The organism is Pseudorhodobacter wandonensis, assembly GCF_001202035.1.
Lineage (GTDB): Bacteria > Pseudomonadota > Alphaproteobacteria > Rhodobacterales > Rhodobacteraceae > Pseudorhodobacter > Pseudorhodobacter wandonensis.
Genome location: NZ_LGHT01000025.1, coordinates 1 through 56,721, shown reverse-complemented (window position 1 = coordinate 56,721; position 56,721 = coordinate 1). Strand labels below are relative to the sequence as shown.

The window sequence follows — 56,721 nt, the reverse complement described above, 5'->3', positions numbered from 1 at the left end:
CGGCCAATCGCCATAAATCGGCAGGTTTGAAGGGTATTTCAGGCCTTTGACATGCGCCAGACGCGAAAATTTCTCATACCAGAACGGCACAACATAGCGACCCGCGGTCAGGATCCGGTCGAGGGCATGGGTGGCGGCGATGAAATCCTCTTGGGATTTGGCATTCAGCAGCGTGTCGATCATCGCCTGGGCTGCGGGCACATTCATGCCCATAAGGTTGCGGCTGCCCGGCTCGGTGACACCGGCGGCGCCCCAGTAGAAGTTTTGCTCATTCCCCGGTGACAGCGACATGTTGCGGATCATGTGGGTCATGTCAAAATCATAGGCATTTGTACGCTCGGTCATCTGGGCGCTGTCGATCGTGGTCAGCGTGGCGGTGATGCCAAGGGGTTTAAGCGCCTCGATATACATGTTGGCGATGGTGATAACCTCGGCCGCACCATTGTTCAGCAAAATATCAAAGGTAAAGGTTTTGCCTTTGGCATTTTTCAAGACACCTGCGGAATCGGCTGTCCAACCGGCCTCTTCCAACAGCTTTTTGGCGGCGCGGATGTTTTTGCGATTGGTGGCACCGTCGGCTACGGGCAGGGCATAGCCTTCGATCACACCGGGCAACAGATCGGCGGCAAAGGGTTGCAGCAGCTCTAATTCACGGCCTGAGGCAGGTGCACCGGGTTCCATGCCAAGGACAGAGTTGGAGAAATAGGATTGAATGCGGGGGGCTGTGCCGCCTGTAACAGTGGTGTTGATTTGCTCAAAGTTGAACGCAAGGATCATTGCCTGACGCACGCGCCAATCGGCAAATTGCGGGCGGCGCGTGTTCATCACAAAACCATCGATGCCCGAGGGGCGGGAATGGGGGATTTCGGATTTCACGATTTCGCCAGACTGAACGGCGGGGAAATTATACTGCTGATCCCATTTGGCGGCGTTGGTTTCACGGTAGCTGGTGATCTCGCCGGCTTTGAATGCCTCAAACACCACGCCATCATCGCCAAAATAGTCATAGCGCACTTCGTCAAGGTTATGGCGGCCTTTGTTAAAAGCCAGATCGCGGCCCCACCAGTTCGGATTCTTGACGAATGAGATAAAGCGCCCGGTTTCAAACTTGCCGATGGTATAGGGCCCCGAGCCGATTGGGGCCTCAAGCGTGGATTCGGTGAAATCCTTGCCCTCCCATTGCGATTTTTTCAGCACAGGGCGCAGGCCCATAATCAGGGGCAGTTCGCGGTCGGGGGTGTTGAAGGTGAATTTGACAGACCGCGGGCCAGTGATTTCGGCGCTGGCGATTTTGGTCCAGGAATTCAGATAGCGCGGATGGCCGACAGTGCCGAGCGTCTGGAACGACCAGAGCACGTCTTCGGCGGTGACTGGGCTGCCATCTGAAAACTGTGCCTCAGGTCGCAGGGTAAATTCGACATAGGTACGGGCGTCATCGGTATCGACCGATTCGGCCAAAAGCCCGTAAAGCGTGAACGGTTCGTCATAAGACCGGCCCAAAAGCGTTTCGGTTGTCAGGCCGGTTTGGCCCCACGGTGCGCGGCCCTTTAGGATGAACGGGTTAAGCGAATCGAAGCTGCCCGATTCGCCAAAAACAATGCGCCCGCCAGCCGGTGCATCGGGGTTTGCGTAGGGTAATGACACAAAATCAGGTGGAAGTGCCGGTTCACCATACATAGCTATGGCGTGCTTTGGCGTTGCAAAGGCGGGAATCGCTGTTGCACTTAGTAAAAACACGGCCATTGCAGTGCGAAAAGTCGCGAAAATTTGATGCTTCATACCGTTGCTATTCCCATTTCCCCAGAGTTCCTTGGCGCTGACACTACGTCTGGTTTTGCGGATTTTCAAACTTTTTACTTGGCCCGCCGAAAGTTAAGGCGTATAAAGTACGGACTGCTCGATAGGTTTCTTGCCTGTATGAAACCTGCCTCAATAACTTAACGCCAGCCTTGTGCTGGCGTTTTTTTTTGGTTTGATGTGGCAGACTTGCAGCCGTTTACGCTTTGTTTGCGCCTTGCGTTCAATATGGCCCTACACGAAGGGGGCTAGGCGCGACATGGCGAATATCGGCTATTATTCTATGACGGCCGGGCAAGGCGACGGTGATATGCGCGATGACATCATCGCTGCCGGTCACAACCCTGTTCTGATTACCGAACCTGATGCGTCGCAACTGGCCGGATTGGACGCACTATATGTCTGGAACGGCAGCAACAAGGGCTATAACGCCGAGTTCACCAATAACATGTCGGCCATTTCGGACGCGGTGCATGGCGGTATGAATATGGTGGTGTTTGACCGCGCGATCGGGGTGGCCAATCCGCAAGATATCCTGCCGGGAACCAAGCTGACGCATATGCGCGCCTTGACCGGGGGCGCAGATTTGACCGAGGCCGGCGAGGGGGCGGTGGGCCACGGGGCCGGCGGCGTTATTACTGATGCATCGATTGACGGCGGCACTTATACGACCCACGGCTATGTGAGCGCCGCGACATTGCCTGCAGGTGCCACGGTGTTGATGACGTTGGATGGCGGCGACGAAAGCAAAGCCGTTGGTTTTGTTTATGATTTCGGCGCAGGCTCGGTGCAGTTTTATGGCATTCCGATGGATTTCTATAATGAGAAAAGCCAAGCATGGGAGAATTTTGCCACCAATACTTTGGAATTTGCCGCGATGTGTTTGGGCCAAGGCGCGCGGGTCTTGACAGATCAGGGTTACCTGCCGGTTGAAAGCCTGGTTGCGGGCCAGTTGATCTGGACACAAGACCACGGGATGCAGCCTTTGCGCGCTTTGGTCACCTCTGTCGCGGGAGCGGTAGTCATTTTGCCCAAAGGTGCTTTGGGCAACCGGCGTGAGCTGGTGCTGTCTTGCCAGCATCGCATATGCCTGCGCGGTGGATGTGTGGAACTTTTCGCCGGATTGACCGAGGCATTCGCCGTGGCATCGCATTTGGTTGGGCTGGCCGGCTTGCGTAAGGAGCAGAGGCCGGGGCTTTTGCTGTACAATCTGTTGTTTGAGAAACACGAGGTTATTGTCGTTGAAGGGATGTTGCTGGAAAGCCTGTATCTTTGCCCTGTCACCCGAATGGCCATGGGCAAAGAGGCGCGGCGCGCGACCCTGAACCAAAGTACAATGGTGTTGGCGCGGCCAGAGTTGCCACGTGCAACGGCACGGGCCGTAGTGGCCGCTATGGCGGGTAAGCCCAGATCAGATCGGTATATGGTTGCGTAACTTTATAGGCTCGATTTTGAGGAGGCTTTGCGCTATTGCTGCAGGTGCACAATTAGGGAGCGTCATATGTCACTTGCCGGAAAAACTGCCGTTGTCACAGGGTCGAACTCGGGTATCGGGTTGGGCGTTGCCCATGAGCTGGCGCGGGCGGGCGCTGATGTGGTGATCAACTCGTTCACCGATCGGCCCGAAGACCACGCTTTGGCGGCAGAGATTGCGGCAGAGCATGGTGTGAACGTGCGTTATATTCAGGCCGATATGTCAGATGGGGCAGCCTGCCGTGCGTTGATTGCAGCAGCCGGTGCCTGCGATATATTGGTGAACAATGCAGGCATCCAACATGTTGCCGCGATTGAGGAATTTCCAATCGACAAGTGGAACGCGATTTTGGCGATCAACCTGTCTTCGGCGTTTCACACGACAGCGGCGGCATTGCCTTTGATGCGGGCCAAGGGCTGGGGCAGGGTGGTCAATGTCGCCTCGGCACATGGTTTGACGGCAAGCCCTTATAAATCGGCCTATGTTGCTGCCAAACATGGGGTCGTCGGCTTTTCGAAAGTGACAGCGCTGGAGACAGCGGGCCAAGGCATCACCTGCAACGCGGTTTGCCCCGGATATGTGCTGACCCCGCTGGTCGAGGCGCAAATTCCGGATCAGATGAAAAAGCACGGGATGGACCGGGAAACCGTGATCAAAGAGGTGATGCTGGAGCGTCAGCCAAGCCGCCAGTTTGCGACGACCGCACAGATTGGCGGCACGGTTGCTTTCCTATGCTCGGCGGCTGCAGATCAGATTACCGGCACCACGATTTCGGTTGATGGTGGCTGGACTGCTTTGTGATCCAAGCCCAGTGGCGTCGCCGCGCGGTACGTGCTTTTGCTGTGGCTGAATCGTTTGCGGCGTGACACCGGCATCATCGTGATTGCAATTTTGGGTACGACGACTGCTGCGCCGAATGGCGCGGCGTTCAAGGCAGAAATTGGGGGCGTGACGGCGCGCGCGCCACAATCGCGCTACTTGACCGAGCCCGTCGGCTGGCTGATTGCGACCCCGTCTTTGTCCTTGCCGTTCGGATAAACAAGGCCCGCCGAAATAATCAGCTTTGCCGCATCCTCAATTTTCATATCCAGCATACGCACATCCGAGCTGGGAACGAACAGCAGAAAGCCCGAGGTCGGGTTAGGCGTGGTGGGCAAAAAGACCGACAGCATTTCGTCATGCTCGGGGAATTTTGCGGCAATTTCACCTTTGGCCGAGGTCGAGATAAAGCCGATCGCCCAGATACCCTCTTTCGGGTATTCAACAAGGCAGGCTTTGTCGAAATTCTGATCGGTTTGGGCAAAGACGGTTTCGGCTATCTGTTTGATACCGCTGTAAATTGAGCGCACAATCGGCGTGCGGTCCACCAGCCGTTCGGCCCAATGCAGGAAAGAACGGCCAATAAGCCCGCGGGCAATCCACCCCATGAAAATGGTGAACACGAGAAAGATAATAACCCCGGTGCCGCGCAGGTTGATGCCGTTTTCCTTGCAGAAAAACGGCGGCTTTGCCGGGTCAGAGGCCCAAAAACGCGAGAGGCCGGTCGCGGGCTCGGACAATGACGGGCAGAACCAATACCCGAACCATTCCGAGGGCTGATAGCTCTCGGGGATGAAGGGCAGGACCAAGCCGTCGATCCAACCCGTTACCGTCCAGATCAGATAGAGCGTAAGGCCGATGGGTAAAACCACGACAAGCCCGGTTAGAAAACTGCTACGCAGACCGGCGAAGATGCCGCGTTTTTTGGGCGCTGGTGGGGTCGGCTCGGTCATTTCAAACTTTCTGGTCCAATCTTGACCGAAGGTAATTTAGGTGGGCCAGGTTGCAACTACAATTGCAATCCGCCTGATCTTAGGGGGTTTTGCGGGCTTTGCTGATTGCAATCGCGATTTCGGCGCCCAAACGCGCGTTGTTGCGCACAAGTGCGATATTGGCCGTCAGCGAGCGGCCTTTGGTCAGCGCAAAAATGCGGTCCAGCAAAAAGGGCGTTACCGATTTGGCGGCGATGCCTTTGGCCTCGGCCTCGGCCAGGGCCTGTTCGATCATCGGGCTGATTTGCGGCAGCGGGATTTCGTCAGCCTGCGGGATCGGGTTGGCAATCAGCTGGCCGCCCGTCAGGCCAAGGCGCGCGCGCATCATATGGGCCGCGGCAATCTCGGTTGCAGTATCAAAGCGCAGGGGGGCCGTCAGGCCAGAGGTGCGGGCCCAAAAGGCGGGCAGCTCGGATTGGCCATAGGCGATGACCGGCACGCCGAGGGTTTCCAGCACTTCCATGGTTTTGGGAATATCCAGAATGGCTTTGGCACCAGCTGCGACCACTGTAACGGGGGTTTGCGCCAGCTCTTGCAGATCGGCCGAGATATCGAACGAGGTTTCGGCCCCGCGATGTACCCCACCAATGCCGCCGGTGGCAAACACATCAATCCGCGCAAGCCGCGCGGCGATCATGGTGGCGGCGACTGTGGTGGCGCCGGTGTCACCCGACACGATACAGGCCGCCATATCGGCGCGCGACAATTTGCGCGCATCGGGGGTTTGCGCCAGCTTTTCAAGCTGTTCTGGCGACAAACCGATGTGGATTTTGCCATTCATTACAGCGATGGTCGCGGGGATGGCGCCTGCATCACGGATGTCTTGCTCGACCGTCATCGCCATTTCCATATTCTGCGGAAAGGGCATGCCATGGGTGATGATCGTGCTTTCCAGCGCGACTACGGGGCCACCCGAGGCCAAGGCATCAGCAATTTCAGGAAGAATCGTCAGGGGGGCGTTGGTCATGTTCCTATATCTCCGGATACGTAATCTGCTGCGGCAGTTATGGCGCGGGTCAGCGCCTCTTGCCGGGTGGCGTTGTGGCGGGTCGCCGCGATATGCGCGGCCATAAAGGTATCGCCGGCACCCGTGACGCGGGCAACCATAACCTGTGGCGGGGTGGCTGTGATGATGTCGGCGCCGCGGCTGCCTTCGGCGCAGGTGTTGCCGCCATCGGTCACCAGAACCCGCGCGGCCCCACGCGCGAGCAGGCCGGCTGCGGCCTCGGGCGCGGTGGCAAAGGCTTGTTTGGCCAGAAGGCCTGCCTCTTCAAGGTTCACATAAAGCGTGGCGCTGGGATGCGCGAGCAGCGGCAGCAAGCGCTCGGCCTTGCCCGGGCTGGCGGGGGCTACACGCAAATCGGCGCGTGCGAACAGCGGCGATGTTGCGATCTGGGCCAGCAGAGCCTCGGTCAGGTTGCCGTCCAGCGCGACTGTGCCGGAATAGGGTGCAGCCGCACTGCCCAGGTGACCATCGGCCAAAGGGCGCAGGATTTTATCGCCCGCCGCCTCCAGCGAATGGGCATCGGCAATGGCGGCGATCAAGCCGTTTGCGCCTTCTACGGCCATGTAGATATCGGTAGGCAGATCATCCGAACGGTAGAGCGTTTCGGTAAACAGGCCCAACTGATTGCAGCGCGCGACCAACTCATCGCCTTCGGCATCGCGGCCAACGGCAGACAGCAGCGCAGGGCTTACGCCAAAACGGCGCAAGGCCATCGCAATGTTCAGCGCCACACCACCGGGCAATCGCGTGATGCGCCCCGGCACATCCGAGCCAAGCCGCATAGACGCGGACGACCGACCGATCACATCCCAAAGGACGGAGCCAATGCAAAGGATATCATGTTTCATATCTGCGTTTTCGCGCATTGTTCAGGCCTGCGCAAGGGTGAAGCGTTGGAGCCTCCGGCGGGGATATTTTTGACCGAAAAGAAAGGCGGACGCATTTCATCTTGGCCCAAATACCTAAAAAACGCAGGTTCCGGGTGCCGAGGTGGGGAACGGTGCTTGCAATCGGGGTTAGGGCAGGGTATGGGCTGCGCACTTCACAAGTGGGGCTTGGGCCTTTTCAGGGAGAAATCCTGAAAGGTCCGCCGGTTGGAACATCTGTTCTGAAGACGGCTCTGCTGAGGATTAAACCGGAAAAGGATAACGGACATGGCTCTTCCAGAGTTCACCATGCGCCAGCTGCTTGAAGCAGGCGTACACTACGGTCACCAGACTGCACGTTGGAACCCAAAGATGGGTGAGTACATCTATGGCGATCGCAACGGGATTCACATTCTCGACCTGACACAAACTGTTCCGATGCTTGACCAGGCATTGAAAGTTGTGCGCGACACAGTTGCAAAAGGCGGCCGCGTTTTGTTCGTTGGCACCAAGCGTCAGGCACAAAAAGCTGTTGCTGAAGCTGCTGAAAAGTCGGCGCAGTTCTACATGAACCACCGCTGGTTGGGTGGCACGCTGACCAACTGGAAAACTGTTTCCCAGTCGATCCAGCGCTTGAAGCAATATGACGAGCTGATGGCCAATGGCGCCGAAGGCTTGACCAAGAAAGAGCGTCTGAACATGGAACGCGAGCAGGGCAAACTGCAGGCTTCCTTGGGCGGTATCCGCGAAATGGGCGGCGTTCCTGATCTGATCTTCATCATCGATGTTGGCAAAGAAGACCTTGCTATTCTGGAAGCCAACAAGTTGGGCATTCCGGTTGTGGCCGTGGTTGACACCAACTGCTCGCCTAAAGGCGTTGATTATGTGATCCCGGGCAACGATGATGCGGCCCGTGCGATTGCGCTCTATTGCGATCTGGTTTCGCGCGCAGCGCTGGACGGTATGTCGGCGCAAATGGGCGCGGCTGGTATCGACCTTGGTGCTTTGGAAGAAGCGCCTGAGGAAGAAGCTGTCGCTGACGCCTGAGACTTGTCGTCTTAATGTTACCCGGTGGGGCTAAGCCCCGCCGGGATTTCTGCATGATATGAGGAGAGCCGCCATGGCGATTACCGCACAAATGGTAAAAGAACTGCGCGAAATGTCGGGTGCCGGCATGATGGACGCAAAAAAAGCGCTGATCGAAGTTGAAGGCGATATGGAAGCCGCCATCGACTGGCTGCGTACCAAAGGCCTTGCTAAGGCTGCGAAGAAAGCTGACCGCATCGCGGCAGAAGGTTTGGTGGGTGTTTCGGTTTCCGGTGGCAAAGGTGTTGCTGTTGAAATCAACTCGGAAACCGACTTTGTGGCCAAGAACGCCGATTTCCAAAAGCTGGTTGCCGGCGTGACCGAAGCTGCATTGGGTGTGGCAACGGTAGAAGAACTGGCCGCTGCCAAAGTGGCAGGCAAGTCGGTCGAAGACACCATTACTTCGGCAGTGGCTGTGATTGGCGAAAAGATCTCGCTGCGTCGTATGGCTGTGGTTGAGGGTGACAGCGTTGCCGCCTATGTGCACAACGCAGCAGCCGATGGCATGGGCAAAATCGGTGTGTTGGTTGCTGTGAAAGGCACTGACAACGGGATTGCCAAGCAAATTGCAATGCATATTGCAGCAACCTCGCCTCTGGCTTTGTCCGAAGCCGAGTTGGACCCGGCTGTGGTAGAGCGCGAGCGCACTGTTCAAACGCAAAAAGCGTTGGAAGAGAACGCGGCATCTGCCAAGCCAAAGCCGGATTCGGTAATCGAGAACAACATCATCCCGGGCCGGATGAAAAAGTTCCTCGAAGAAAACACGTTGATGGGCCAGAAGTTCGTTATGAACCCTGACATCACTGTCGAGCAAGCTGCCAAAGATGCCGGCGTTGTTGTGACCGCGTTTGCGCGCGTTGCTGTTGGCGAAGGCATTGAGAAAAAAGAAGAAGACTTTGCTGCTGAAGTTGCAAAAACTCTGGCTGGCTAAGCGGTTCTTTTAGACCAAATCAAAACGGCCCGGGGTATCCTCGGGCCGTTTTGCGTTTTACCTATTGCCCGCCGTTGCGCAGGGTATTGCGGCGGCAGGCGGCAAGGGTTTTGCGGGTCAGGTCCGGTGCCAGTTGGGCCATCGCGTCATATTGCGTCAGGAACACGTCGCCGGTCAGATCTTGGAGAAAATGGCTGCGGCGCAGGCGGTCCATCACCGGACCTTTCACCTCGGACATATGCAGGGTGACGTTGGAATCCTTGAGCATCTGGTTAATCGCCTCAAGGCTTTCCAAAGCCGAGCTATCGACGGCATTCACCGCCGGGAACATCAGCACCAGATGGCGGATTGCTTTGTTCACGGCGATTTTCTCTTGGATGAACTCCTCAAGGAAACGGGCATTCGGGAAATAGAGGCTTTCATCGACCCGCACGGTCAGCACATCCGGCGCGGTGATAACGGCATGGCGATCGACGTTTCGAAAATGCTCGGTCCCTGGCACTTGGCCAACGATGGCAACATGCGGGCGTGACGTGCGGTAGAGGTGCAAGAACAGCGACAGCGCCACACCGGCAAGGATGCCCGACTCCACGCCCATTGCCAGCGTCACCAATATGGTCGCAATCATTGCAGCGCCATCGGTGCGGCTATAGGCCAACGTGCGGCGAATGGCCCCCAGATCAACCAGCGTCAACACGGCCAGAATGATCGTTGCGGCCAAAGTGGCCTTGGGCAGAAAAAACAGCAAAGGCGTCAAGAAAACCGTCGCCAGCGCCATGCCGATGGCAGTAAACGCACCCGCCGCAGGGGTTTGCGCACCCGCATCAAAATTCACGACCGAGCGTGAAAACCCACCTGTGACCGGAAACCCGCCCGAGACCGCCGAGCCGATATTGCAGGCGCCAAGCGCCACCAGCTCTTGATCCGGGTCGATGCGTTGGCGGCGTTTGGCGGCCAAGGTTTGCGCCACCGAGATGGTTTCGACATATCCCACAATCGCGATCAGCAATGCGGGCATTGCGATTTGCGACCACAGATCAAGCGCGAACGGGGGCAGGGTCGGGACGGGCAAGCCTTGGGGCACAGTACCCACCACCGCAACCCCGCGGGCATCAAGGCCAAAGACAAAGGTGACAAGCGTGGTCACGGCAACGGCGGCCACTGGCGCGGCGCGGGTCAGCACGGTGGCAAGGTTCGGGCCGATGTTGCGCGCCAGAAGCCAGCCCTTTAAATGCTTGCGCGACCAGAACAGAAAACCCACGGCGCTCGCACCAAGAACGGTAGTGAAGATATTGATATTATGCAGGTTTTCTAAAATCTGCATCACAAGCGCGGTCAGGGTTTCGCCTTTGGCTTTGATGCCCAAAAGATGCGGAATCTGACCTGCCGCGATGATTAGCCCCGAGGCCGTGATAAAGCCCGAAATCACAGGGTGGCTCAGGAAATTCGCGATAAAGCCCAGCCGCAACAGCCCCATAGCCAGCAGCATCAGCCCCGACAGAAAAGCCAAGGCGATGGCAGCCGCGTAGTATTCAGCCGTGCCGATGGCCGCCAGTTTGCCAACAGCGGCGGCTGTCATCAAAGACGCCACGGCGACCGGACCTACAGCCAAGGTGCGCGAGGTGCCAAAGACCGCATAGATGACCAAGGGCAAGATCGAGGCATAGAGCCCGACCTGCGCGGGCAGGCCCGCCAACAACGCATAGGCCAAGGATTGCGGGATCAGCATGATCGTTACGATAACCGCCGCAACTGCGTCACTGGCCAGCGTGTCGCGTGAATAGCTGCGCGACCAAGATAGAATCGGGAAATATCGGCGCACGTCGGCTCCTGCAAACGAGAAAGGTTTGCGCCTGTTTATAGGTTTAAATACACATTGCAAGAATTGAATGTATTAAAGACAACAAATCAGGGCAGGGCCGTCAAAGCTTGATGTCGTAGGTTGCCCATTTGGTTTTCTCGGCCAGCCGATCATAGACAGCGCGCGCGCGGTAATTATCATCCGCAGTGATCCAACGTATCACCGTCCAGCCGTGTTGCGTGCCATGGTCGCGGATGGCCGAAATCAACGCATCGGCCACGTTCTGGCCGCGCGCATCGGGTGCGACGAAAAGATCATCCAGAAAACCACCGGTTGAGGCCGAAAGCGGCCGTGCAAACGGCCGGAAATGCGCAAGACCCAGCAGCGCGCCGGAATTGTCTTGCGCCACCAAGCCATGCACCTGCATCGCCGGATCCATCAGCCAGGACCAAACGGTGTCGCGCATGGCTGCGGTTTGATCGACTTTGTAAAACGCGGCATAGCCTTGATACAGCGTATCCCAAGCAAACCTGTCGTTTTGGGTTGGCGGTCGTATTGTCAGGGACATAAAGCACCAATGATGGGATTATAGGCCGACTAAATCCCAGTCTGCAGGGCAAATCAAGGGATTTGCCATCTCAATATATTACATAATATTGATTATAGGATATCCAGATATGCCACAAACGGGGTCAAACAGCTTGCCCCGCCGCCCAGCCAGATGACCAAGCCCATTGAAAATTATACCCGCCCAGCCAACCGGTTACATCGACAACTTCACCGATGAAATACAGCCCCGGCACGGATTTTGCCTCAAGCGTTCGGGCATCAAGCGCGTCGGTATCGACGCCGCCCAACGTTACCTCGGCGGTGCGATAGCCTTCGGTACCCACGGGCCGCATTTGCCAATCATGCACCAGCTGCGCCACCTGGTCGAGCTTGGCATTCGACTGATCGGCAAGATTGCCGGTCATGCCGCTGCTGGCCTCGATATGGCGCGCCAGCCGTTCGGGCAATATCTGCGTCAAAGCGGTGCGCAACGCGATCCTGCCCGCCTGCCCGCGCATCTCGCGCAGATGGGCGGCGGCATCGGTCTGGCCCGAAAGATTTACGGAAATGAGGTCACCCTCGCGCCAATAGGATGAGATTTGCAGCACAGCCGGCCCTGACAGCCCACGGTGCGTGAACAAAAGCGCCTCGTCAAAGCGGGTTTTGCCGGTGCTGACTGAACCGGTAACGGCCACACCCGCAAGCGGTTTCAGCGGCTCCAGCTCTTGTTCGGCAAAGGTCAGCGGCACCAAGCCCGGGCGCGTATCAATCAAGGCCAAGCCGAATTGCTCGGCGATCTTATAGCCAAAGCTGCTGGCGCCCATTTTGGGAATAGACTTGCCCCCGCAGGCAATCACCAGTTTCTGGGCCGTAACTGCCCCGCGTGACGTGGCAAGGTGAAACCCGGTGCCTGCCTTGGCAATATCAGATATTTCGGTTTTTAGCCAAAGCTTTACGCCTGTATCTTCAAGGTCTTTGCCAAGCATGGCGATGATCTGCTTGGCCGAACCATCGCAAAACAACTGCCCCAAGGTCTTTTCGTGCCAGGCGATCCCTGCGGCATCGACCCGTGCAATAAAATCCCATTGGGTAAAACGCTTTAACGCAGAAAGCGCAAACCGCGGATTTTGCGAAAGATAGCGATCGGCGCTGATTCCGAGATTCGTGAAATTGCAGCGGCCACCGCCAGAAATGCGAATCTTTTCGCCAACAGCCGCTCCGGCCTCGATCAACAGCACCGTTTTGCCGCGCCGCGCAGCTTCGGCCGCGCAAAACATGCCAGCCGCCCCTGCCCCGATTATTGCTACATCTACCTGCATAGCCTTGCTGATAAGGCCAGAACCGGTGGCCTGCAACGCCCCATTGCGAGGTCGAAAATTTTGTTGTGATTTTTTCGTCAAAAGCCCCTTGCAGCCCACGGCAGGCTTCGCTAAACACCGCTTCAGTTGGGGCGTGGCCAAGTGGTAAGGCGTCGGTTTTTGGTACCGTGTACCGTAGGTTCGAATCCTACCGCCCCAGCCAATCACCTTAGGTGATTGAAAAACAAATCCTTTCAAAAGCTTGAAATTACGTTGATTCTGCGGAATGCCTCATTGGCTGCCCCAAATTGTCGGTGTCCTCTCCTACTTGCGTTTGGTGGACTGCGAAGCTGACGACAAGTTTTAGCTAGCAGTGGTCATCCATGAAGCCTATGCAGTCGGCCATTTGGGTAGCCAAATATGAGCGTAGTCTTCGGCACGGAATGCTCGATAGCGTGCTCGGTGCCCCAAAGGTGGAGGATGATGCACTTCAGAAACTCGGGATTTATCTCTAGTGACCCAAGGATCTCAGGAACTTCATCAAAGAGGAACTTGTCCAATGGGCAGGCGCCCCCCTTTTCATCCAAAGCTACGCTTTACTCTTTGAGGTGGTCAAGATCGGCGCAACTTGTTCCGCCAAGTAATGTCCTATGGCCTATCGCCATGCTTTCCGGCGCTGGTGGGCGATCGCCCGAGGCGCTACGGGGGCCGCGTTTTCGATCAGTATCTGGGCTTTGCTCAACGCGTAAAACACCTCGCCTTTTGAACAGCGTTATTTGCCGAAACCTCCGCACGGTATCTTTCGGCTTTTCTCGTTTATCAGCTGCGGCTTACGGGCCGAAAACGACATAACCATAGCCCAATCGGGGAGGCACTTCATTAGCGGCATTCCAAAGGGCTTGGTCAAGAGTTTTGACGTTACGTCTACTGCCCCTTTGACAGGCTGAACCAGCGGACCCAACGGAAGCAGAACATTAGCACCACCATGCAGACGACAAGACCAACCAAGTCGCCCACAGCATAGATGACCAAGGTTCCGGGGATGTTACCCAGACCAATAAGCCCGGAATATGCAAGTGTTTGCCCCAAAGAGTTAATGATCGAGGATATCGCACCTATGATGATTAAAACTTTCCAGTTCACTTTTCTCATGTGACCAAAATAAGAGTCGTACCCGACAAACCGCGCCAGTTCGAACGCCAGAAATGCCGAAAAGGCGCCGATGAGTATGCCTTTCACCAAGTCAGGTTCCAGAAACTCCAGGCTAGCGGTCGGAGAAAAAAGCCATGCTGACATCGTTACGCCGAGCACAAGCGCGGGTATCGCCCTCCAACCGAATGCCCAGGTTGCCAAGACCCTAACGCCATGCGGTAGATAGATCAGGCTGGCAAAGACTGTATATTCAGGGAAAAATATGCTCTGCACCGGTGTCACAACCAAAGCTGTCACTCCGTGCGCGAGAATATACGCTGCGGCAACGATCAGAAAGTTCATGAAAGACTGCCGACCCGCGCGAATTGAAGTTTGGCACAGCAAAATCTGCTGCGCGTAAAGTGACGGGGCACAGCCCCACCAATGGAAAACAACTTACTTGAACGATTCATTTACCGACCAAGTCGCTTCGGACAACATAGAGCCCGACCTTGTAGCCATTGGCCTTTTCAATCAAGCCGATGCCTACAAGTGACCTAAGTGCGCGGTGGTAGGTTGCCTGGGCGAGGCCCGAAGCCATTTCATGGCTATAGATCTGGTCGGACGTAACTGCTGCGCCCTCATCCCTGGCCATGGCATTTGCGGCAAGAAACACATCCATTTCTGGTGCACTTAACTCTTGCAGGCCAATATCTTTTTCCATGTCGCGCAGGATGCAGCGCAGCGAGAAGAGTGCAGATAGTTTGTTCATGGTTGTCCCTACCTCTTAAGTCACATTTATACCTCAGGCATAGCGACGATCAAACGCAAAAGCGATCGCGCTGACAATTATCATATTGACAATTCTGGCGGCTAAAATATTTATGAATAAGACGACGTAGATTGCGCCGTCACTAGTATTTTATCATTTTCGCCCCGATCGCCAACAGGTGGTTGGGGCTATTTGCCAAAGCCGCAGGCCTATCTGCATGGCGTCACCCAAATTTACATTTTTAAAGGATATATCAATGAAGCGTTTTGCGCTGTTTGCATTTTTATTAGCGGTTACAGCACCTCACATGGTTAGCGCCCATGGGGGCGGATGTCGCAAAAACTCGCCCCCTGGCCAGTGCTGTCATATGGACAATAGCGTCGGCAGAGTGCACTGCCACTAGGATCTAATGATCCTAAGCCGGATGGCAACCATAGCTGTGCGCCATCAGATTGGGTTGGCTATGGTTTTCAATCTGGCATGGCGTAAGATCTGCCCTTACCCACCAGCAACTCCGCCCCTGCCCCAAGCCGCAATGGTTTTCCTTGATTTAGCGGTGATTGTCGGCGCAGATCGGGGAATTGCGATTTGGCGCTGGACGCGCGCCCGACATTTGCGCACTAGGTTGGTTCACGTTGCGCATTCCCCAGCACAGGGCGTAGAAAATGTTTGACAGTGCGATCATGCGGGCTCTGGCATTTGGCAGTGCGGCAGTTCTGATTGGGTTGGTTCCACTTGGATTTAGCGGGTATTTTCTCGAACTCGGGAATTCGGCAGCGGTGGTCCGACCGCAGGCAGGCGTGTTGCTGATTCCGCTGTCAGTGATCATGTTTTTGATGAGGGCAAAGCGCCGTGCAGTTTTCTCGTTCGCCGTGGCGGTTATGGCGGTCGGCTCAATTGCACCCGGCGTTTTTTCCTCGGGAACGGATTGCACGGATGGATGTCTAAAGCTTTACCAAAAGAACCTGCTATCCAAGGCTTGGCCGCGTTATCCATTGGCTGACGATATTATTGCATCCGGCGCCGAGATTGTGACGTTGCAAGAGGTTTCCGACCATAACCGACGGTTCATGGCCAACATGTTTGACCACTATCCCAACACGGTCACATGCAAATTCCGACCGGCGCAAGACGTAGCCATACTAACCTCGTTACCTGTCGTAGACGGCTCTGAATTTTGCCTGGCCAAAGCCGGGCTGGCGGGGATTCAGGTGTTGTCGCCAAATGGCCAGCCAATATGGGTTTTATCTGTTCACTTGGAATGGCCCTTTCCGTTTAATCAATACGAACAAAGCCAAACCATCGCCACGCGCATCGCGGGTCTGAAAGGCCCGATACTGATCGCGGGCGATTTCAACATGGTTCCTTGGGGCGGCAACGTTGAGCGGATCAAGCAAGCCGCCGGAAACCACCGCCTCGGCGCCTTTAGAAATACCTTTAAACTGGGCGGTTGGTTACTGCCCTTACCGATAGATTCGGTGTTGGTGCCAAAAGGCGCCACCGGCAGCGTTGAGCTGCGCCCCTATTTGGGCTCCGATCATTTAGGCGTGCTTTCACGCATCAGTTTGCCCTAACGGTTTGTGTGGTTGCAAATAGGCCAAACCACAAAGGTTTGGGCCGCGCTTTAGAAAAAACTCACCGTTTCAACTTTGGCCTTAAAGAACGGGTGGTAAAGATCGGTCCCGTAATGATTGCCACCGATAACCTGCGTGGGCAGGTGGAACCCATCAAAAGTTTCGAACGCGGACACATCGCCGCCGAAGGGTTGAAGACGGTAGACCCGCGCCGCGTTCTCATTGCTCCAGCGCTGAAACAGCACGCGCGACAATCGCCCTGCGCTATCAACGGTTATGCGCGCTGTCTGTTCCATGTCTCCGGCGTGCACGCGTACCTCGGCCGTATCGGCATCTAGCCCGTGCCATTCGATCAGGTCCCAACCGGCCTCGGCGGCAGGCAGAAAGGCTGCGGGCGTCCAGATAAGGCCCTCACCCACCATACGCCCAAAGGATGAGCGGCGGTGATCGAGATCGCGGCTGACACGTCCAACAGGCACGGCATTGAAAATACGAAACCTGCTCCAGCTGTCTGATGGTCCCAATGCGTCTGTTCCGGTCACGAGCATGGCGCCGCCCGTGCGGACCTGCCAAACAAAACCGTGGGGCGGCGCGAGCACCTGATCGGCCCACATATCCTGATAGTCAGGATCATCGCGCGTGCCGAGGCTCAGCTCTCCGCCCATTCTGATCACCGCCGTCTTGCGCAAGGGCGTACCGGGTTGAATGGCAAACAGGAAAAAACGCTGTGCCGCCTCGGGCAATCCGTCAACCATCTTGGGGTCAAATGGCGGGGCTGCCACCGCGGATGAAACCGAAAAGAGTTCGCTGCGAAGGGCGGCATCGGCCCGCACATCTGCAAAACGAAGGGCGATGACACCGATCACAAGGGCTGCCACCAAGCCTAGCGCCGCCCGTATCATCACCTGTGCAAATCGCAACGCTACACCCCTATCCGCCTGTTCTTGATCAGGCCTCGATCTCGGCGCTCCAATACAAATAATCAAGCCAGGTGTTGTGAAGCTCGCCTTTCACCAACGGCATCTTTCGCGCGATGCGATCAAGATCCTGCGGGGTCGGTCGGTAGGGCGCCCTTAGCAGTTTCATATGCGCCTCGCTTGGGGTTCTGTTCGCCTTTTTCATATTGTCAGGACCACAGGCCGAAACGATATTTTCCCAACTTGACTGCCCCGACCGGCTTCTTGGAATGACATGGTCGAATGTCAGTTCATTGGCGGGAAGCTTTGCGCCGCAATACTGGCATCGAAACTCGTCGCGCAGGAATACATTATAGCGGGTGAACGGCACATGCTTTCGTTTCTTATACTCTTTCAAAACGACGACGGCCGGCACCTCAAAGGTTTGACGCGCTGTGTGGATCAGCACATCGTCATAGGTTTCAACCTGCGTCACACGGTCTTGCATCACCGCAACCAAGGCCTGCTGCCAGGTCCAGGCTGATAGCGGCGCCCAGCTGAGCGGTTGATAATCGGCGTTCAGGACAAGCGTCCGCAGCCCCATGACTGCTGCATTCATGGCCGCCACCCCGACACACCTGCAAACTGATGCGCCCCTATGCCAGTGCGGGTCCGCAAATCAGTGTTGTCTGCAAAAAAAACAAAGCGCGTGAAGGCCACGCGCTTTTGGGGATCGATTGGTTTTTCAACGACAGTAACAAACGGCAAACGTATCGTTACTTTCTGGCGTCGCACGCGCCTGATGGGGTCGGTCACCGTCCAACGCGACACACGGGCCGCATTTGCCGCGCCAAGCAGATGCCAAAGCACGCCAAAACTGCGCCACAACGGCACAAGGGTCAGCCCCTGTATGCGCGGCCCTGATACAAAACGGCTTCTGAACGCAGCATCCATTTTATTGCCCAATTCCCATACGCCGGTGCGGCCGAACCGCGTACCTTATCGGCGTCAGGACGATAGGTATCGCCCCTTGCCAACACTATAGATCGCGGCGGCGATCTGACAAGCCCCGTCATGCGGGGCCTGCAGGTCACTTAGCAAGGATTCTTGAACCCTTTGTGACAATGCCTATTTCGGCAAACGATCTGCCAAAAAACCAAGCGTTGCGGAAAGCCCGTCAGGCGCGATGCCATGACCGGTGCCTTTCATCACATGGCCATAGGTTTCAAACCCTGCCGCCACCAGCGCATTGCCCGCCAGCCCCATATCCTCAAACGGCACAACGGGGTCCTGATCGCCATGGATCAGCAGCACCGGCGGTTTGACCACAGCCTGATGCAGCAATTCCGGCGACAGCAACCGCCCGGAAATCGCCACCACACCGGCCACGGCGGTCTGACGGCGCGGCGCGACATGCAGGCTCATCATTGCGCCTTGTGAAAACCCGACCAGCGCGAGCGCCTCGGGGGCAAGGCCTTCCTCGGCCACCTTTTCATCGAGAAACGCGTTCAGATCATCGGCGGCAGCCAATAGGCCTTGGTGGGCGGCCACTTCGGAAGACCCGTCAATCCACGGGATCGGGAACCATTGCCGCCCCATCGGTGCGCCGGCGCAATGCTCTGGTGCGTCGGGTGAATAGAACGCGGTATGGGGCAAATGCGCGGCCAAAGCATCGGCGAGGCCCAGCAAATCGGCCCCGTCCGCGCCATAGCCATGCACAAAGACCACCATGCTGCGGGCCTGGCCAAGGGCGGCCCCTTTGCGCCCCGAAGTAAGTTTACGTGTCATCTGATCCCTTCTCTCGCGGTTGAAACGCGGTAATACGCCCATAAAATCCGTGCGGCAACTGATCGCCACGGTGCCCAAGCCTGCGCAATCTGGCGCATCTCTTTTTCTTTCGGGCGGTCATCCAAGTCAAACAGCCGCCTTGCCGCCTCTTGCAAGGCCAGATCACCATGGGCGAACACATCGGCGCGGCCAAGGCTGAACATGGCATAGATTTCGGCTGTCCATGTGCCGATACCTGCCACCGCCGTCAGGGTTTTGATAACCTGCACATCCGGCATCAGCGGCAAGGCGGCATAGTCTATCCGTGCCGCAGCCAGCGCATGGGCATAGCGGATTTTCTGGCGTGACAACCCGCAGGCGCGCAAATCCTCTTCGCTCGCAGTTGCAACTGCGGCCTCGGTGGTCAGGCCTGCGCCCTCTAGTCGCAGCCAGATGGCGCGGGCCGATTGGGTGCTGACCTGTTGGCCGATGATCGCATCAAACAGTGCGGCAAACCCGTCAGCCCGCAAGCGCAACGGCAAGGGGCCGGTTTGCGCCAAGGCCACGGCAAAGCGCGGCTCGGCTTTGGCCAGCCACGCTGCCCCTTCGGCCACGCAACCATCGCCTTTGATAATTCTTCCAACCATTGCGCCCCCGGATTTTGCGGCAGGCTAGCGGGGCTATGGGCCCAACGAAACCCCCAAAAGGCCCGCGCCTGCGGCTTTGCGATTGTAGCCATGACAATTTGCCGCTTGCCCGAATTGCCCGCATCGGAATACTCAGCCCTATGACGCAAACAGACGCCCTTCCCGCCCCCGCCGACTCGCGCCGCAATGTGTGGGTCTTGGTTGCCGCCCAAGCTATCCTTGGCGCGCAGATGCCAATGATTTTTACGATTGCCGGCCTCGCGGGCCAAACGCTAGCCTCTAACGCGTGCTGGGCCACACTGTCGATTTCGATCATGGTGGTTGGCTCGATGCTATCGGCCACACCGCTTTCGGCGATCATGCAGAAATACGGGCGGCGCGTGGGGTTTGTGATTGGCACAATTGCCGGCGCGCTTGGGGCCGCAATCGGGGCTTATGGGCTTTACAGCGGCTCATTTGCAATTTTCCTGCTGGGGGCGGTGTTTTCCGGCACCTATATGTCGGCCCAAGGATTTTACCGTTTTGCCGCCGCCGATACCGCGTCCGATGCCTTCCGGCCCAAGGCAATTTCTTGGGTAATGGCCGGCGGGTTGATTTCTGCAATCATCGGGCCGCAGCTTGTAAAAATCACGGCGCAGGCCTTTGTTGTGCCGTTCATGGGTACGTATCTGGCGGTGATCGCGCTGAACATCGTCGGCTCTTTCCTGTTTCTGGCGCTGAAAATTCCAACACCCGCCAAGCCCAAAATCGGCGAGGCCCGTGGCCGCACCCGATGGGAGCTGATCCGCACGCCGCGCATCGCCGTGGCCGTGATTTGCGCAACCGTTTCATACGCGTTGATGAACCTCGTGATGACCTCATCGCCCCTCGCGGTGGTGGGCTGTGGGTTCACCACCTCTAACGCCGCCGACGTAGTCACGGCCCATGTGCTGGCGATGTATATCCCTTCGTTCTTTACCGGTCATTTGATTGCCCGCTTTGGCGTGGAAAAGATCATCGCGATCGGGCTGGTTATTCTGGCAGGTGCCGGCGCTGTCGCGCTGACAGGGTTCGAGTTGCCCAATTTCTTTGCCGCTCTGGTGCTGCTGGGTGTTGGTTGGAACTTTGGCTACATCGGCGCGACCACGATGATTACTGGCGCGCATACGGTGCAGGAACGCGGGCGGATGCAGGGGTTGAACGACCTGCTGGTGTTTGGTGGCGTGACGATGGCGTCACTGTCATCGGGCGGGTTGATGAATTGCTCGGGCGGGTCGGTGCATGAAGGTTGGGCAGCGGTGAATATGGCGATGGTGCCATTTCTGGTGCTGGCCGGCGGCGCACTGATCTGGCTGGCGATGCAGCCCAAAGAAAGCCCCGCGCAATAGGGGCAAAAGATTGGGGGTAGCGGTGCGCTAAAGCGCACCCTACGTTTGCGGGCCGAGTGGTTGGGCCTAGCGCAGGCTGGTCAGCAACGCGAGGCTGGGCTCGCCCGTCACCGCCATGCCACGGCTGGCCTGATAGCTGGAAATTGCCGCACGGGTCTTGGGGCCAATCACGCCGTCATGGCCTTCGGTGTCAAAGCCCTTGGCCGTCAGCAGCCGCTGCATTTCCTGCCGGTCGGCAATTTGCATTCCGTTGGCATCGGGTGGAAAGTTGCCGCGAATGGGCGGGCGGCCAAGGATACGATCGGACAAATGCCCAACCCCGATCACATAGCTTTCCGAATTGTTGTAACGGGTGATGGCGGTAAAGTTGCGGAAGGTCATAAAGGCCGGCCCGCCTGTGCCTTCTGGAATGATGATCGAGGCCGCACCGTGGTTCGGCACCACATTGCCATCCATATCGCGCACGCCCATCGCCGCCCAATCACTGGTGCTACGGCTGGAACCCCGCCCCGCCAAACCAGCGTTAAAGCCAGCAGGCAGCCGCACCTCAACGCCCCAAGGCTGGCCCTTGGTCCAACCCGATTTCGCCAGATAGGCCGCGGTTGAGGCCAGCGCGTCAGATGGGTCATCCGACCAGATATCGCGCCGCCCGTCGCCGGTAAAATCGACAGCAAACAGCTGGTAAGACGTGGGAATAAATTGCGTATGCCCCATCGCACCGGCCCATGATCCGGTCATCCGGTCAGGCGTAACATCGCCGTTTTCCAGAATCTTCAGTGCCGCCACCAACTGCTTTTCAAAGAACGCACCGCGCCGCCCTTCATAGGCCAGCGTGGCCACAGCCGAGATCACCGGAATATCGCCGCGCCGTTCGCCGAAAAAGCTTTCCAGCCCCCAAACGGCGGCCACGACATTGCCTTCAACGCCATAGCGCCGCTCAATCGCGTCAAGCGTGCCGCGGTGGCGGGCATAGGCCGCCTGCCCCTTGGACACGCGTTCATCCGAGGCGGCAATGGCCAGATAATCTTGCAGGCTGCGCTTGAATTCGGTCTGGTTGCGGTCGCGCTCGATCACCTCGGGCACAAAGCCTGCATTGCGAAAGGCCGCGTTCATCGTCGATTGGTTGATACTGGTGGTGCGGGCGCGAAAGCTGGCAACCCATTTGTCAAAGCCCGCATTCGGCTCGGTGTGGTAAGGCGTGGCGCTACGTGCCGCAACCGCGCCCATACGCGCGCCCCCGCCAACACACCCCGATAGCATCAAGGCACCCAGCCCGATAAGTGTCGTTCTTTTGCTCGCCTGCATCTGTGCCGCTCCTCAAATAGCATCGGGGCATTTGCCCGTTTTTTTCAAGCCTAGCGCAAATCGGGTGCTGGGGAAAGGCAGGCTAGTACCGATGGGTGAAAGCCTGCCACAACAGCCCGCCACGCCGCGAGAATTCCGACAATTGCAACTTGCCTTCGCCAACACGGCCCGGCTCGGCCATCGCCATTTTCAGCAAGGCGGGCGCTTGCCAACCCGCCAGCAGCGCAGGCCGCGCGACAGGTTCGATACCCGCACGCCGTGCCTGCGCCAACCGCGCCAGCCCGCGTTCGGCCAGCGCCCTGATCGCAACATCGCGCCCGTCAAGCAACGGCACGCGCCCACGCGCCGCCAATACGGGTACAGCCTGCAAATAGGCAGCAAGCCCTGCGGCCCAGCCAAAATCGCGCAAGCTCTGCCCCGTTGCCGCCCCCAGCGCCCGCCCCGACAGCCACATCAAACTGCCCGCCGTATCGTCCAGATAGGCATCAAAGGCGGCCTCGTCGGCAAAGGCATCCGAATAAATATCCCAACGCCGCGCGGCAATCATCTGATCGATGCAATCCAAAGGCAGGTCACGCTTTGCAATCAGATCGGCCAAAGGCTGCATGACCTCATGCGCCCGAACCACCCCGCGCCCGACATCCTCAATCGCATCACGCCACCATTGCAGTCGCATCTCGGCGATCATTGGTTCCTTACTGGCCCAGGGGGCGCGGGCCACCTCAAGGTTAAAGGCGTAAAGGGTGGCCAGCGGGCCACGCGCAGCAGACGGCGCCGCCATAAGGGCAGAAAACCGGGTAGGGTCGCCCCGTTCGACTAACGCGATAACATCGGTCTGCATCACGCGATGCACCTTTCTGGCGCGCCGCTCATGCCGCGCCATCCCGTATCAGCTTCCAGTTCACGGCATCCAACAACGCCTCAAAGCTTGCATCGACTATGTTTGCGCTGACCCCCACGGTCGACCAACGCCGCCCCTGCGCATCCTCGCTGTCAATAATCACCCGCGTCACGGCTTCGGTGCCGCCTTGGGTAATCCGCACCTTGAAATCTACAAGATGCATATCGTCGATATAGGCCTGATACGGCCCCAAATCCTTGGCCAAGGCCTTCCATAACGCGTTCACGGGCCCACGGTCAGTGCCACTTTCATCCATTGATTCCGACACCGACAACATCTTTTGATCGCCGATTTTCACCACCACCACCGCTTCGGACAGGGTGATCATCTGGTCACGCTTGTTCTTGCGGCGTTCCACCGTGACGCGATAGCGCTTTACCTCAAAGAACTGCGGGCAAAGGCCCAAGGAGCGCCGCGCCAGCAACTCGAAACTGGCTTGCGCCCCGTCATAGGCATAGCCTTGATCCTCGCGCTGTTTGATCTGGTCAAGAATATCGGCAAGGCGCGGGTCCTTTGGCGCAACCTCGATCCCGGCCGCCGCCAGCCGCGCCCGCAGGTTCGATTGCCCCGCCTGGTTCGACATCGGAATAATCCGCGCGTTGCCCACCACTTCGGGGGGGATATGCTCATAGGTCGTGGGGTCTTTCAAAATCGCAGAGGCATGCAACCCCGCCTTATGCGCAAAGGCCGAGGCCCCGACATAGGCCGCCCCCCGCGACGGCACGCGGTTCAAAATATCATCCAACATCCGGCTGGTGCGCAGCAGCCCCGCCAATGCCTCGGGGCTGACACCGGTTTCAAACCGGCTGGCATAGGGCTCTTTCAACAGCAACGTCGGAATCAGCGTCACGAGATTCGCATTGCCACAACGCTCGCCCAAACCGTTCAAGGTGCCCTGAATTTGCCGCGCGCCCGCATCAATGGCGGCCAAAGAACAGGCCACAGCATTGCCCGTATCATCATGGCAATGAATAGCCAGATGATCGCCCGGTATCCCCGCCGCAATCACCTCGGCCGTGATACGCCCTACCTCGGCAGGCAAAGTGCCACCGTTGGTATCACACAGCACAATCCAACGCGCGCCCGCCTCATAGGCCGCCCGCAAACAATCCAAGGCATAGCTGGGATTGGCACGGTAGCCGTCAAAGAAATGCTCGGCATCGAACAAGGCCTCGCGGCCCTTGGCCACCACATGCGCAAATGACGCTGCAATCGCCTCACGGTTTTCCTCCAGCGTCACCCCAAGCGCCGTGGTCACATGAAACTCATGCGTTTTGCCCACAAGGCACACGGCGGGCGTGTCCGCATCCAACACAGCTGCCAGAACATCATCATTCTCGGCTGACCGCCCGACCCGCTTGGTCATCCCAAACGCCGTCATCGTGGCGCGGGTTTCAGGCCGATCTGCAAAAAACTCGCTATCCGTCGGGTTCGCCCCCGGCCAGCCGCCTTCGATATAATCAATGCCCAAAGCATCCAGCGCCCGCGCAATCTGCACTTTTTCCAGCGTCGAAAACTGCACGCCTTGGGTCTGCTGCCCGTCACGAAGCGTGGTATCAAACAAATACAGCCGCCCTCTCATACCACCTTACCCATCGCGCTTTCTGTTCGGCACAAATATCCTCGGGGGTGTTGCTTTGCCTTGCAAAGCAACAGGGGGGGCAGACAGCCCCCCGCGCCGATCACAAAAACCATCACTCGAAAGCCTCCAACCTGCCCGCATCAAACCCGGCACCGGGTTGCAACACAACCCCATCCTTGCCCATCTGAATCTCGACACCGGCCGCAATCAGCGCGGCCTTCATCGCATCCACGGCTGTGAAATCCTTTGACAGCTTCGCCGCCGCCCAAACCATGGCCAGTTTCTCGGCATAGCCACTCAGATCAACCGCAGCCAGCCAATCGCCCATACCATCCTCCAACAACCCCATCACACGGGCCGAGGCCAAAAGCCCGGCATAGTCGCCCTGCCCTGCTGCCTCATGCAATGCCGCCAAGGCCCCCGCTGTGTTAAGGTCATCGGCCAAGGCATCGATCACCGGTCCCAACGGGTTTGGGGCGGGCTCAATGCCCTCCACAAACCCGCGCCACTTGCGCAATGTCGCTTCGGCTTGCGCCGCCTTTTCCGCCGTCCAGTCCATCGTCTTGCGGTAATGGGTTTGCAAAAACACAAACCTGATCACCTCGCCCGCAATCCCCTGATCCAGCAAATCCCGCACCGTAAAGAAATTGCCCAGCGACTTGGACATCTTCTTGCCCTCGACCTGCAACATCTCATTGTGCAGCCAGACATTGGCAAACCCCTCGTCGGGGTTAGCGCAGCAGCTTTGCGCCAGCTCGTTTTCATGGTGCGGAAAGGTCAAATCCGTGCCGCCGCCGTGAATATCGAACGACGGCCCCAAAAGCGCCTGCGACATGGCCGAGCATTCAATATGCCACCCCGGCCGCCCACGGCCCCAAGGGCTATCCCAACCGGGCGTCACATCATCCGACGGCTTCCACAACACAAAATCCATCGGGTCGCGCTTATAAGGCGCCACCTCAACACGCGCGCCGGCGATCATATCATCAACCGACCGCCCCGAAAGCCGGCCGTATTCAGGGAAAGAGCGCACATCAAACAGCACATGCCCCTCGGCCGCATAGGCATGGCCCTTGGCGATCAAATCCTCGGTCATCGCGATCATCTGGCCGATATACTCGGTCGCGCGCGGCTCTTGGGTCGGGCGCAGATTGCCAAGCGCATCCATATCGGCGTGATACCAGGCAATCGTTTCCTCGGTCCGCTGATGGATCAATTCCTCCAGCGTTCCCGCCTCGCCCGCATTCTGGCGGCGCAGCGCCTCGGCGTTAATCTTGTCATCTACATCGGTGAAATTGCGCACATAGGTCACGTGATCCAGCCCGTAAACCTGCCGCAGCAGCCGAAACAACACATCAAACATGATCACATTGCGCGCGTTGCCAATATGGGCGCGATCATAGACCGTCGGACCGCAGAGATAGATCCGCACATTTTCGGGGTCAATCGGCGTGAAAACCTCTTTTTCCCGCGTCTTGGAATTGTGCAGTTTGATTGTGGTCATATCCCTACCCTTGTGCAGCAGTCGCAGCATTTCCTCGGCCTTCTGGCGCGGGCATATCAACTTCGTCTTTGTTTGGAAACGAAAAGAAAACAGGCCCGCCCGACTTATGTCAGCAGGTAATGCAGCAAATGCAAATGATGCCTGATATTTTCATGCAGATTCCCTAACACAGCCGCGCCCACAGGCCAAGCAGCTTGTTATGCCCGCCCGCGCCGTGCATCCTTAGGGCAATAGGGCCATAAGACCCGCACCCGAACCAAGGAGCCTGCCAATGCTGCGCCTGTTGATTGTTCTTTTGTGGCTGCCACTTGCCGGCTTTGCCCAAACCTATCCGGCACCGCTCAGCGATACGGTCAATGACTATGCCAACCTGCTGCCCCCCGAGGCTGCGGCCCGCGTCAGTGCCGCCCTTCAGACCGCCCGCGAAGAAACCGGCATCCATATCGTGCTGGCAACCATATCTTCACAAGCCGACTATGGCGGTACGGGCCGCTTTGCCGATTTTGCGACCGGTTGGTTCAACTCCTGGGGCATTGGCGATGCCACCCGCAACGACGGCATTCTTATTCTGGTTGCCGAAAAAGACCGTGAGATGCGCATCGCGCTGGGCGCCGCCTATGACCCCGTCTGGGACGGGCGCGCACAGCGCGTCGTTGATACCGCCATGCTGCCCGCCTTTCGCAATGATGACTATGCCAAAGGGCTAGAGGATGGGGCGCTGATGGCAATCGAGCAACTCGCCCGCCCTTTTGCTGCCCATGAAGCCGTTACTATAGACAGCGGTTTTCCGGCTGAACCCTGGCTGGATAAGGTGATCGGCGGGGTGATGTTCGCGGGGATTGCAGGCGTTATTCTTTGGGGGCTTATCAAATCGCGCCTGCGCGATTTCGCCGTCCGGTTCAAAAGATGCCCGAACTGCGGCGCGCGCCGATTGCAGCTTACGCAAAAAACCACATTAGAGCCGGCCGAGACCACACAAGGCCAAGGCCTGCGCATCGAAACCTGTGGCCATTGCGGGCATGAACGCCGCGACAGCTTTACCTTGCCATCAAAAGCCGCAGCCCGCGCAAGAACATCGTCATCCAGCAGCGGCTTTGGTGGTGGCCGATCGGGCGGTGGCGGGGCCTCGGGGAAATGGTAGTCCCAAAGCAAAGCAGGGCGCAAGATAACCTGCGCCCTGCCCCAACAGGTAGAGTCGCTTAGAAGCGGTAGCCAACCCGGATTTGCGCAGTATTGGCGCGAATATCGGTGCCGGCTTTATCAAAGTTGTTAAAGCGGTGGTGGTCAAACTCTGCACCAATGGTCCAGGCGTCATTGATGGCATAGTCCATGCCAACACCAACCAGATATCCTGTGTCGGAATGGTTGACACCATTGATCGCGGCCTTGGCATGGGCGGCACCAACTGTACCGTAAATCAGGGTTTTGCCCAGATCATAGCCACCCATCACTTTAAGCTGGGTCAGGTTGTCCAGCTTGCTGGTCGCGCCAAGATCAATGTTCGAACCGTTATACGCCAGCTCGCCGCCAGCGACAAATTGGCCAAAGTCATAGCGGTAACCCGCATGCACACCACCCAGCGCCCCATTGCCATCTACGCCGGCAAGATTGGACGACACGTCGCCATAGCCAAGCTGGGCACCGGCATAAAAGCCTGTCCAATCAGCAGATACAGGCGCCATAACCACAGGCGCAGCGATAACCGGTTCGGCAACGGGCTCGGTCAGACCACCTGCAAAGGCCGGTGCGCTAAGTGCGGATGCAACGACGAAAGAGGATATAAGTTTCATGTGTCTACCTTTCATATACGTAAAACGGCTGATGCCGCCTACGGTGACAACCCCTACCTAGTACAAAGGTTCCAACATGTTAGCCCCCCTCACAGGCCTGTGATTGGCTTGGGGCCCGATGCGCCCAAAGCCGCCTATGCCGTGGGCAAAACCGGCAACAGCTTGCCGAAATCCGGTCTAGATCGCCGCTTTTTCCTCAAGCGCCATCCATTCCTCTTCCAGCGCGGCCAGTTGCGTCTGACGCTCGGCCATCATTTCCGAGGCTTTGCGGAATTTCACCGGCTCTTTGGTGAACAAATCATCCGATTCGAGCAACTCGCCCAGCTTGGAAATCTCGGCTTCCATCTTGGCGATCAGGTCGGGCAGGTTTTCCAGCCGCTTGCGCTCGGTAAAGGACAAGGTGTCCACGCGCTTTGCCTCGGGTTTGGCGACCGGCGCAGAGGTTGCTTTGGGTTTAAACGTTTCCTCGGGCGCCCATTCGGTATCGCGCTGGTCCATGTAATCCGACCAACCGCCGGGGAACACCCCAACACGGCCATTCCCTTCCAACGCCACAGTCGAGGTGGCAACGCGGTCGATGAAATCGCGGTCGTGGCTGACCAGCAGCACGGTACCGTCATAATCGCCCAAGATATCTTGCAGCAAGTCCAGCGTTTCTACATCAAGATCGTTGGTCGGTTCGTCCAAAATCAACAGGTTGGACGGTTTCGCCATAATCCGCGCCAACAAAAGCCGCGCCTTTTCACCACCCGAAAGCGAGCGCACCGGTGCCCGCGCCTGCGCCTCGTTAAACAAGAAATCCTTAAGGTATCCGACAACATGCTTGGGGTTGCCGCGTACCATCACCTGATCGGAACTGCCCGAAACGGCCATCGTCGGGTCGTTGGTCAGGTTGTCCCAAAGGCTGGCATTGGGGTCAAGCTGGGCGCGCGTTTGGTCAAACACCGCGACATCCAGATTGGTGCCAAGCGTGATCGTGCCTGCATCGGGTGCAATCTCGCCTGTCAGCATTTTCAGCAAAGTGGTTTTGCCGATACCGTTCGGGCCGACAAAGGCGATGCGGTCGCCGCGTAGCACCCGCAGATCAAGGTTTTCAACGATTTTCGTATCGCCAAAGGATTTGAAAATCCCCTTGGCCTCCACCACGCGCTTGCCCGAGGTGGTGCCCGATTCCAGCGCGAGTTGCGCAGTACCCTGACGGCGGATCTGGCTTGCGCGCTCGGCCCGCAAATCGGCCAAGGCCCGCACACGGCCCTGGTTACGCTTGCGCCGCGCCGAAATACCTTCGACCGCCCAACGCGCCTCGGCCTTGATCTTGCGGTCCAGCTTGTGGCGTTGTTCGTCTTCTTCGGCCCAAACGGTTTCGCGCCATTCCTCAAACCCGTCAAACCCGGATTCGCGGCGGCGTACCTGCCCGCGGTCTATCCACAGCGTTGCACGGGTCAGCGCCTTAAGAAAAGCGCGGTCGTGGCTGATAAGGACAAAGGCGGTGCGGGTGGATTTCAGCTCTTCTTCCAGCCATTGAATGGCCTGAATATCCAGGTGGTTGGTTGGCTCGTCCAGCAGCATCAGCTCGGGCGCCTCGGCCATCAAACGCGCCAGCGCCGCACGACGGCGTTCCCCGCCCGAAGCAGATGTAACCAGCGTTTCGGGGTTAAATTTCAACCCTTCGGCCACCATCGCCACCTTATACTCTTCACCCTCGGGCAGATTGGCGGCAGCGTAATCACCCAAAGTCGTATAGGCCGACAAGTCCGGGTCTTGTTCCATATAGCCGACGGTCACGCCGGGCGGCACAACACGGGTGCCGGCATCCGGTTCGGTCAGCCCTGCCATAACCTTCATCAAAGTGGATTTGCCCGATCCGTTGCGCCCGACAAGCGCCACGCGATCACCGGGATGCACCACCAGATCAAGGTCATCGAATACCGGATTGCCGCCATAGGTCAGCATGATACCGGAAAGTTGCAAAAGCGGAGCGCGGGCCATGGGAGTTCACTTCGGCCGTTGGCCATAATGGCGGACGCCGGGGGTTTTGCACCCCCGGACCCCCGCAGGATATTTGCGGATAGATGATTTGGGGCGCAGGATTTGGCCCCGCGCCCCGAAGCGATTAGCCGACCAGTTCAAGGCCCGAGAAGTAGAACGAAATCTCGCGGGCGGCAGCTTCCGGGCTGTCGGAACCGTGAACCGAGTTTTCGCCAACCGAGAGAGCAAATTCCTTGCGGATGGTGCCTTCGTCTGCGTTTGCAGGGTTGGTTGCGCCCATAACTTCGCGGTTTTTCAGAATGGCGCCTTCGCCTTCCAGAACCTGCACGATGATTGGGGCCGAAGACATGAACTCTACCAGCTCACCATAAAACGGGCGTGCTGCGTGTTCGGCATAAAACGCGCCAGCCTGTGCAGGCGACAGGTGAATGCGCTTTTGTGCGACGATGCGCAGACCAGCCTCTTCGAACTTGGCGTTGATTTTGCCAGTCAGGTTGCGGTTGGTTGCATCGGGTTTGATCATCGAAAGGGTGCGTTCTACGGCCATGATATTCTCACTTTAATATTGCGCGGGGGGCCCCGCGTGACGTTTGTGGGCGCCTGCTATCACGCGCGAACGGGGTTGAAAAGGCCTGCGATCATGTCAGATTCGCGCCAGAGGCGGTGCGACTTGGCGCTACAAAGCGGCGTGCCCGTGTTATCTGCCCGAGGTGGCCTGTATTATCCGCCTGAGATGGATTGACCTTCGTCCCCAGTTCGGGCAAGGCGTGCCCCATGTTACGCATTTCAGATATCAGCTATTCCGTCGAAGGCCGCCCCTTGTTTGCGGGCGCTTCTGCAACGATTCCCACCGGCCATAAGGTTGGCCTTGTTGGCCGCAATGGTGCAGGTAAAACCACGCTCTTCCGCCTTATCCGGGGCGAACTGGCGCTGGAAGGCGGCGACATTTCGATGCCTGCCCGCTCGCGTATTGGGGGCGTGGCACAAGAGGTGCCGTCGTCTTCGACCACCCTGCTGCAAACCGTGTTGCAAGCCGATACCGAGCGCGAATCCCTGTTGGCCGAGGCCGAAACCGCCACAGACCCGCATCGCATCGCCGAGGTACAGGCCCGCCTGAACGATATTGACGCCTGGTCAGCCGAAGGGCGCGCGGCCTCGATCCTGAAAGGCTTGGGCTTTGACGCCGAGGCGCAACTGCGCCCCTGTTCCGATTTTTCGGGCGGGTGGCGGATGCGTGTGGCGCTGGCGGGGGTGCTGTTTGCGCAACCCGATTTCCTGCTGCTCGATGAGCCGACAAACTATCTGGACCTTGAAGGGGCGCTGTGGCTGGAAAGCTATCTGGCAAAATACCCGCACACAGTCATCATCATTTCGCACGATCGCGGGCTGCTGAACCGCGCTGTGCAGGGAATTTTGCACCTTGATGAGAAAAAGCTGACCTATTGGACCGGCCCTTACGACCAGTTTGCCCGCCAAATGGCTGAACGTCGCGCCGTTTTGCAGGCCGAGGCCAAAAAGCAAGAAGCCCGCCGCGCGCATTTGCAGAGCTTTGTGGACCGGTTCAAGGCCAAAGCATCCAAGGCCGTTCAGGCGCAAAGCCGCGTGAAAATGCTGGAAAAGATGGAAACCATTACGCCGCCCGAAGAGGCGCGCAAACAGGTTTTCACCTTCCCCGAGCCGGAAGAACTGTCGCCGCCGATCATCAACATGGATGGGGTGTCTGTCGGCTATGATGGCCCGCCGATTTTGCGCAACCTGTCCCTGCGCATCGACCAAGATGACCGCATCGCCCTGCTGGGCCGCAATGGTGAAGGAAAGTCTACACTTTCCAAACTGTTAGCAGGTAAACTTAAGCCAATGTCGGGCAAGATGACGCAAAGCAGCAAGCTGCGCATCGGCTATTTTGCCCAGCATCAGGTGGATGAGCTTTTCATCGATGAAACGCCGTTGCAGCATTTGCAACGTATGCGCCCTGCCGAAGGCCAACCCCGGCTGCGTGCCCGCCTTGCGGGGTTTGGATTGCTGGCCGATCAGGCAGAAACCGCAGTCGGGCGGCTGTCGGGTGGTCAAAAAGCGCGGCTTTCGTTGTTGCTCGCCACGCTGGAGGCGCCGCATCTGCTGATTTTGGACGAACCGACCAACCACCTTGATATGGAAAGCCGCGAGGCCCTGGTTGAGGCGTTGACCCAATACTCCGGCGCGGTTGTGCTGGTTAGCCACGATATGCACCTGCTCGGGCTGGTCGCTGACCGGCTGTGGCTGGTCAAAGGCGGCGCGGTTTCACCCTATGGCGAGGATTTGGAAGCCTATCGCAAGCAATTGCTGGCCGGCGATGAAACCGCCAAGCCGGTCAAAGCTGTTGAAAAGCCCAAAAAAGCCAGCCGCGATGAAGTCATGGCGTTGCGGGCCGATGTGCGCAAATGCGAAGAGCGTTTGACAAAGCTGAACGATATGCGCGACAAACTGGCAAAGAAACTGGCCGACCCCGCGCTATATGAACCCGAGCGTTTGGGCGAAATGGAAACCTGGCAAAAGAAATATGCCGAGGTGATGGAAGGCCTGGACCGTGCCGAAGCGATGTGGCTGAAAGCACAGGAAAAGCTGGAAAACGTGGCCTAGACACGAATTTTCGACGAAAATTCTGATTTTTCTGCGAAAAATCAAAGGTAGGTATTTGAGCCAAGATGAAAGCAGGCGACAGTACACTCACCTGAACAGGAGGGATTTGTGGAAACTGCATTCTTGATTACCGCTTTTGCGACGTTGTTTGTAGTGATCGACCCGCCAGGCCTGATTCCGATGTTCATCGCGCTGACACCTGGAATGACCGCGGCACGGCGGCGTGAAATCGGGTTGCGCGCCTGCGTTGTCGCGATCGTGATCCTTACCCTGTTTGGTTTATTGGGCGAGGCGGTGCTTGGCTTTATTGGCATTTCGATGTCTGCATTTCGGATTGCAGGCGGGATTTTGCTGTTTCTGACAGCGCTGGACATGTTGTTTGAACGCCGCACCCAACGCCGTGAAGGCCAGGCCACCGTTCATGATCATGACCCTTCGGTCTTTCCTATTGCGATTCCGCTTATCGCTGGCCCCGGTGCGATTGCGACCATGATCCTTTTGGTGGGCGAGGCAGGCAGTTGGCAAGGCACGCTTGCGGTACATGTAGTGATGATTGTGGTCGTCTTGATGGCATTCTTGCTGTTCCTGATCGCGGGCCCATTGGAAAACGCTTTGGGCCGGACAGGCACAGTTGTGATTACACGGCTTTTGGGGATGCTTCTGGCCGCGCTATCTGTGCAATTCGTGATTGATGGCATTATCGGCACCGGGTTGATCGGCTAGGCCAGCTGCCCCATATCGAAGCAAGACAAGCGGAGACAGCGATGGACGGCGAGATTTTCGGGCGCGTGCTTTACCTAGGCCTTATTATCGTGGCCGTTGGCAGCTACTTGCTGGTCGAATTTCGCGGGCGCATGGGCCAGATGATGCGCGGATTGATGTCTTGGGGGTTGATTATCGTTGGCCTGATGGCGGGCTATGGCCTGTGGCAGGATATGGGCGGCAGCTTTACCCCCCGCCAAACCATTGCAGCGCAAGGCGAAATCACCCTGCCCCGCGCCCGCGACGGCCATTACTACCTTACCTTAGAGATTGCAGGGCAACCCGTTGAATTCATGGTTGATACTGGTGCCAGCTCGGTTGTCCTGACGCGAGAGGATGCCCAGAAACTGGGCATAGACCCCGACACGCTCGTCTATCTTGGCACGGCGCAAACGGCCAATGGCATCGTGCGCACGGCCCGTGTGACCTTGGATGATGTTCGTCTGGGCAGTTTCACCGACCCCACGTTGACAGCCTATGTCAACGATGGCGATATGGGTGGCTCACTGCTGGGGATGGATTACCTTGGCCAGTTCCACATCGAGATTGCGGCCGACCGTATGGTGTTACGCCGTTAACAATTAGGGAAATGGCGCACCCAGCACGATTCGAACGTGCGACCTTTGCCTTCGGAGGGCAACGCTCTATCCAGCTGAGCTATGGGTGCCGATAGCGCCTAGGTAGCGAATGGCGGGCCGAGTTGCAACGGGTTATTTGCCCAAAATCAACCAAACAGCTCGTGACAAAATTCCAGCGCTTCAACCAGCCTATCCGCCTCTTCTACAGTGTTATACATGGCGAATGACGCGCGGCAGGTTGCGCCAACGCCCATATGCTCTAACAGCGGCATCGCGCAATGGGTACCGGCCCGTACTGCAACCCCGCGTTTGTCGAGGATGGTCGAAATATCATGCGGATGGGCGCCGCCTTGCAGGGTAAAGCTGAAAATTGCCCCTTTATCGGCCGAATTTCCCTGCACATTCAGCCAGTTCAATCCTGCCAAACGGTCGCGGGTATAGTCGCGCAACTGGCGTTCATGGGCGGCAATCGCCTGCATCCCGATGCCCGACATATAGTCCAACGCGACGCCCATGCCGATTTGCTGGATGATCCCGGGTGTGCCTGCCTCAAACTTCATCGGCGCGTCATTGTAAATCACAGTGTCACGCGTCACCTCGCGGATCATGTCGCCGCCACCCAGAAAGGGCCGCATCTCATTCATCCGTGCCGCACGAATATAGATCGCGCCCGAACCCGAAGGTCCGTAAAGCTTGTGCCCTGTAATCGCGTAGAAATCGCAGCCGATTGCCGCCACATCCACCGGCATATGAACCGCGGCCTGCGACCCATCAACCAACGTCGCCACGCCTTTCGCACGCGCGGCTTGGCAGATGCTGGTCACATCCACCACTGTACCCGTCACGTTTGACATCTGCGTCACGGCAACCAGTTTCGTGCGCGGGCCAATTGCATCGATCACCGCTTGCGGATCAAGATCGCCATTGGCGTCACATTCCACCCATTTCAGCACCACCCCCAAGCGTTCGCGCAGAAAATGCCACGGCACGATATTGGCGTGATGCTCGAGTATCGACAGAACAATCTCATCGCCGGCCTGCAGGCGTGGCGCGGCCCAGGCATAGGAAATCAGGTTGATGCCCTCGGTCGCCCCGGTGGTAAACACAATCTCATGCTCGGACCCTGCGTTCAAAAACCGCGCAACCTTGCCGCGCACCGCCTCATACTTATCGGTCGCTAGGTTGGAAAGGTAATGTAACCCACGGTGAACATTGGCATATTCATGCGAATAGCCCTGCGTCATCGCGTCGATCACCACCTGCGGCTTTTGCGCCGAGGCGCCGTTATCCAGATAAACCAAAGGTCTGTCATTCACGCGGCGCGTCAGAATTGGAAAGTCGGCGCGGATGGTCTGCACATCAAACATGGTCATGCTCCTGCTGTGCCGATTAGCATCGCAAATACTGTCGCAAGCACAAACGACAACGCGAACAGGGTCAGCACAATTCCGGCAAACACCATGCCGAGGCTGCGAAACTGGTGCAGTTCAGCGACGAAATTCGTCAGCAACCACAAAAACAAAACAAGGCCGAGCACACCCAGCATCGCCGCCATTGATGGCATCAAGATTTCCACCACCAGCTGCACAGCCTGCAAGCAAAGCAGGATGAATTGCAGCCAAGCCACCAAAATCACCGCTCCGCCAAGGGTGCCCACGCCACCGCGCCACCGGCCCAGCTTGTCAATCGCATGTACTGAAATCAGCAAAACCACCCATTGCAGCATCGCCGTCCGTATCGGGCTGCCCATTGCGGCGCCCCAAAAATCCTGCGCGTCCTGCGGCATCATCGCAAAGCTGATATGTGTCAGCAATGTCGATCCAACCGCCATCAGCAGCAGCGCCATCCAGCCCACAGCAGGGGCAAAGCCCATACGCAAAACCGTCGCCGCCCCGGTGCGCGGGGCCTTGATCGTCTCGCGCACCATGCGCAGCAAAAAGGCTGGGGTCAGCTCCATTTACCGTTCCGCCTCTATCAAATTCATAATCCAAAAGCCCAGAAATGCCGCCGTCGTGACAACCGTCACCGAGACCAGCGCAGGCCCCGGCCCGATCATCCCTTTGACCAATCCAAGCAACAACATCAAAGGACTAACCGTAACCAGCGCCCAAAACAACGCCAGCCGCGCGCGATAGTGATCGCCCTGCCCGCCCAAGGCCTTGGCGATCCAGTGACCAATGGCAGCCAGTAAATACCACAGCGGAATGAACGCCAGCATACCCATGCCAATCGCCAGCATCTGCGCCGAAATCGGCATCTCGGGCGTGTAGAATGCATTGCGGCTGGCACCCGGCCATTGCGCGACAAAGGCCACGATCATAAACGCGATCAGCAGCGAAAACGCCCAAGGTTCAGACCGGCCCCGCGCCAGATGCGATTGCATCACACGACGCGGGCTGTGCCAAGAGCGCACAATATCCGTGGTCACCGGCATGTCAGGTTACGCCCTCTCATGCCGATGCAGCCAGTCTTCCATCCGCTCGCGGATCTCTTCGGCCAAGGTCTCATCCTCGATCTCGGCAATCGCTTCGGCCAAAAAGGCCAAAACCAGCAGGGTTTGCGCAACCCGCTTTTCGACGCCGCGCGATTGCAGATAAAACAGCGCGGTTTCATCAATCGCCCCCGAGGTCGAGCCGTGGCTGCAGATCACGTCATCTGCGTAAATCTCCAGCTCTGGCTTGGCCAGAAACTGGCTGTCATCGTCCAGCAACAAGGATTGGCTGATCTGGTAGCCATCGGTTTTCTGCGCCCCGGCCTTAACCAAAATCTTGCCCTGAAACACGCCAACTGCGCCGTTTTTTAGAACCTTTTTAAACACTTGGCGGCTTTCACATCGCTCGGCGTCATGGGTCACGAACACCGTGTCATCATGGTGAAACGCGCCGTCGCCGACACAAGCCCCCGCCACATGCGCCACCGCATCGTCGCCCGTAAACTCGATCACCGCTTCGTTGCGGGTCAGGCGGCCGTTCATCGACAGGGTAAAGCTTTTGAACAGCGTGTTCTCGGCAAGACGCGCGAAAATATGGGTTAGCAATTGCTTGCCATGCGACCGGCCTTGCGGGCGGATATGGTGCAATTTGCCCCCCGCTTCGACCTGCGCCTCCATCACGATATTGCTGCGCGCACCCGTAATTCCGGTTTCCAGAAGGGTTAGCTCCGCGCCACTCTCAACCTTGATACAATGATGCAAGATCGGGTCAGAAGTCGTTGAATTCTGACGATAAGAAATGTGAATTGGCTTTGGCGCCGTACCCGTCACGCGGATCAACAGCCCTTCGGTGGCAGCCGCCGTGTTCAACGCCGCAAACGGGCGTGGCACGGGTTTCTGCCCTGCCGCTTCAAGCGTGCCATAAAGCGCGCTTGCCCAATGGATGTCTTGCGCGCCCGCTTGCGACAACAGCGTGATCTCAACGCCGGCAAGCTCTGGCTTGTCCGATGCCGCGGCATCAAAGACCCCATCAACAAAGACAAGACGCACCTTGTCCTTATCGGTAAAAATCGGCTTTTCAACGATCAAAGGTGCAGATTCGCTGGCGGTTTCGGCGTTGAACACTGCCGGATCCGTATAGCGCCAATATTCGTCACGACGTCCGGGCAGGCCCATGCTTTCTAGGCGGGCAAGCGCGGCTTTGCGCGCGGCAGGTGCAAAACCGCCCGCTGCCAGATCCAGCGAACCAAGCCGAGCCGCCAGCGCATCGGTTTTTTCCTGTGCCTGTTTTTGTAACTGGGCCATTACACAACCTCAGCCAGAATATCCGCATAGCCGTTCTGCTCAACTTCCAGCGCCAGTTCCGGCCCACCGGTTTTTACAATCCGGCCGTCGGCCATGATGTGTACAACATCGGGTTTAATATGGTCCAGAAGTCGTTGATAATGCGTGATAACAAGGAAAGACCGCCCGGCATCGCGCAGCGCGTTCACGCCTTCGGAAACCAGTTTCATCGCGTCAACATCAAGACCCGAGTCTGTTTCATCCAAGATGCACATCTTGGGTTCCAGCATCGCCATTTGCAAAATCTCGTTACGCTTTTTCTCGCCACCCGAAAAGCCCACGTTTACCGGGCGCTTCATCATTTCGGCGTCGATTTTCAGCGCCTTGGCCTTTTCGCGCACCAGCTTCAAAAAGTCACCGGCCGAAATTTCTTCTTCGCCACGTGCCTTGCGCTGTGCGTTCACTGCAGTGCGCAGAAAGGTCATGTTGCCAACGCCCGGAATCTCCACAGGGTATTGAAACGCAAGGAAAAGCCCCGCCGCCGCGCGCGCTTCGGGTTCCATGTCCAACAGCTCGACGCCCTCCAGCATGGCCGAGCCTTCGGTCACTTCATACCCGCCCTTGCCCGACAGCACGTAAGACAACGTCGATTTGCCCGACCCGTTCGGCCCCATGATCGCATGCACTTCACCCGAACCAATCTTCAGGTCCACCCCTTTCAGGATAACCTTATCTTCTTCTTCAAGTTTGACGTGCAGGTTCTTGATTTCCAGCATTTTTTCCTCGTTCTCATTCCTTAGGCCCATGGCCAAAATTCTAAAATGGCGGGTTAACCCAAAACCACAGCGGTGCCCGATGCCGAAACCATCAGCATGTTGTTGATCACCTCATAATCAAGGTCTACCCCAACAACCGCAGTCGCCCCTTTGGCCCGCGCCCGCGCTTCCATTTCCGCCAGCGCTGTCTCTCGTGCATCGGCCAGCTTGGACTCATACGCGCCAGAGCGCCCGCCGATGATATCGGTAATGCCCGCAAACAGATCGCGCACGATATTGGCCCCCATGATGGCCTCGCCCGTCACGATGCCCTTGTAATCGGCAATCTGATAGCCCTCGATCGAAGGCGTGGTTGTCACAATCATCCGACCGACCCTTCCAGCGAAATTGCAACCAACGCCTGCGCTTCCATCGCAAACTCCATGGGCAAGCTCTGCAATACTTCCTTGCAGAACCCGTTGACCACCAGCGCCACGGCCTCTTCCTCATCCATCCCGCGCGAACGGCAATAGAACAGCTGGTCATCATCCACCTTGCTGGTCGTCGCCTCATGCTCCACACGGGAAGAGTTGTTCTTGACCTCGATATAAGGCACCGTATGCGCCCCGCACTTATCACCGATCAGCAAGCTGTCGCATTGGGTATAATTGCGTGATTCCTTGGCCTTAGGGTGCATACTTACCAAACCACGGTAAGTGTTCTGCGCCCGTCCGGCCGAAATCCCCTTAGACACAATCCGCGATTTTGTGCGCTTGCCCAGATGGATCATCTTGGTGCCGGTATCGGCCTGCTGCGCATTATTCGCAATCGCAATCGAATAAAACTCACCCTGGCTGTCATCGCCGCGCAAGATGCAAGACGGGTATTTCCACGTAATCGCCGACCCCGTTTCCACCTGCGTCCACATCACCTTGGCCCGATCACCACGGCAATCGGCCCGCTTGGTCACAAAGTTGAAAATCCCGCCAACGCCGTTTTCATCGCCCGGATACCAGTTTTGCACTGTCGAGTATTTCACCTCGGCGTCTTCCATGATCACAATCTCAACCACGGCCGCGTGCAACTGGTTGGTATCGCGTTTCGGCGCGGTGCAGCCCTCTAGGTAGGACACATAGGCGCCCTTATCACAGATAATCAACGTCCGCTCGAACTGCCCTGTATTTTCAGCATTAATCCGGAAATAGGTGCTCAACTCCATCGGGCAACGCGTCCCCGGCGGAATGTAGACAAACGACCCATCCGAGAATACAGCCGAGTTCAGCGTCGCGAAAAAGTTATCCGTCTGCGGCACAACCGACCCGATGTATTTCTTTACCAATTCCGGATGCTCGCGCACCGCTTCGGAAATCGAACAGAAAATCACGCCTGCTTTGGCCAGCTCGGCCTGAAAGGTCGTACCCAAGGACACAGAGTCAAACACCGCATCCACAGCCACTTGGCGCGGCGCTTCCGCACCTTCAACACCGGCCAGAAGCATCTGTTCTTGCAACGGAATCCCCAGCTTGGCATAGGTCGCCAACAGCTTCGGGTCCACCTCATCCAAGGACTTCGGCTTTACATCCATGCTCTTGGGCTTGGCATAGTAATAAATGTCTTGGTAATCGATTTCCGGATAGTTCAGCATCGCCCAATCGGGTTCTACCATCTCAACCCAGCGCCGATAGGCCGCCAAGCGCCATTCCAGCATCCACTCCGGCTCGTCATTCTTGGCCGAGATCAGCCGCACGATATCTTCATTCACACCTTTCGGCGCAAAATCCATCTCGATCTCGGTTTCCCAACCATGTTGATAGGTGCCGGCCATCGCGTTCACGGTTTCCACCGTCTCGCGGTCCACGCCGTCGCGCACTTCGGTTTCCAGCTTTGGCATCGCCGTCATCTCGGTCTCTCCTTGCCGGGCCTCTTGCCCGCTTCCGTCAGCCCCGCCGTGCGCGGTGCTTGTTATAATGTTTTGCCCAGGTTTCCGCAAAGCGCAGAACCATCTCTTCCGTCACGCCCGGCCCGATAGATATCCGAACCGCCGAGGCCGCCAGATCATCCTCAAACCCCATACTGCGCAAAACGCGGCTTGCCCGCACCTTGCCCGATGAACAGGCCGACCCCGCCGAAATGGCAAAACCGGCAAGATCCATCTGCATCACCTGCGTCTCACCCCGCCAACCGGGGGCAATCAGGCACAGAGTATTCGGAAGCCGCGCAACCTCTTTCCCGACAAAAATAGTATCTTTTGTCAGGGCAGACAATGCCTTTTCTAGAATATTTCTAAATTGGCCAATTTCTTCCCAAACACCATTGGCCAAATCCCGCGCCGCCGCCTCGGCCGCCGCGCCAAATCCGGCAATGCCAATGATGTTTTCGGTGCCTGCGCGGCGGCCCATTTCTTGCCCGCCACCTTTGATTTGCGCTGGCAAATCAAGCCCTTGCTTTAGTGCCACAGCACCCACACCTTTGGGTCCGCCCAACTTATGCGCCGATACCAACCCTGCCGCACATCCCAGCCAGTTAAAGGCCAAAGGCACCTTGCCAAAGGCCTGCGTCAGGTCAGAAACCGCCAAACCCTGCGGCAAATCCTGTAAAATCCCCGTTTCGGAATTGGCCAGTTGCACAGCTGATACCGCCGGATCGGGCACCGCAACCCGCCCCAAACCATCCACGGCCAAATCAACAGCGCACCAACTGGTTACCGCATCATGCTCAACATCTGCGCAATGCAACCCCCGCCCCGCACAGACCAGCGCCGCCCCTTCGGTCGCCGAGCCGACAAATACAATGTCAGCACCCTCAGCACCAAGCGCCGCCGCCACCTGCCCGCGCGCGCGCTCAACCAAGGCCTTCGCCGCACGCCCTTCGGCATGAACCGACGAAGGGTTGCCCACCACATCCATCGCCGCACGCATTGCCGCGCGCGCCTCGGCCCGCAAAGGCGTGGTTGCGTTCCAATCGAGATAGACCCGTGCCATCACGTCAATTCCATATCATCTATCCAAAAATATCCTCAGGGGGTGAATTGGCCCCAAGGCCAAGAGGGGGCGCGAGCGCCCCCTAACCTACCCTCAATCCTCATCCACCACGGCAAACAGCGCTGGCACCGCAGGGCATGGCTTCATCTCATTACGGATCACATCCGACAGCCGCGTCTGGTGCAAAAACACATAGACTTGCGCCGAAAGCCCCTCCCACAACCGGTTGCTCAATGATTGCGCACGGCTGCCCGAAACGGCCCCCGAAGCGCCCGCCCCCGAATGCATCGCGCTGACGTTTTCCTCGACGGCTTCCATAATGTCGCTCATCCGAATGTCCGAGGCCACCCGCGCCAGACGATACCCGCCCCCCGGCCCGCGCATCGCCTCAACCAATCCCGCGCGGCGCAGTTTTACGAACAACTGCTCCAGATAGGGCAAGGAAATATCCTGCCGCTTTGAAATCTCTGCCAAAGACACCAAAGCCTCGGTTCCCGCCCCGGCGTTTCCTGCTGCCAGGGCCAAATCGCATAGCGCCACAACGGCATAACGCCCCTTTGTCGATAATTTCACGGCCACTCCCCCAATTTTGCGCGTCGCAACGCCGAACTCACATCATTCTGCTGCCAATTCGCAGCATATTCCCACCAAACACATTGACCTGCACCGATGGGGCGCTTAACTCAACATCAACCGCAGGCCACAGCTGGCTTGTTTTGAACCGTTCTAAATATGCAGGCCCGCTTTGTCCACAAAGCCGCTGCAGGAAAGTGACAAGGCGAAACCGATGCCCGAAGTAATCTTTGCAGGCCCCGAAGGCCGTCTCGAAGGCCGTTACCACCCGCAAAAAGAACGCGATGCACCGCTGGCCATCGTTCTGCACCCGCACCCGCAGTTCGGCGGCACGATGAACAACAAGGTTGTTTATAACCTGCATTACGCTTTCTACAAAATGGGCTTCACCGTTCTGCGCTTCAACTTCCGTGGCGTAGGCCGCTCGCAGGGTGAATATGACCAAGGCATTGGCGAGCTGTCAGATGCCGCCTCGGCGCTGGATTACCTGCAATCGATGAACCAGAATTCCAAGCATTGCTGGGTCGCGGGCTTTTCCTTTGGCGCGTGGATCGGCATGCAATTGCTGATGCGCCGCCCGGAAATCACCGGCTTCATCTCGGTTGCCCCACCCGCCAACATGTACGATTTTTCGTTCCTCGCGCCCTGCCCGTCTTCGGGTCTCGTGATCAACGGCACCGCCGATAAGGTGGCCCCGCCAAAAGATACGGTCAGCCTTGTGAACAAGCTGCACGAACAAAAGGGCATCACCGTCACCCATACCCAGATCGAAGGCGCAGATCACTTCTTCAAAGACGAAGAGGCGCATATGAACCCGATGATCGACCACGTCACCGGCTATGTAAAACGCCGCATCACCGAGCAAACACGATGAGCATCGTCGAAGATCTTGGCGATGCCCTCGCCAAAACTACACTCGAAGCGATGGACCATATCGAGGACGACCGCTTTTACGATCAGGTCAGCCGTGTAATCGGCGCCTCGTCGCCCACGCTGCAAGAGGCGTTCATGACGGCCATTCGCGTGCGTTTGGCCGAACGCCGTGGCCGGGAGTTCATCGCCAAGGCGCTGGCCGCCGCCAAATCCGGTAGCGCCGCGCCAAAACCACCTGCTGATCTCGGGTCGGGTGGCCATTGACCCAAAGTGACGCCCATCTTGACGCACAATTCGCCTTTCTGAATGAGGCAGACCGGCTGAAATCGGTTCTACGCGCCAATTGCCTGATGGATGGCTCACGCGATGAAAACAGCGCAGAACACAGCTGGCACGTTGCCCTCTGGGCGCTGGTTTTTGCCGATGCTGCGCCCGCAGGCAGCGATATCGCGCGCGCTATCTCGATGCTTTTGCTGCATGATCTGGTTGAAATCGACGCAGGCGACCACCCTATCCACCTGCCCAACCCCGGTCAGGCCCTGGCCGAGGAAAAAGCCGCAAATCGGCTTTTTGGTTTGCTGCCCTCACGCGCCTCTGCGCGCCTCCATCAGCTCTGGCTGGAATTTGAGGCAGGCAAAACCGCCACCGCACGTTACGCCAAGGCCATCGACCACGCACAACCGCTTTTTCAGGTGCTTTGTGCCGACACTCCGCGCACCGATCACCTTGACATCGTGCGCCAAAACCTTGCCACCGGCCGCGCATCTGATCTGGCGACGCGCTGGCCCGCCGCCCATGCCGCGGCAACCACCCTACTTGCAGGCAAACCTTTGCCGCCCTCGGATTTCACGCAATCCCTCGCCTTTCTGGCCGAGGCAGACGCGCTGAAATCTGTCAACCGCGCCACCACGCTTTGCGACGGCTCGCGCCGCGAAAACTCGGCCGAGCATTCATGGCACCTTGCCCTCTATGCGCTGATCCTCTCGGATCAGGTCGGAGCGGGCGTCAACATCCCCCAAGTCATCGAAATGCTGTTGCTGCATGATCTGGTGGAAATCGATGTCGGTGACGTGCCACTGCATTCGGCCAATGGCACAGCACATTCCGCAGACGCTATCCTTGCCGCCGAAGCACAGGCAGCCGTACGCATTTTCGGGTTACTTCCCAACAGCTTGGGCAATAAACTTCACACCCTGTGGCAAGAGTTCGAGGCAAACCTCACCCCCAGCGCCCGATTCGCCAAAAGCCTCGATCGGGTGCAACCGGTGATGCAAAATATCCAATCCGGTGGCGGAACTTGGATCGAATACAGCGTCACCTTTGTTCAGCTTGAAACCCGCGTCGGCAGCAAGGTGGCCAATGGCGCGCCGCTGCTTTGGCCCTATGTCCGCACGCGCTGCCAGCCCTTTTTCTGAAACCGCTACAAAGGCGGGCCGGTAAGGCTCAGGTTATACGCAGCCCCGATCTCGGCAATTTTTGCCATATCTTCGGGGATACGAAACTGGCCCTTGGCCATCTCGGCAAAGAACCCTTCAAACCCGCCCGGCGTCAGAATCTTCAGATGGTGGCACGGCTCGGCACTGGTCACCTTAAAGGTATGGTTCGTCCCGCGCGGCACAAAAAAGCTTTCCCCCGCCCGTCTTGGATGCACAACCCCGTCCAGCCAAAAATCACAAGCGCCAGTCAGCAGCACAAAACTCTCATCTTCTTTTTGGTGAATATGGCGCGGCGGCCCCGACCCGGCCGGCGATATGCTTTCGGTAACAGAAATCGCCCCACCGGATTCGGCTGTTGTTAGAATCGTCTTATACTGCACACCCAGCCAGGAAATTCCGCCATCCAAGGTTTTAATCGCGCACATTTTTTTGCACTCCAGCAACACAATATTGCTACTGAAAGAATTAGCACGGCACCAACCTTGGTTCAACGAGTCTCACTCGGTATACCATTGCATACATTACTAGCCATTCCCGATTACATCCGCTAAACAGATGCCAAAGCGAATCCCATAACCAAAGGCATGACACATGACCAAGATCAAAGTCGAAAACCCGATCGTCGAACTCGACGGCGATGAAATGACCCGGATCATCTGGGATTTCATCAAGCAAAAGCTGATTCTGCCCTATCTGGATGTCGATCTGAAATATTACGATCTCAGCATCCAGGAACGCGACCGCACCGATGACCAAATCACCATCGATGCCGCAAACGCAATCAAGCAATACGGCGTTGGCGTGAAATGCGCGACCATCACCCCCGATGAGGCGCGGGTCGAAGAATTCGGCCTGAAAAAGATGTGGCGCAGCCCGAATGGCACAATTCGCAACATCCTCGGCGGCGTGATCTTCCGCGAGCCGATCATTTGCCAAAACGTGCCGCGCCTTGTGCCGGGCTGGACGCAACCTATCGTCGTTGGCCGCCACGCCTTTGGCGACCAGTACCGCGCCACCGATTTCCACTTTCCGGGCGCAGGCAAGCTGACGATGAAATTCGTGGGCGAAGACGGCACCGTGATCGAAAAAGACGTCTACTCCGCCGAATCTGCGGGCGTCTATATGGGCATGTATAACCTCGACAGCTCGATCATCGACTTTGCGCGTTCGTCGCTGAACTATGGCCTGCTCAAGGGTTGGCCCGTGTACCTGTCAACCAAAAACACCATCCTCAAGGCATATGACGGCCGCTTTAAAGACTTGTTCCAAAAGGTTTATGAGGAAGAGTTTGAAGACCAGTTCAAGAAAGCAGGCATCTATTACGAACATCGCCTGATCGACGATATGGTCGCCTCGGCGATGAAATGGTCGGGCGGCTATGTTTGGGCCTGCAAGAACTATGACGGCGACGTGCAATCCGATACCGTGGCCCAAGGTTTTGGCTCGCTCGGTCTGATGACTTCCGTTTTGATGACCCCAGATGGCCAAACGGTCGAGGCCGAGGCCGCACATGGCACCGTCACCCGCCACTACCGCCAACATCAGGCAGGCAAGGAAACTTCGACCAACTCGATCGCCTCGATCTATGCATGGTCAGGCGGCCTGAAGCACCGCGCCAAGCTGGATGATAACGCCGCCCTAGCAAAATTCGCCGCCACTTTGGAAAAGGTTACAGTCGCCTGTGTCGAAGACGGCCACATGACCAAAGACCTTGCCCTTCTGGTCGGCCCCGATCAAAAATGGCTGACCACAATGGGTTTCCTCGAAAAAGTCGATGAATACCTGAACAAAGCCCTGAACGGCTAACCGCCTTCATCTTGGCGTAAATACCTGCGGGGGGCTGGCTTTTGCACCGCAAAAGACAGGTGGGGGGCAGCGCAGCCCCCCACTGTTGCCATTCGGCATGCCGCAACCCAATTGCAAAACCCCCCTAGCCTTTCTGCCCCAAACCGGATATGGCCCCCTCAACCCTAATGATTTGAAAAAGAGACACCTCCGATGGAGCTTCGCAACATCGCCATTATCGCGCACGTCGACCATGGCAAAACCACCCTCGTCGATGAGCTGCTGAAACAATCCGGCACCTACCGCGACAACCAGGCAACCACCGAACGCGCGATGGACAGCAATGACATCGAACGCGAACGCGGCATTACCATTCTCGCCAAAGCAACCAGCGTTGAATGGAAAGGCATCCGCATCAACATCGTTGACACCCCCGGCCACGCCGATTTCGGCGGTGAGGTCGAGCGCATCCTGAACATGGTTGACGGTGTTGTTCTGCTGGTCGATGCCGCCGAAGGCCCGATGCCGCAAACCAAATTCGTAACCTCCAAAGCTTTGGCCCTTGGCCTGCGCCCGATTGTGGTGCTGAACAAGGTCGACAAAGCCGATGCCGAGCCTGACCGCGCGCTGGACGAATGCTTTGACCTCTTCGCCAACCTCGGCGCCGATGACAAACAGCTCGACTTCCCGCATCTCTACGCCTCGGGCCGTGCCGGTTGGTGCGACCCTGAACTCGACGGCCCGCGCAAAAACCTTGACGCGCTGTTTGACCTGATCGTCAAGCACGTGCCCGCGCCGACCCAGGTTGCCAAAGCGGCCGAGCCGTTCAAAATGCTGGCCACCACGCTTTCGGCTGACCCGTTCATCGGCCGCATTCTGACAGGCCGCGTCGAATCCGGCACGCTGACCGTTGGCACCCAGATCAAGGCACTGTCGCGCACGGGCGAGAAAATCGAACAGTTCCGCGTCACCAAAATCCTTGCGTTCCGTGGCCTCGGCCAACAGCCGATTGATGAGGCCGTCGCAGGCGATATCGTCACCATCGCCGGCATGACCAAGGCAACCGTGGCCGATACGCTGTGCGATATGTCCGTCGAGGACGCGATTGAGGCACAGCCGATCGACCCGCCAACCATCACCGTCACCTTCGGCATCAACGACAGCCCTCTGGCTGGCAAAGATGGCACCAAGGTACAGTCGCGCATCATCCGCAAACGTCTGATGGATGAGGCCGAAACCAACGTCGCCATCAAGATCGCCGACACTCCCGGCGGCGAAGCCTTCGAAGTCTCGGGCCGTGGCGAACTCCAGATGGGCGTTCTCATCGAGAACATGCGCCGCGAAGGCTTCGAGCTTTCGATCTCGCGTCCTCGCGTTATCTTCAAAGAAGAAAACGGCCAGCGGATGGAGCCTGTTGAAGAAGTCACCATAGACGTCGATGATGAATACTCGGGCGCCGTGATCGAAAAACTGACCGGCGAGCGCAAAGGCGATCTGGTCGAAATGAAACCCGCCGGCGCCGGCAAAACCCGCATCGTGGCCCATGTGCCCTCGCGCGGTTTGATCGGCTATCACGGCCAGTTCCTGACCGACACCCGCGGCACCGGCGTTCTGAACCGCCTGTTCCACGGCTGGACCGAACACAAAGGCCCGATCCAAGGCCGCCGCCAAGGCGTGTTGATCTCGATGGAAAACGGCGTTTCGGTTTCCTACGCTTTGTGGAAGCTGGAAGATCGCGGCAAGTTCTTTATCGGCGCGCAAGAGGCCGTTTACCAAGGCATGATCTTGGGCGAACACTCGCGCGACAACGATCTGGAAATCAACCCGCTGAAAGGCAAACAGCTGACCAACGTCCGCGCAAGCGGCACCGATGAAGCTGTGCGCCTGACAACGCCTGTGCGCATGTCGCTCGAAGAGTCGATTGCCTATATCGCAGATGATGAACTGGTCGAAGTGACGCCCAAAAACATCCGCCTGCGCAAACGCTACCTCGACCCGCATGAGCGCAAGCGCCAATCGCGTTCGGCATAAACTACGAAAAGCCCGCTCAATCGAGCGGGCTTTTTTATTGCCCCCGATCATAAGGCCGCGACCAAAATGCTTTGGCCCGATCTATGATCGCACTAATGAGATCCGATAATATGCGGCTTGTCAAAGATGGTTGGCGCTATCGGCGTGCCATCGTTTTCTGTGGCGTGTTGGTAAAAACTGGCAACATGCGGTGGAATCACTGTGCCAATTTTCGCTTCACTTAAGAAAATGTGCTTAGAGTTTTCGGGGGTGACAATCAGCCAATTAGGGTCGTCAAGTGTGCCACCATAAAGGCCAACCGCACCGGCAAAGCGCTCAAAGGTCAAATATAGCTTGGTTCCGCATGTGTCGCAGAAATGAATATAGACTTCTTTGCCACTTCCTTCGGATACATGGGTATAAATCTTCGGCTTACCCTGAATGATCTTGAAGTCAGCACTCTCGAATACCGGCTCAACAAGGTAAGCCCCGCCTGTTGCGCGCTGGCAGAACTTACAATGGCACATAGTGGTTCTCGCTGGTTGCTTTTGAACCTCATACCTAAGTGATCCGCATAGGCATCCACCCTGAGCGCTCGTCATATCAGCCCCTCCCGACCTTTCATGCCCGAACAACAGTACGAGGTAAGCGGAATATAGCAACTGCCACGTTATCTGCTTGGCAGACGCCAATCACATCAAGCAGCCACAGCCACCCCAACTGGCGCAAAGGGTTCCATCTTCACGCCCTCGCCCTCAAACGTGCAAAACGTCCCCGGTGGCACCAGTTGCCAATCCGGCTCATCGGTTTCCAGTGGCTCGGATACCACGGCGCGGCCTTGATGCGTCACCGACCAACGGTGATAGAGCGTGGGCGCGTAGTCATCACTGGCATAGCGCACGGCATATAGCTTTTCTCCGTCGGAAAACGCGGCGGTCAGGCGGATATGGGGCGTGGTTCCCAACTGACGACTCAGCGCCTCAAACCGTGCCGTCGCCCGTTCCATTGCCCCGCGCGGGTCATCGTTCAACCCCTCAGACAGGGCCACCAGAAACAGCGCCTCGCTATCCGTGGCACCGCGCCGCTCGCCATAATATTCATCCGGTATCATCATATCCCCCGCTCGGCGGAAAGTTTCAAACCCGCCGATTTGGCCATTATGCATGAACGACCATTGATTAGAGGTAAACGGATGGCAATTATTCCGGCTGGTCGCGGTACCGGTTGAGGCCCGCACATGGCTCAGAAACAGCTTTGATCGCACTTGTCGCACAAGGCTTTTCAAATTCGGGTCCGACCACGCGGGTGATACATCACGGTACTGCCCCGGCTCAGGCTTATCGCCATACCACGCAAGCCCAAAGCCGTCGGCATTAATGGCCGTTTTGCATTCGGTCGCGCAATGGCTTTGATGAATGAGCGAGTGTTTGGGGCGGCTGACCACCTCTTCCATGAAAATCGGTTTGCCAATATAGGCGGCCCAACGGCACATATTTTTACCCTTCTGCCCGGCGCGGTCTGTTGCTGCGCTTATGCTGCCAGTATAGCGTAAAGATTGCGTGCATAAAGGGCAGAGATTGGCCCGCCATCAAAAAGTTAACAAGGGGTAAAGAATTTTCATCTTTACCCCTTATATCAATAGGTTAGGAAAACGTCCGCGCGCGGTCACGCAGGCGTTTCGGCCTCTTCCAGCACCATCAGGTCACGGATGCTCGCGCCCTTTGCATGGGCCAGCGCCGCCTGATACTCGGCCGAATTATAGCAGGCCACACCCGCCTCAAGGCTGGGAAAACGGGCCACAACATTGCGGGGCCGGTCCTTGCCTTCCAGCTGAACATAGCGCCCGCCGCGGGCCAGAAAAACGCCCCCATGCGCGGCAATCGCAGGGCCGGCAAGGGTCGCATATTTTCCATAAGCTTCGGGGTCCGTGACCTCGACATGGGCAATCCAAAGAGCTGTCGGCATGTTATTTCCCTCCAATAATGGCTTCAACGGCCGCGATTGCCGCCTCGGCGCCTGCAATATCCATGCCGCCGGCCTGCGCCATATCAGGCCGCCCGCCGCCGCCCTTGCCACCCAAAGCCGCCGCCGCCGCCTTGACCAGATCAACGGCCGAAACCGAACCTGTCATATCCTCGGTCACACCCGCCGCCACCGCAGGCTTGGCCCCGGTATCGGCAATCAACAGCACCGCGCCAGACCCGATCCGCGCCTTCATCTCATCAATCAGCCCCGGCAAATCCTTGCCGGACACACCGGTCAACACCTGCGCGATCAATTTGACGCCGTTGATTTCCTTTGCTTCCGGCCCCGCGGCCGAGCCCCCCATCGCCAGCTCACGCCGCAATTGAGCGACCTCGTTCTCCAGCTTGCGGCGTTCCTCCAGCAAAGATTTAGCACGACCCGCAAGCTCTGCCGGCGCCGTTTTCAGCACTGCCGAAACATCGGCAAGGCAGCCAAGCTGCTCTTTCAGATAGGTCAGCGCACCTTCGCCGGTCAGCGCCTCAATCCGGCGAACGCCCGCCGAAGAGGCGGAATCCCCAAGCAGAACGAACAGCCCGATCTCGCCCAAACGGCCCACATGTGTGCCGCCGCACAGTTCCAAACTATAGGTCTTGCCATCTGCGCCCTTACCCGAGCCATCCAGCACACCCATGGAAACCACGCGCACTTCATCGCCGTATTTCTCGCCAAATAAGGCCTGCGCGCCCAGTCCGCGGGCATCATCCGGCGTCATGATACGGGTGTCGACCACACCGTTCTGGCGGATATAGGCGTTCACTTCGGCCTCAACCTGCGCCAGTTCGGCGGCCGAAAGCCCCTGACCGTGGCTGAAATCAAAGCGCAAACGGTCGGGTGCGTTCAACGATCCGCGCTGTGCAACATGGTCGCCCAAGGCCCGACGCAGCGCTTCATGCAGCAAATGGGTTGCCGAATGGTTGGCGCGAATGGCGGCGCGGCGGCCATGATCAACCGTCAAACCCGCACCTTGGCCCTTGGAAATCGTACCTTCGGTTACCTCGGCCATGTGAATAAACAGCCCCTGCCCCTTTTTGGTGTCGGTGATCCGCGCCTTACCCGTCGGGGTAGTCAAGACGCCCTCATCGCCAACCTGGCCACCGGATTCCGCATAAAACGGCGTCTGGTTCAAGATGATTTGGACAGCATCGCCCTTGCCCGCCTTATCGGTCTCAGCGCCTGAGGCTACCAAGGCAAGTACCTGCCCTTCGGCTGTCTCGGTGTCATAACCCAAGAACTCGGTCGCGCCATGTGCCTCGGCCAGATCGAACCAAATCGCGGCATCCTTGGTTTCACCCGAGCCGGACCAGCTTGCCCGCGCCTTGGCCTTTTGCTCGGCCATCGCGGCTTCAAAACCGGTTGTGTCCACTGCGCGGCCTTTTTCACGCAGCGCATCTTGGGTCAGATCCAGCGGAAAACCGTAAGTGTCATACAGTTTGAAGGCAGCAGCCCCTGGCAAGTTTGCGCCCTCGGGTATTTTAGAAAGTTCATCATCCAGCAGCTTCAAACCGCGGTCCAGCGTCTGGCGGAAACGGGTCTCTTCCAGCCGAAGGGTTTCTTCGATCATCGCTTGGGCACGGCTAAGTTCGGGATAGGCCGCGCCCATCTGGCGCACCAAAGCCGGTACCAAGCGGTGCATCACAGGATCTTGCGCGCCAAGTTGGTGGGCATGCCGCATCGCGCGACGCATGATCCGACGCAATACGTAACCGCGACCTTCATTCGAGGGCATCACACCATCGGCGATCAGGAACGAAGTCGAACGCAGATGATCGGCGATCACGCGGTGATGGGTTTTGCCGGGGCCATCCGGATCGCTGCTGGTCGCATGGGCCGAGGCCTCAATCAGGCTGCGCATCAGGTCGGTGTCGTAGTTGTCATGCTTGCCTTGCAGCAAGGCGCCAATCCGCTCCAGCCCCATGCCGGTATCAATGCTTTGTTTAGGAAGCGGTGTCAGACTGCCATCGGCATGCTGTTCGTTTTGCATGAAAACAAGGTTCCAGATTTCAATGAACCGGTCACCATCTTCATCGGCCGAGCCAGGAGGGCCGCCCCAGATTTTATCGCCATGATCAAAAAAGATCTCGGTGCAAGGACCACAAGGGCCGGTCGGCCCCATGCGCCAGAAGTTATCATCGGTCGCAATGCGAATAATGCGATCATCTGGCAATCCTGCGACCTTTTTCCAAAGGTTCGCCGCCTCATCATCATTGTGATAGACGGTCACCAACAGCTTGTCTTTGGGAATGTCGAAATCACGGGTCAGCAGCTCCCAGGCAAAGGGAATGGCATCCGACTTGAAATAATCACCAAAGCTGAAGTTGCCGAGCATTTCAAAGAAGGTGTGGTGACGCGCGGTATAGCCGACGTTATCGAGGTCATTGTGCTTGCCGCCTGCGCGCACACATTTCTGCGCGGTCGTGGCACGGACATAGTCTCGCTGCTCGACCCCCGTAAAGCAGTTCTTGAATTGCACCATGCCCGAGTTGGCGAACATTAGCGTTGGGTCATTGCGCGGCACCAAGGGGCTGCTGTCCACAACTCGGTGGCCGTTGCGGTTGAAATAGTCAAGAAAGGTTGAACGGATGTCGTTAAGCGATGGCATAGAAAGGCCCCTTATCAGGCGAAGGATCGGTTTGATATTCGTTTAGCGGGGCAAGGCCGGACTGTCCACAACACTGTCACCAACAATGCAAAAGGCCGAGGAGTTGAAACCTCGGCCAGTGTTAAATTTGCTGCGGTTGAACGATCAGTCGTCCACAAGACTCTCGGTCGTTCCACCGTCTTCCATATGGAAATCAAGCCCGTGCGAGGCGCGGATTTTATCCTCGATCTCTTGTGCAACCCCCGGATTGGATTTCAGATAGGTTTTGGCGTTCTCACGGCCTTGGCCAATCCGCTCATCCCCGTAGGAATACCAAGAGCCCGATTTCTCAACAACGCCGGCTTTGACGCCAAGATCGACCAGCTCACCGGTTTTGGAGATGCCTTCGCCGTACATGATATCAAATTCCACCTGCTTAAAGGGTGGAGCAACCTTGTTTTTCACAACCTTAACGCGGGTCGAGTTTCCAACAACCTCATCCCGATCCTTGATCGCCCCAATCCGGCGAATGTCGAGGCGTACAGAGGCGTAAAATTTAAGCGCGTTGCCGCCCGTTGTCGTTTCGGGGCTACCGAACATCACGCCAATTTTCATCCGGATCTGGTTGATGAAAATCACCATGCAATTGCTGCGCCCGATAGAGGCGGTCAATTTGCGCATGGCTTGGCTCATCAAACGGGCCTGCGAGCCCATCTGCATATCCCCCATGTCACCTTCGATTTCCGATTTTGGCACAAGTGCTGCAACCGAATCGACGACGATGATATTCACAGCCCCCGAACGCACCAGCGTATCGACGATTTCCAGCGCCTGTTCACCCGTATCAGGCTGGCTGATCAACAGCTCATCAAGGTTAACGCCAAGTTTTTTGGCATATTGCGGATCAAGTGCGTGCTCGGCGTCAACAAAGGCGCAAACGCCGCCTTTTTTTTGCATTTCGGCAACCACATGCAGCGTCAAAGTGGTTTTACCCGAGCTTTCCGGGCCATAAATCTCAATAATCCGGCCCTGCGGCAAGCCACCGATTCCCAGCGCAATATCAAGGCCAAGCGAACCGGTCGACGTTGCTTCTACATCCATCACCGCGTTTTCAGAGCCGAGCTTCATAATCGAGCCCTTGCCAAACTGACGTTCAATCTGTGCCAATGCGCTTTCGAGCGCCTTTGCCTTATCCATCTCGCGTTTTCCGTTCAGATCTAGAAGGTTTGCCGTTGCCATGTGTTACGCCCCTTTATTTCACAGCCGCCTTGCCGCGGCAATCTCGGTATTTGTTCCCCTGTTGTTCCCATAAATCTTGGGGAAAAACAAGAACATTAATGGAGTATTCTTAAAACAAACGTGATTTCGGCATTTTTGCCCAAGCAACCTATCAAAAGCCCCAGCGTCAAAGCCTGTAATATTTGATAAAGCGTATTGGTTAATGCACCGTAAATAATTCCGGCAGAAATCAGCCTGAATCATACCTGTATTTGTGGGCATTCTTGCCGTCGCCCGCCACGCTACATAACTGTTCACACACCGGTTCGCTCCATGTGTCTCGCCGCAGATCTCGTCCTCTTTTTTTATGCAATATGCTAGCCGAAGCCCTTGACGAGTGATCAGATCAAAGGTCATTGAAACCGCAGGAGGCTGTTTGAAATTCAAACATTTTCCTCTGTGCGCCACGACGAACCGAGAATGACGAGGAACAAACATGTTAGTTTTTTGGGACCAGCGGCTTGCATTTCTGGCGACGCCCAAGACCGGCTCGACAGCAATCGAGGCGGCTTTGGAACCCCTTTCGGCCTTGGTTGTGCAACGCCCACCCGTTCTAAAGCATACATCCGTGCAACGCTTCCATCGTTTCATGGGCCCCTATTTAGAAGTCGCCTCGGGCCATAGTTTTTCCGTCGCCGCCCTGATGCGTGAACCTTGCGATTGGCTGGGAAGTTGGTATCGCTACCGCCAACGCGACGACGTGACCGACCCAAGCAAAAGCACCGCAAATGTCACATTTGACGAATTCGTCACGGCCTATTGCTCGGAAAATCCGCCAGAATTTGCGGCAGTCGGATCACAATCGCGGTTTTTGAAATCGCGAAAGGAACGGGGCGTGGATCATTTGTTCCGCTACGAAAACATCGATCAATTTGTTACTTTTCTCGAAGACCGCTTAGGCTGCGAAATCACTTTGCCACGGCTAAATGTGTCGCCAACGGCATCCCTTTCGCTATCTCCAAAATCCGAAAGCAGCCTGCGCCAATTTGCAGCGCAAGATTTTGAGATGTACGCAAACATTCCCTAAATGGCATTTCCACTGCTGGTTGCACATTGGATTCATGAAAACTTGATCGTAGCAATGGGCGGCTTATGCCACAGTTTCTCAACCAAGCGAGCAGCGGAACCCCATGAAATCATTTTGGTATTCTGGTGCGCATAGAGCATAGAAAACAAGAGCCGTCGACCATAGCAGAAGCCAATTTGAGTCCAACCGAAAGATGTATCCTCCAATAGCTTCAAGGCGCGACCACCCGGCCGAGCAATGCGCAGCCAAGAGAGGGGCGCAGATCATCATGCAACTTGCCCCTTTCGGCAGATTGCTGCGCAATCGCCTGCCGACCGACGAATGAGTGCATAGCTCACCCGCCGCCCCTTCGCGACGTATAGAAACGCCTTACAGACGACGAGCAGAGGATGTTTACATCCGCGAGTGGCTGGAATCACTGACAAAGAATTCGGTCGCCAATTTTAGAATATCCTGGCTCTAAGTTATTCGCGCCAAATTGCCCTGCAGCTGCCGGATCTCATCAGCTTGGGCTTCGACCTCCTCGGCCACTTTTACAGGCCGCGAAAACTGCCTTTGCCATTTGTAGATCGATTTGGTGCTGACACTCGGGGATTGCTTCGCATTTGCTTGTCGACCAACGGACTCCCAACCTTATAGGCACCTCGCGCGCCGGGTAGCCACGATCCTAGACTTGAGCGACTGCATCGCCCTTGAACGCGTCTGTGCATTTAGCTCAGAACATCCCGTCCCATTGCGTCTAGAATTGCCAAGCAAGGCATCCACAAATCTGGGGGCTTCTGTGGTTTCCGTCTTTGAATCAAGAAGAATTTGACCTTTGGGCGAGATCGAGTGCGGTCTTCTGTCAGGCCTTATTTTACGGCACTGTTAAAGGCCGCGGGCCGATATGGTGATCAGCGTGATCGGGTCCAAATCTATTCAGCGAGCTCACGGTCTCGTAGCCCTAACTGGTTTTCCCTATCCTGATCTTTTCGATCATTTCCCATATAGTCGTCGTCTTCTCACTCCATCGAACCAACTTTCAACGCAGAATAAGCATGAAGCTCATGCTGTCGTCGCCTTGGCCGGATCTCGGTAATCCAGCTGTCTGATGAGCATTGCCCAGATTTGGCGGGCCATCTTGTTGGCCAGTGCAATTGCCACCTACATCTTCGGTTTACGCTGCATCATTCGCCCGTGCCAACTTTCATGGATGATGTTTTTGCGCCTCGTCCAATGACCCTGGACATCGTACCAATGTAAGCGTTCTCGGGCCCCCACCTTCTGCATGATCGATTAACCTGCGACTCCGCACCTGTTGGACATGGGGCGGGAGTTTCGCGATGGCGACTACGGTGGAGTTTCTCAGGGACTATGGGGTGGATTTACGGGGCAATGGCCAGAAGCGCTGGCCTGACGAGGTCAAGGCGCAGATCGTTGCAGAAAGCCTGAAGCCTGGCGTAACGGTGAACGCGGTTGCGGCACGTTATGGGCTGCGGGCGAACCATTTGTCGGAATGGCGTGGTCGGGCTCGGGACGGCAAGTTGGTTTTGCCGGCGATGGAGGACGACGGCTTCTGCTTTGCGTCTCTCGTGCTGTCGGAGGGAAATGCGCCTTCTTTGCCGGTGCGTTCGGGTCAACCAGGCAAGCCAGAAGCGCAGCCTTTGGGATCAATCGAAATCGCTCTGGGCCAAGTGACAATCCGGCTGGACGGTGCCGCGACAGCTACCAGAATTGCCGAGATTGTGCGCGCGCTCGGGCCTTCGCCATGATGTTCCCCTCCAACCGGGTGCGGGTTCTGGTCTCGACACAGCCGATCGACTTCAGGAAGGGTCATGATGGGTTGGCGGCGTTGGTGTCTTCGGTTCTGCGCAAGGATCCGTTCACTGGGACGGTGTTTGTC

The 56,721-nt window shown here is 57.3% G+C and carries 53 protein-coding genes and 2 tRNA genes (1 of these 55 only partly in view); 19 read left to right on the top strand and 36 right to left on the bottom strand.

Going from position 1 to position 56,721, the window contains the following annotated elements:
- Nucleotides 1-1,779: the 5' portion of an extracellular solute-binding protein gene (locus AKU79_RS04315; RefSeq protein ID WP_408002831.1), read on the bottom strand. Its footprint begins 36 nt before the window's first position; 1,779 of the gene's 1,815 nt are visible here — the first part of the coding sequence; the start codon lies at nucleotides 1,777-1,779; its stop codon lies off the left edge, out of view.
- Nucleotides 1,780-2,056: 277 nt separating this feature from the next.
- Here AKU79_RS04315 and AKU79_RS04310 point away from each other — a divergent pair, with 277 nt between their 5' ends.
- Both AKU79_RS04310 and AKU79_RS04305 read left to right on the top strand, forming a co-directional pair.
- Complete coding sequence (locus tag AKU79_RS04310; protein ID WP_050522350.1) at nucleotides 2,057-3,232, top strand: Hint domain-containing protein; 1,176 nt, start codon at nucleotides 2,057-2,059, stop codon at nucleotides 3,230-3,232.
- A gap of 66 nt (nucleotides 3,233-3,298) precedes the next feature.
- Entirely contained in the window at nucleotides 3,299-4,072 is a 774-nt protein-coding gene (locus AKU79_RS04305) for a 3-hydroxybutyrate dehydrogenase (RefSeq protein WP_050522349.1), read from the top strand.
- 173 nt (nucleotides 4,073-4,245) lie between these two features.
- Here the strand turns inward: AKU79_RS04305 and AKU79_RS04300 are convergent, their stop codons facing one another.
- The 3 genes from AKU79_RS04300 to AKU79_RS04290 form a co-directional block, all read right to left on the bottom strand.
- A complete protein-coding gene (locus tag AKU79_RS04300; protein ID WP_050522348.1) occupies nucleotides 4,246-5,043 on the bottom strand; it encodes a DUF502 domain-containing protein in 798 nt (265 codons plus the stop codon).
- Nucleotides 5,044-5,122: 79 nt separating this feature from the next.
- Nucleotides 5,123-6,049: a pseudouridine-5'-phosphate glycosidase gene (locus AKU79_RS04295; protein ID WP_050522347.1), complete on the bottom strand. Its 927-nt coding sequence runs from the start codon at nucleotides 6,047-6,049 to the stop codon at nucleotides 5,123-5,125.
- Nucleotides 6,046-6,936 (bottom strand): PfkB family carbohydrate kinase, encoded by an 891-nt coding sequence (locus tag AKU79_RS04290; RefSeq protein WP_050522727.1) that lies wholly within the window; start codon nucleotides 6,934-6,936, stop codon nucleotides 6,046-6,048. Before AKU79_RS04290 ends, AKU79_RS04295 begins: the two co-directional genes overlap by 4 nt.
- A gap of 306 nt (nucleotides 6,937-7,242) precedes the next feature.
- Between AKU79_RS04290 and rpsB the strand changes: the two genes are divergently transcribed.
- On the top strand, nucleotides 7,243-8,001 hold the full coding sequence (gene rpsB, locus AKU79_RS04285; RefSeq protein WP_050522346.1) for a 30S ribosomal protein S2: 759 nt from the start codon (nucleotides 7,243-7,245) through the stop codon (nucleotides 7,999-8,001).
- A 73-nt stretch (nucleotides 8,002-8,074) separates the two neighbouring features.
- A complete protein-coding gene (gene tsf / locus AKU79_RS04280; protein ID WP_050522345.1) occupies nucleotides 8,075-8,971 on the top strand; it encodes a translation elongation factor Ts in 897 nt (298 codons plus the stop codon).
- A gap of 61 nt (nucleotides 8,972-9,032) precedes the next feature.
- Here tsf and AKU79_RS04275 read toward each other — a convergent pair whose 3' ends face one another.
- From AKU79_RS04275 to AKU79_RS04265, 3 genes are all read right to left on the bottom strand, one after another.
- Nucleotides 9,033-10,793 carry a SulP family inorganic anion transporter gene (locus AKU79_RS04275; RefSeq protein WP_082223920.1) on the bottom strand — a complete coding sequence of 587 codons (1,761 nt, stop codon included), beginning with the start codon at nucleotides 10,791-10,793 and terminating at the stop codon, nucleotides 9,033-9,035.
- Between the two features lie 100 nt (nucleotides 10,794-10,893).
- The gene (locus tag AKU79_RS04270; protein ID WP_050522344.1) at nucleotides 10,894-11,340 is read right to left on the bottom strand and encodes a GNAT family N-acetyltransferase; all 447 of its coding nucleotides are present in this window, start codon (nucleotides 11,338-11,340) and stop codon (nucleotides 10,894-10,896) included.
- Between the two features lie 124 nt (nucleotides 11,341-11,464).
- A complete protein-coding gene (locus AKU79_RS04265; protein WP_050522725.1) occupies nucleotides 11,465-12,640 on the bottom strand; it encodes a BaiN/RdsA family NAD(P)/FAD-dependent oxidoreductase in 1,176 nt (391 codons plus the stop codon).
- Between the two features lie 127 nt (nucleotides 12,641-12,767).
- Between AKU79_RS04265 and AKU79_RS04260 the strand changes: the two genes are divergently transcribed.
- Nucleotides 12,768-12,842 (top strand) — tRNA-Gln (locus AKU79_RS04260).
- Between the two features lie 701 nt (nucleotides 12,843-13,543).
- On the opposite strand, the gene AKU79_RS04250 is transcribed toward AKU79_RS04260, so the two are convergent.
- Together AKU79_RS04250 and AKU79_RS04245 are read right to left on the bottom strand one after the other, a co-directional pair.
- Nucleotides 13,544-14,113, bottom strand: coding sequence for a hypothetical protein (locus tag AKU79_RS04250; RefSeq protein WP_050522342.1), 570 nt, complete (start codon nucleotides 14,111-14,113; stop codon nucleotides 13,544-13,546).
- A 106-nt stretch (nucleotides 14,114-14,219) separates the two neighbouring features.
- Entirely contained in the window at nucleotides 14,220-14,522 is a 303-nt protein-coding gene (locus AKU79_RS04245) for a hypothetical protein (RefSeq protein ID WP_050522341.1), read from the bottom strand.
- 665 nt (nucleotides 14,523-15,187) lie between these two features.
- On the opposite strand from AKU79_RS04245, the gene AKU79_RS04240 reads away from it, so the two are divergent.
- A complete protein-coding gene (locus AKU79_RS04240) occupies nucleotides 15,188-16,096 on the top strand; it encodes an endonuclease/exonuclease/phosphatase family protein (RefSeq protein ID WP_050522340.1) in 909 nt (302 codons plus the stop codon).
- A 50-nt stretch (nucleotides 16,097-16,146) separates the two neighbouring features.
- Here the strand turns inward: AKU79_RS04240 and AKU79_RS04235 are convergent, their stop codons facing one another.
- The 4 genes from AKU79_RS04235 to AKU79_RS04215 form a co-directional block, all read right to left on the bottom strand.
- Nucleotides 16,147-17,016: a DUF6544 family protein gene (locus AKU79_RS04235; RefSeq protein ID WP_156209476.1), complete on the bottom strand. Its 870-nt coding sequence runs from the start codon at nucleotides 17,014-17,016 to the stop codon at nucleotides 16,147-16,149.
- A 28-nt stretch (nucleotides 17,017-17,044) separates the two neighbouring features.
- Nucleotides 17,045-17,611: an HNH endonuclease gene (locus tag AKU79_RS04230; protein WP_050522724.1), complete on the bottom strand. Its 567-nt coding sequence runs from the start codon at nucleotides 17,609-17,611 to the stop codon at nucleotides 17,045-17,047.
- A gap of 509 nt (nucleotides 17,612-18,120) precedes the next feature.
- Nucleotides 18,121-18,780: an alpha/beta hydrolase gene (locus tag AKU79_RS04220; protein ID WP_050522337.1), complete on the bottom strand. Its 660-nt coding sequence runs from the start codon at nucleotides 18,778-18,780 to the stop codon at nucleotides 18,121-18,123.
- On the bottom strand, nucleotides 18,777-19,406 hold the full coding sequence (locus tag AKU79_RS04215) for a DNA-3-methyladenine glycosylase family protein (protein ID WP_050522336.1): 630 nt from the start codon (nucleotides 19,404-19,406) through the stop codon (nucleotides 18,777-18,779). The genes AKU79_RS04220 and AKU79_RS04215 overlap by 4 nt, the downstream gene beginning before the upstream one ends.
- A 140-nt stretch (nucleotides 19,407-19,546) precedes the next feature.
- Between AKU79_RS04215 and AKU79_RS04210 the strand changes: the two genes are divergently transcribed.
- Nucleotides 19,547-20,773, top strand: coding sequence for an MFS transporter (locus AKU79_RS04210; protein ID WP_050522335.1), 1,227 nt, complete (start codon nucleotides 19,547-19,549; stop codon nucleotides 20,771-20,773).
- A gap of 66 nt (nucleotides 20,774-20,839) precedes the next feature.
- Here AKU79_RS04210 and AKU79_RS04205 read toward each other — a convergent pair whose 3' ends face one another.
- From AKU79_RS04205 to cysS, 4 genes are all read right to left on the bottom strand, one after another.
- Nucleotides 20,840-22,078: a lytic murein transglycosylase gene (locus tag AKU79_RS04205; protein ID WP_050522334.1), complete on the bottom strand. Its 1,239-nt coding sequence runs from the start codon at nucleotides 22,076-22,078 to the stop codon at nucleotides 20,840-20,842.
- 82 nt (nucleotides 22,079-22,160) lie between these two features.
- A complete protein-coding gene (locus AKU79_RS04200) occupies nucleotides 22,161-22,919 on the bottom strand; it encodes a squalene/phytoene synthase family protein (RefSeq protein WP_050522723.1) in 759 nt (252 codons plus the stop codon).
- Between the two features lie 28 nt (nucleotides 22,920-22,947).
- Nucleotides 22,948-24,561: a citramalate synthase gene (gene cimA / locus AKU79_RS04195; protein WP_050522333.1), complete on the bottom strand. Its 1,614-nt coding sequence runs from the start codon at nucleotides 24,559-24,561 to the stop codon at nucleotides 22,948-22,950.
- A gap of 112 nt (nucleotides 24,562-24,673) precedes the next feature.
- The gene (gene cysS, locus AKU79_RS04190) at nucleotides 24,674-26,065 is read right to left on the bottom strand and encodes a cysteine--tRNA ligase (protein ID WP_050522332.1); all 1,392 of its coding nucleotides are present in this window, start codon (nucleotides 26,063-26,065) and stop codon (nucleotides 24,674-24,676) included.
- 271 nt (nucleotides 26,066-26,336) lie between these two features.
- On the opposite strand from cysS, the gene AKU79_RS04185 reads away from it, so the two are divergent.
- A complete protein-coding gene (locus AKU79_RS04185) occupies nucleotides 26,337-27,206 on the top strand; it encodes a TPM domain-containing protein (RefSeq protein WP_050522331.1) in 870 nt (289 codons plus the stop codon).
- A gap of 58 nt (nucleotides 27,207-27,264) precedes the next feature.
- On the opposite strand, the gene AKU79_RS04180 is transcribed toward AKU79_RS04185, so the two are convergent.
- The 3 genes from AKU79_RS04180 to ndk all read right to left on the bottom strand — a co-directional run bounded on the left by AKU79_RS04180 (nucleotide 27,265) and on the right by ndk (nucleotide 30,391).
- Nucleotides 27,265-27,855, bottom strand: a complete 591-nt coding sequence (locus AKU79_RS04180) for an outer membrane protein (protein ID WP_050522330.1) — start codon at nucleotides 27,853-27,855, stop codon at nucleotides 27,265-27,267.
- Nucleotides 27,856-28,032: 177 nt separating this feature from the next.
- Nucleotides 28,033-29,844, bottom strand: coding sequence for an ABC-F family ATP-binding cassette domain-containing protein (locus AKU79_RS04175; RefSeq protein WP_050522329.1), 1,812 nt, complete (start codon nucleotides 29,842-29,844; stop codon nucleotides 28,033-28,035).
- 124 nt (nucleotides 29,845-29,968) lie between these two features.
- A complete protein-coding gene (gene ndk / locus AKU79_RS04170) occupies nucleotides 29,969-30,391 on the bottom strand; it encodes a nucleoside-diphosphate kinase (RefSeq protein ID WP_050522328.1) in 423 nt (140 codons plus the stop codon).
- A 227-nt stretch (nucleotides 30,392-30,618) separates the two neighbouring features.
- On the opposite strand from ndk, the gene AKU79_RS04165 reads away from it, so the two are divergent.
- From AKU79_RS04165 to AKU79_RS04155, 3 genes are all read left to right on the top strand, one after another.
- Nucleotides 30,619-32,463, top strand: a complete 1,845-nt coding sequence (locus tag AKU79_RS04165) for an ABC-F family ATP-binding cassette domain-containing protein (RefSeq protein ID WP_050522327.1) — start codon at nucleotides 30,619-30,621, stop codon at nucleotides 32,461-32,463.
- A 108-nt stretch (nucleotides 32,464-32,571) separates the two neighbouring features.
- Nucleotides 32,572-33,186 (top strand): MarC family protein, encoded by a 615-nt coding sequence (locus tag AKU79_RS04160; RefSeq protein WP_050522326.1) that lies wholly within the window; start codon nucleotides 32,572-32,574, stop codon nucleotides 33,184-33,186.
- 41 nt (nucleotides 33,187-33,227) lie between these two features.
- Nucleotides 33,228-33,803, top strand: a complete 576-nt coding sequence (locus AKU79_RS04155; RefSeq protein WP_050522325.1) for a retropepsin-like aspartic protease family protein — start codon at nucleotides 33,228-33,230, stop codon at nucleotides 33,801-33,803.
- A gap of 12 nt (nucleotides 33,804-33,815) precedes the next feature.
- On the opposite strand, the gene AKU79_RS04150 is transcribed toward AKU79_RS04155, so the two are convergent.
- The 10 genes from AKU79_RS04150 to iscR form a co-directional block, all read right to left on the bottom strand.
- Nucleotides 33,816-33,892, bottom strand: a tRNA-Arg gene (locus AKU79_RS04150).
- Between the two features lie 57 nt (nucleotides 33,893-33,949).
- Complete coding sequence (locus AKU79_RS04145) at nucleotides 33,950-35,170, bottom strand: cysteine desulfurase (RefSeq protein WP_050522722.1); 1,221 nt, start codon at nucleotides 35,168-35,170, stop codon at nucleotides 33,950-33,952.
- Between the two features lie 2 nt (nucleotides 35,171-35,172).
- Nucleotides 35,173-35,760 carry a YIP1 family protein gene (locus AKU79_RS04140; RefSeq protein WP_050522324.1) on the bottom strand — a complete coding sequence of 196 codons (588 nt, stop codon included), beginning with the start codon at nucleotides 35,758-35,760 and terminating at the stop codon, nucleotides 35,173-35,175.
- Nucleotides 35,761-36,237 (bottom strand): YIP1 family protein, encoded by a 477-nt coding sequence (locus AKU79_RS04135; RefSeq protein WP_050522323.1) that lies wholly within the window; start codon nucleotides 36,235-36,237, stop codon nucleotides 35,761-35,763.
- 6 nt (nucleotides 36,238-36,243) lie between these two features.
- Nucleotides 36,244-37,539: a SufB/SufD family protein gene (locus AKU79_RS04130; RefSeq protein WP_050522322.1), complete on the bottom strand. Its 1,296-nt coding sequence runs from the start codon at nucleotides 37,537-37,539 to the stop codon at nucleotides 36,244-36,246.
- On the bottom strand, nucleotides 37,539-38,294 hold the full coding sequence (sufC, locus tag AKU79_RS04125) for a Fe-S cluster assembly ATPase SufC (RefSeq protein WP_050522321.1): 756 nt from the start codon (nucleotides 38,292-38,294) through the stop codon (nucleotides 37,539-37,541). Before sufC ends, AKU79_RS04130 begins: the two co-directional genes overlap by 1 nt.
- Nucleotides 38,295-38,347: 53 nt before the next feature.
- Nucleotides 38,348-38,659 carry a heavy metal-binding domain-containing protein gene (locus tag AKU79_RS04120; RefSeq protein WP_050522320.1) on the bottom strand — a complete coding sequence of 104 codons (312 nt, stop codon included), beginning with the start codon at nucleotides 38,657-38,659 and terminating at the stop codon, nucleotides 38,348-38,350.
- Nucleotides 38,656-40,173, bottom strand: a complete 1,518-nt coding sequence (gene sufB / locus AKU79_RS04115) for a Fe-S cluster assembly protein SufB (RefSeq protein WP_050522319.1) — start codon at nucleotides 40,171-40,173, stop codon at nucleotides 38,656-38,658. Before sufB ends, AKU79_RS04120 begins: the two co-directional genes overlap by 4 nt.
- A 37-nt stretch (nucleotides 40,174-40,210) precedes the next feature.
- On the bottom strand, nucleotides 40,211-41,254 hold the full coding sequence (locus AKU79_RS04110; protein WP_050522318.1) for a cysteine desulfurase family protein: 1,044 nt from the start codon (nucleotides 41,252-41,254) through the stop codon (nucleotides 40,211-40,213).
- A gap of 93 nt (nucleotides 41,255-41,347) precedes the next feature.
- Nucleotides 41,348-41,827 (bottom strand): Fe-S cluster assembly transcriptional regulator IscR, encoded by a 480-nt coding sequence (gene iscR, locus AKU79_RS04105; protein WP_050522721.1) that lies wholly within the window; start codon nucleotides 41,825-41,827, stop codon nucleotides 41,348-41,350.
- Between the two features lie 214 nt (nucleotides 41,828-42,041).
- Here iscR and AKU79_RS04100 point away from each other — a divergent pair, with 214 nt between their 5' ends.
- From AKU79_RS04100 to AKU79_RS04090, 3 genes are read left to right on the top strand one after another with little or no spacing between them, the layout of a single operon-like run.
- Nucleotides 42,042-42,701 carry an alpha/beta hydrolase gene (locus AKU79_RS04100; RefSeq protein ID WP_050522317.1) on the top strand — a complete coding sequence of 220 codons (660 nt, stop codon included), beginning with the start codon at nucleotides 42,042-42,044 and terminating at the stop codon, nucleotides 42,699-42,701.
- Nucleotides 42,698-42,964 carry a hypothetical protein gene (locus tag AKU79_RS04095; RefSeq protein WP_050522316.1) on the top strand — a complete coding sequence of 89 codons (267 nt, stop codon included), beginning with the start codon at nucleotides 42,698-42,700 and terminating at the stop codon, nucleotides 42,962-42,964. Before AKU79_RS04100 ends, AKU79_RS04095 begins: the two co-directional genes overlap by 4 nt.
- The gene (locus AKU79_RS04090; protein ID WP_050522315.1) at nucleotides 42,961-44,115 is read left to right on the top strand and encodes an HD domain-containing protein; all 1,155 of its coding nucleotides are present in this window, start codon (nucleotides 42,961-42,963) and stop codon (nucleotides 44,113-44,115) included. Before AKU79_RS04095 ends, AKU79_RS04090 begins: the two co-directional genes overlap by 4 nt.
- A gap of 5 nt (nucleotides 44,116-44,120) precedes the next feature.
- On the opposite strand, the gene AKU79_RS04085 is transcribed toward AKU79_RS04090, so the two are convergent.
- Entirely contained in the window at nucleotides 44,121-44,561 is a 441-nt protein-coding gene (locus tag AKU79_RS04085) for a cupin domain-containing protein (protein WP_050522314.1), read from the bottom strand.
- 166 nt (nucleotides 44,562-44,727) lie between these two features.
- Between AKU79_RS04085 and AKU79_RS04080 the strand changes: the two genes are divergently transcribed.
- Together AKU79_RS04080 and typA are read left to right on the top strand one after the other, a co-directional pair.
- On the top strand, nucleotides 44,728-45,942 hold the full coding sequence (locus AKU79_RS04080; RefSeq protein ID WP_050522313.1) for an NADP-dependent isocitrate dehydrogenase: 1,215 nt from the start codon (nucleotides 44,728-44,730) through the stop codon (nucleotides 45,940-45,942).
- A 192-nt stretch (nucleotides 45,943-46,134) separates the two neighbouring features.
- On the top strand, nucleotides 46,135-47,952 hold the full coding sequence (gene typA / locus AKU79_RS04075) for a translational GTPase TypA (RefSeq protein WP_050522312.1): 1,818 nt from the start codon (nucleotides 46,135-46,137) through the stop codon (nucleotides 47,950-47,952).
- Nucleotides 47,953-48,044: 92 nt separating this feature from the next.
- Here the strand turns inward: typA and AKU79_RS04070 are convergent, their stop codons facing one another.
- The 5 genes from AKU79_RS04070 to recA all read right to left on the bottom strand — a co-directional run bounded on the left by AKU79_RS04070 (nucleotide 48,045) and on the right by recA (nucleotide 53,773).
- Nucleotides 48,045-48,533, bottom strand: coding sequence for a GFA family protein (locus AKU79_RS04070; protein ID WP_050522311.1), 489 nt, complete (start codon nucleotides 48,531-48,533; stop codon nucleotides 48,045-48,047).
- Between the two features lie 95 nt (nucleotides 48,534-48,628).
- Entirely contained in the window at nucleotides 48,629-49,423 is a 795-nt protein-coding gene (locus AKU79_RS04065; RefSeq protein ID WP_050522310.1) for a class II glutamine amidotransferase, read from the bottom strand.
- Between the two features lie 173 nt (nucleotides 49,424-49,596).
- Nucleotides 49,597-49,896 (bottom strand): DUF1330 domain-containing protein, encoded by a 300-nt coding sequence (locus AKU79_RS04060; RefSeq protein WP_050522309.1) that lies wholly within the window; start codon nucleotides 49,894-49,896, stop codon nucleotides 49,597-49,599.
- A 1-nt stretch (nucleotide 49,897) separates the two neighbouring features.
- Nucleotides 49,898-52,555, bottom strand: coding sequence for an alanine--tRNA ligase (gene alaS, locus AKU79_RS04055; protein WP_050522308.1), 2,658 nt, complete (start codon nucleotides 52,553-52,555; stop codon nucleotides 49,898-49,900).
- A gap of 144 nt (nucleotides 52,556-52,699) precedes the next feature.
- Nucleotides 52,700-53,773: a recombinase RecA gene (recA, locus tag AKU79_RS04050; RefSeq protein WP_050522307.1), complete on the bottom strand. Its 1,074-nt coding sequence runs from the start codon at nucleotides 53,771-53,773 to the stop codon at nucleotides 52,700-52,702.
- A 475-nt stretch (nucleotides 53,774-54,248) separates the two neighbouring features.
- On the opposite strand from recA, the gene AKU79_RS04040 reads away from it, so the two are divergent.
- From AKU79_RS04040 to tnpB, 3 genes are all read left to right on the top strand, one after another.
- Entirely contained in the window at nucleotides 54,249-54,839 is a 591-nt protein-coding gene (locus tag AKU79_RS04040) for a hypothetical protein (protein ID WP_050522305.1), read from the top strand.
- Between the two features lie 1,322 nt (nucleotides 54,840-56,161).
- Nucleotides 56,162-56,590: an IS66-like element accessory protein TnpA gene (gene tnpA, locus AKU79_RS04035; protein ID WP_050521797.1), complete on the top strand. Its 429-nt coding sequence runs from the start codon at nucleotides 56,162-56,164 to the stop codon at nucleotides 56,588-56,590.
- On the top strand, nucleotides 56,587-56,721 hold a 135-nt coding region (tnpB, locus tag AKU79_RS19995), incomplete at its 3' end, for an IS66 family insertion sequence element accessory protein TnpB (protein ID WP_197087227.1). The genes tnpA and tnpB, both read left to right, overlap by 4 nt.

Bases quoted from the DNA above. Each gene is read 5' to 3' on its own strand.
- AKU79_RS04310 (WP_050522350.1), top strand. From the start codon at position 2,057: ATGGCGAATATCGGCTATTATTCTATGACGGCCGGGCAAGGCGACGGT.
- AKU79_RS04305 (WP_050522349.1), top strand. From the start codon at position 3,299: ATGTCACTTGCCGGAAAAACTGCCGTTGTCACAGGGTCGAACTCGGGT.
- AKU79_RS04300 (WP_050522348.1), bottom strand. From the start codon at position 5,043: ATGACCGAGCCGACCCCACCAGCGCCCAAAAAACGCGGCATCTTCGCC.
- AKU79_RS04295 (WP_050522347.1), bottom strand. From the start codon at position 6,049: ATGACCAACGCCCCCCTGACGATTCTTCCTGAAATTGCTGATGCCTTG.
- AKU79_RS04290 (WP_050522727.1), bottom strand. From the start codon at position 6,936: ATGAAACATGATATCCTTTGCATTGGCTCCGTCCTTTGGGATGTGATC.
- rpsB (WP_050522346.1), top strand. From the start codon at position 7,243: ATGGCTCTTCCAGAGTTCACCATGCGCCAGCTGCTTGAAGCAGGCGTA.
- tsf (WP_050522345.1), top strand. From the start codon at position 8,075: ATGGCGATTACCGCACAAATGGTAAAAGAACTGCGCGAAATGTCGGGT.
- AKU79_RS04270 (WP_050522344.1), bottom strand. From the start codon at position 11,340: ATGTCCCTGACAATACGACCGCCAACCCAAAACGACAGGTTTGCTTGG.
- AKU79_RS04265 (WP_050522725.1), bottom strand. From the start codon at position 12,640: ATGCAGGTAGATGTAGCAATAATCGGGGCAGGGGCGGCTGGCATGTTT.
- AKU79_RS04250 (WP_050522342.1), bottom strand. From the start codon at position 14,113: ATGAACTTTCTGATCGTTGCCGCAGCGTATATTCTCGCGCACGGAGTG.
- AKU79_RS04245 (WP_050522341.1), bottom strand. From the start codon at position 14,522: ATGAACAAACTATCTGCACTCTTCTCGCTGCGCTGCATCCTGCGCGAC.
- AKU79_RS04240 (WP_050522340.1), top strand. From the start codon at position 15,188: ATGTTTGACAGTGCGATCATGCGGGCTCTGGCATTTGGCAGTGCGGCA.
- AKU79_RS04230 (WP_050522724.1), bottom strand. From the start codon at position 17,611: ATGAATGCAGCAGTCATGGGGCTGCGGACGCTTGTCCTGAACGCCGAT.
- AKU79_RS04220 (WP_050522337.1), bottom strand. From the start codon at position 18,780: ATGACACGTAAACTTACTTCGGGGCGCAAAGGGGCCGCCCTTGGCCAG.
- AKU79_RS04215 (WP_050522336.1), bottom strand. From the start codon at position 19,406: ATGGTTGGAAGAATTATCAAAGGCGATGGTTGCGTGGCCGAAGGGGCA.
- AKU79_RS04210 (WP_050522335.1), top strand. From the start codon at position 19,547: ATGACGCAAACAGACGCCCTTCCCGCCCCCGCCGACTCGCGCCGCAAT.
- AKU79_RS04205 (WP_050522334.1), bottom strand. From the start codon at position 22,078: ATGCAGGCGAGCAAAAGAACGACACTTATCGGGCTGGGTGCCTTGATG.
- AKU79_RS04200 (WP_050522723.1), bottom strand. From the start codon at position 22,919: ATGCAGACCGATGTTATCGCGTTAGTCGAACGGGGCGACCCTACCCGG.
- cimA (WP_050522333.1), bottom strand. From the start codon at position 24,561: ATGAGAGGGCGGCTGTATTTGTTTGATACCACGCTTCGTGACGGGCAG.
- cysS (WP_050522332.1), bottom strand. From the start codon at position 26,065: ATGACCACAATCAAACTGCACAATTCCAAGACGCGGGAAAAAGAGGTT.
- AKU79_RS04185 (WP_050522331.1), top strand. From the start codon at position 26,337: ATGCTGCGCCTGTTGATTGTTCTTTTGTGGCTGCCACTTGCCGGCTTT.
- AKU79_RS04180 (WP_050522330.1), bottom strand. From the start codon at position 27,855: ATGAAACTTATATCCTCTTTCGTCGTTGCATCCGCACTTAGCGCACCG.
- AKU79_RS04175 (WP_050522329.1), bottom strand. From the start codon at position 29,844: ATGGCCCGCGCTCCGCTTTTGCAACTTTCCGGTATCATGCTGACCTAT.
- ndk (WP_050522328.1), bottom strand. From the start codon at position 30,391: ATGGCCGTAGAACGCACCCTTTCGATGATCAAACCCGATGCAACCAAC.
- AKU79_RS04165 (WP_050522327.1), top strand. From the start codon at position 30,619: ATGTTACGCATTTCAGATATCAGCTATTCCGTCGAAGGCCGCCCCTTG.
- AKU79_RS04155 (WP_050522325.1), top strand. From the start codon at position 33,228: ATGGACGGCGAGATTTTCGGGCGCGTGCTTTACCTAGGCCTTATTATC.
- AKU79_RS04145 (WP_050522722.1), bottom strand. From the start codon at position 35,170: ATGTTTGATGTGCAGACCATCCGCGCCGACTTTCCAATTCTGACGCGC.
- AKU79_RS04140 (WP_050522324.1), bottom strand. From the start codon at position 35,760: ATGGAGCTGACCCCAGCCTTTTTGCTGCGCATGGTGCGCGAGACGATC.
- AKU79_RS04135 (WP_050522323.1), bottom strand. From the start codon at position 36,237: ATGCCGGTGACCACGGATATTGTGCGCTCTTGGCACAGCCCGCGTCGT.
- AKU79_RS04130 (WP_050522322.1), bottom strand. From the start codon at position 37,539: ATGGCCCAGTTACAAAAACAGGCACAGGAAAAAACCGATGCGCTGGCG.
- sufC (WP_050522321.1), bottom strand. From the start codon at position 38,294: ATGCTGGAAATCAAGAACCTGCACGTCAAACTTGAAGAAGAAGATAAG.
- AKU79_RS04120 (WP_050522320.1), bottom strand. From the start codon at position 38,659: ATGATTGTGACAACCACGCCTTCGATCGAGGGCTATCAGATTGCCGAT.
- sufB (WP_050522319.1), bottom strand. From the start codon at position 40,173: ATGACGGCGATGCCAAAGCTGGAAACCGAAGTGCGCGACGGCGTGGAC.
- AKU79_RS04110 (WP_050522318.1), bottom strand. From the start codon at position 41,254: ATGGCACGGGTCTATCTCGATTGGAACGCAACCACGCCTTTGCGGGCC.
- AKU79_RS04100 (WP_050522317.1), top strand. From the start codon at position 42,042: ATGCCCGAAGTAATCTTTGCAGGCCCCGAAGGCCGTCTCGAAGGCCGT.
- AKU79_RS04095 (WP_050522316.1), top strand. From the start codon at position 42,698: ATGAGCATCGTCGAAGATCTTGGCGATGCCCTCGCCAAAACTACACTC.
- AKU79_RS04085 (WP_050522314.1), bottom strand. From the start codon at position 44,561: ATGTGCGCGATTAAAACCTTGGATGGCGGAATTTCCTGGCTGGGTGTG.
- AKU79_RS04080 (WP_050522313.1), top strand. From the start codon at position 44,728: ATGACCAAGATCAAAGTCGAAAACCCGATCGTCGAACTCGACGGCGAT.
- typA (WP_050522312.1), top strand. From the start codon at position 46,135: ATGGAGCTTCGCAACATCGCCATTATCGCGCACGTCGACCATGGCAAA.
- AKU79_RS04070 (WP_050522311.1), bottom strand. From the start codon at position 48,533: ATGACGAGCGCTCAGGGTGGATGCCTATGCGGATCACTTAGGTATGAG.
- AKU79_RS04065 (WP_050522310.1), bottom strand. From the start codon at position 49,423: ATGTGCCGTTGGGCCGCCTATATTGGCAAACCGATTTTCATGGAAGAG.
- AKU79_RS04060 (WP_050522309.1), bottom strand. From the start codon at position 49,896: ATGCCGACAGCTCTTTGGATTGCCCATGTCGAGGTCACGGACCCCGAA.
- alaS (WP_050522308.1), bottom strand. From the start codon at position 52,555: ATGCCATCGCTTAACGACATCCGTTCAACCTTTCTTGACTATTTCAAC.
- recA (WP_050522307.1), bottom strand. From the start codon at position 53,773: ATGGCAACGGCAAACCTTCTAGATCTGAACGGAAAACGCGAGATGGAT.
- AKU79_RS04040 (WP_050522305.1), top strand. From the start codon at position 54,249: ATGTTAGTTTTTTGGGACCAGCGGCTTGCATTTCTGGCGACGCCCAAG.
- tnpA (WP_050521797.1), top strand. From the start codon at position 56,162: ATGGCGACTACGGTGGAGTTTCTCAGGGACTATGGGGTGGATTTACGG.